Raw genomic sequence first — 56,178 nt, 5'->3', positions numbered from 1 at the left:
GGGCCCGTTCTTTCATGTCCGCGACCGCACCCGTACCTCAGTCCAGACGATCACCCGCTGCCGCTCGAACAAGATCCGGTTAGCCACAACGCACTAAGGCAATCGGTGGAACCCAAAAGGCCCACATCCGCCGACACCGGCCTGTCCCGGCCCTCTGGACGGGCGGCACAGCTGATGTGGAATTCGGGGCCTGCGGCGAGCGGGGGCGATACGTGGTCCAAGCGGAAGCCATCCTCGGCCTGGACGCGCTCCTCGTTTCTGGCTGGCCGTCCCGCAAACCTCCGCGAGCTCAGCCCCGAGTCGAGGGCCTTCCGGCTTCAGGAGAACCGCGAGCCCGACGCCGGGCGAGGTGTTGATGATTCTCCGACCCGGTTGCGGCCTATGCTCGCGCCGATGGACGGCTGCTGGTGGCAGAGCGCGACTGTGCCGGTGGGGTTGCCCGCGACGGTTCGCTCTCCGTCGCGCCGCGACATGGTGTCGATGATCCCGAACCCGATATGCCGGCGATCGTAGGGCCGCGGCACGATCGTCGTCGGCACGCAACCCGGCGTTCCGGATCCGGGTCAGGGCCCGTCAGCGCCGACAGGCAGGGCAACGGCGATGGCCTCTGCGGCGAGGCGAACCTTTTCACCGTACGGCGTGAGGAGCTCGGTAGAGAAACGGCTCTTCGGGCCCGAGATCGACAGCGAGGCGATCGGTCGGCCGTGCCCGGGGCGGATGGCGGCGCCGACGGAGACGACGCCCTCCTCGACCTCCTCATGACAGACCGCGAATCCGGCCTCGGCGATGCCGCGGAGCTCGGTCCGCAGCCGGTCGGGGTCGGTGATCGTGTGCGGGGTGACCGCGGGCAGGCCCCCGGCGATGTACGCGTCCACGTCCTCCTGCGGCAGGGCGGCAAGGACGGCTTTGCCGTTCGACGTGGCATGCAGCGGGCCCCGTGCCCCAAGGGGCGCCACGGCCCGGACCGGCTGGGGGCTGTCGACCCGCTCGATCAAGACGACTTCTCGGCCGGTGGGAACCATCAGGTGGACCGTTTCGCCGATTTCGGCACCGAGGTCCCTCATCGTGGGCAGCGCGGCGGGCCGCAGCCCACCGCGGGCGCCGACGGCGCTGCCGACGACGAAGGCGCGGACGCCGACCTGCCACCGGCCCGTGCCCGTCTGCTGCTCGATCCAGCCGGACTCCGCGAGTGTCGCCAGACTGCGCTGCACGGTGGTCTTCGGCAGACCGAGGATGCGGGTCAGTGCGCTCAGTCCGACCGGCTGGTTGACCGCCACGGCCTCCAGTACCTGCAGTGCAGTGGTGACGCTCCGCATCGTCCTCCCTTCGTCTACGGGCATCTCACTGAGCACCTCTCCCGTGATGGTCCCACATGGGCCGGGCAGTCTACCGGGGTCGCCTTGCCTCGACGGGTCCGTCGAGACGGTACGGAGCCCCCGGTCGCGCGCCGGAGAAGCATCGTCCGCGCCCTCGTCACGTTGGGTCTCGAAGAGGTCCGGTACAGGCCGTCCGTCCATCGCGATCATGCAGAGCTCCTTGTCATCGAACAGCGCCATCAATCCGGAGGCGACCTCATCGGCCGCTGGATTCTGCCTGGCGGCGAGTCCGCCATGCCGCGCAGTGCCCGGCTCGCGAGGCCCCGAGCATCCGACCTACCTGCTTGACGCTCCCGATCGAGCAGATCGCGTCCGTCGACGGAGTGGACGCATCTTCATAAGCCCCAGCGACCTGGCCGCCAGCCTCGGCCACTCCAGAGATCAGAACGCACCGAGGGTCATCAAGGCGATGGAGGACGCGATCGGCCGCGCGCGGCGGGCAAACCGGTCGGCGTGCTCACCTGCTCACCACCAACCCACGTTCGCGCGGCGGTGCATCAACCTGGGGACCACGTTCACCGCCATCGGCGTCGACATGGCCGGCCGGAACGCGGCGCCGACGCCCTCGCCCTCGCCCTCGCCCTCGCCCGGACCTTCACACACCAGGCCGAGGCGACTCCCCCGCCTGCCACCGCGAACCCGTTTCTGGGGCCCGCTGACACCGTGGAGCAGCAGCGGCGGCCGTCCTCGGGAACGGCAACCATCAGCCGCCGACGCTAGCGTCTGCGCCTCCCCCGTGGCGCGCTCAGGACGTAAGGACAAGCCGGCCACGGAGCCCGCTCGCCGCGAGGAGTTGCCGCGCTGCGGCGGCCTGTTCCGCCCGCTCTTCAGGAGACGAAGCGCGCCCGTCCGACGCCCGCTCGAGTGGGGCGACGGCGAGCTGGCAGAAGTAGCGGATGCGGCCTGATCGGGTGCGCCCTCGACAAACGCACGGAACAACTCGAGCAGGGTGCGGTGCTCGGGCTGGATACTGGTCGGTTGGCCTGTGCAGTGGTGGGCCAGCCATACGCACGCTGCCCGCCCAGGCCGTCGAGGTAGTCGCGAGCCACCTGCGGGGCGCGGGCGATCGGTGGGCCCTCGTCGACACGTTGACTCGCTTGGGCCAACTGCCATGACAACCGGCTTGGGGTTCAGCTCAGCCGAACCTCGACGCTGCCGATCCGGGTGCAGTCCACCCGTGCGAGCCGCGTCTCGGGCGTGATGTGCTGGGGAGCGATACAGGATCCGGTGATGACGAACTGTCCCGCCCGCAGGGTCTGCCCGTGGCGTCCGAGCCGGTTCGCCATCTCCGCCAGCACGGTGAACGGGTCGCCCATGGCCTCGACCGCGGTGGCGGAGCCCGCCGGTGCACCGTCGATGCTGAGGGTCAGGCCCTCGGTCGGCAGATGGAGGTCGGTCCGGGTCAGTTGGTCGCCGAGGACGATTGTGCTGTCGGTGTTGTGGGTGGCAACCAGATGCTGGTTACTCCACTCCTTCTCGAAGGTGCCCGGCCGGACGGGTGCGACCTCGATCGCAGGGAAGATTCCGGCCACGGCACCGCGTGCCTGCAGCGCGGTGACGCCTGGACCGGCGAGATCTGCATCGAGCAGTATGCCGACCTCCGACTCGATCATGTACACCGAATACCGATCCCACTGCAGCTTCGCCGCACCGCCGGACTGAATCACCTGGGATGCCAGCAGAGACCCCACCATGGGGTACGGCATGCTGGGGATGATCAGCTGCGCAGCCTTGGACGTGAACGACGCCTGATATCCGGCCACCCGGTCACCAGGCTGAGCGCGCCGGTCAATGAGCTGGAACTGGAGGTCGTAGGCATCGTCGATGGTGATGTCCGGTTCGGCTCGCGCCAGATCGGTGCTCGGGTCGGTGGTGACCCCGGGTTGCATCAACTTCTCGAGCAGGGCTGCTGTGTTCATCGATCTCCTTCATTGTCCAGGCGGTGTGCGGCGGCCGGGCTCACTTGCGCTGGAACTCGACGGGTGGGTCCCACTCGCTCATGGGAGCGGCAGGCTCGCGCGAGTTGACCGTGAAGTGGCGCTCGGGCCGATCGGTCATGTTCTGCTGCTCGTGGGCGACTCCAGGCGGTATGGCGACCATGTCGCCTGCAGCGAGCGTGTACTCCACGCCGGCGACGCGCGCGGTCAGTTCTCCCGCCAGCTGGAAGTAGACCTGCACGAACTCGTGAATGTGCAGGGGCGGTGACCCGCTGCCGGGCTGGGACTGGATCACGTTGACAGCGGCCCGCGAACCGGTCTCTCGGCGGGCGAGCCAGTGCACGGCGAGCCCGGTGTCGCCTTCCTTGGGGAAGGTGAAGCCGGCCTCGGTGACCGGCCGCAGCGTGTTCGCCGGCGCCGGGTCCGACGTCGGGGCGCACGGCTCGTCGAGCACTGTGCCGGGATCGGGGGTCGGCAGGTACACGTCGAGGTGGACTGACTGTGTTCTTCCGACGTTGTGGATCTGATTCGACACTCCGGCGGGGATCGCGATCAGGTGTTCGGGACCGGCGTTGAAGCTGTCGCCGGCCACTCGGACCTCGAGCGAGCCGGCGACCACGAACACGCAGCGTTCCACGGGGTGCCGGTAGGTGGGCAGTTTGTCTCCCGGGGCCAGCGTCTGGCGTGCGATGGACACGTCCTCGGCGTGGAGCAGGAATCGACGAGAGGTGCCGGTCGGTTCGTCGCCAACTGCTGGGCGAAAGTGATTCACGAGTGAAGTCCTCCTGTAGCTTGAAATTTCAGCGCGCCGGAGTCGGGCGTGTCAAGAGTGGTTCGCCGAGTGATGTAGGTCGGGTTCCTCGCCGTGTCGATCCCGGATGATGAGGGGCACCCTGCGAAGTGCAGCGGGCGACGCCGGCCGAGTGCGCGCCGGCAGGCGAAACCGCACGCGGTGGCGGCCCAGGCCCTTCGGGCTGATCTTCGGCATAGCGCACGGCAAGCGGCTGAGGACCACATTCGACAAGCTCAGGGGCCCGAGCCCGACATGAAATATCAAGCTGAGGAGTTGCTGCCGGCGCACTATTCAAGCTGCACAGCCGAGTGCGGGTCGGCTACCTGCCCTGCGTGGCGCGTCGCAGCAGCGGGGTGATGCGGTGTGGCACCAGTTCGCGCATGGCCAGGGCCGTCGTCGTGCGCTCGATGCCGGGTACAGCCAGGATCTGACCTGCAATCCGGTACAGGTCCTCCGCGTCCGCGGCGACGACGCGTACGAGCAGGTCGGTCTCGCCGCTGAGACCGAATACCTCCATGACCTCGTCGACGGCCGCCAAAGCCTGGGATACCTCGGCCAGTTGATGCTGGTCGACACGGGCGGTGAGGAACGCGGTGAGTGGGTAGCCCAGTGCTTTCGGAGTGATCCGGCGTTCGAAGGAGCCCAGCGCGCCACCCTGCTCCATCTTCGCCACCCGGGCCTGGACGGTGTTGCGGGACAGGCCCAGCCGCTCGGCCAGGGCCACGACGGTGGCCCGCGGGTCGGCGGCCAGGGCGAGTAGAAGCCGTGCGTCGGTGGCGTCCAGGGTTCGCTCGTTGTTCATGGTGCTCAGTCACCATTCCTCGTCCGGCTCGGAATCTGAGCAGAATGCTCAATCCCGAAAGCACATCTTGTGCAGTTGTCGAGTCATCTGTCTACTTGCGGACCACAAAGTCAATCGTCCGGCAGGTTGCCGGTCGGTGGAGGTGGACTGTGATGGTCTTGGACTCCCGGCTCAGTGCGGCCGACCGCGATGGCCCGGCCGTTGCCCAGGAAGAAGAGCTCGCCGTGCTGAAGGCGATCGAGCAGCGGGTGCTGTGGCTGTCCACCGCGATCATCGACCATGCCAACCGCGTGCGTCCCAACCCTTCGGGACTGAAGGTCGGCGGGCACCAGGCTTCCAGTGCCTCGATGACCTCGATCATGACCGCGCTGTGGTTCCACGCGCTGACCGCGAACGACCGGGTGTCGGTCAAACCGCACGCCTCCCCGGTGCTGCATGCGATCAACTACCTCCTGGGCGAGCTGGACGACTCCTACCTGACCACCCTGCGGGCCTTCGGCGGCCTGCAGAGCTATCCCAGCCGGTCCAAGGACCCCGACCCGGTCGACTACTCCACGGGTTCAGTCGGTATCGGCGCCACGGCCCCTCTGTGGGGCGCCCTCGCACGGCGCTATGTGGACGACCATTTCGGTGGGGCCGGCACGGGACGGCAGTACTCCTTGCTGGGTGACGCGGAGCTGGACGAGGGTGCGATCTGGGAAGCGATACAGGATCCCATGGTGCCGGGCCTGGGCGAGGTGGTGTGGGTCGTCGACCTCAACCGGCAGTCCCTGGACCGTGTCGTGCCCGGCATGGCCGCGGACAGGCTCCAGGGAATGTTCGCGGCGGCCGGCTGGCAGGTCATCACCCTCAAATACGGGAATCTGCTTCAGGAGTTGTTCACCCGACCGGGCGGCGAGGCCCTGCGTGCCCGTATCGATGCCATGGGCAATCCCGAATTCCAGCGACTGCTGCGCTGTTCCGCCGACGAGCTGCGGGAGCGCCTGCCCGGCACCGGCTCCACCGCCGCGCCGATCGCCGAGATCATCGCGTCCCTGGACGACGCCTCACTGCTCGCCGCGCTCCGCAACCTGGGCGGCCATGACGTCGGCGCGCTGACGGAAGCGTTCGACGCCGTCGACGAGACCCGCCCGACCGTTGTCTTCGCGTACACGGTCAAGGGCTACGGGCTGCCCACGGAGGGCCACCCGCAGAACCACTCCTCGTTGCTGACCGGCGACCAGATGCGAGCACTGGCCGACCGCCTCGGGACCGACCTCGACCACCCCTGGGGGGCCTTCGCCGACGGCTCGCCGGAAGCGACCCTGTGCGCCACGGCTGCCAAGCGGCTGCACCGCTTCGGACAACAGGTGCAACCGGCCCCGGCCGTCCCCGCCGATCTCGGCCGCGCGGCACCGGCCGGCACCGCCAACACCCAGCAGGCCCTCGGACGGGTACTGCTGGACCTCACCCGGAAGGCACCGGAGGCAGCCGGCAGGATCGTCACCGTCAGCCCGGACGTCAGCTCCTCCACCAACCTCGGCGGCTGGCTCAACAAGGTCGGTGTGTGGTCGTCGGCCGAGCGCCCCGATTGGTTCGCCGACGATACCGAAACGATCCTGCACTGGCGGGAGTCGCCGACGGGTCAACACGTGGAGCTGGGCATCGCGGAGACCAACCTGGTCGGCCTGCTCGGCGAACTGGGTGCCACCTGGAGCCGCTGGGGGCGGCCGCTGCTGCCGATCGGCGTCGTCTACGACCCGTTCGTCGACCGGGCTCTCGAGCCGTGGTCGTTCGGCATCTACGCCGGCGGCCAGTCGATCCTGGTCGGCACGCCGTCCGGCGTCACACTCGCACCTGAAGGCGGCGCCCACCAGTCGATCACCACACCCTCGCTGGGCATCGAGCAGCCCGGTTGCGTCACCTACGAACCCGCGTTCGCGATCGACACGGAATGGTGTCTGCTCTCAGCACTCGGCAACCTCGGCCGACCGGACGGGAGTTCGGCCTACCTGCGCCTGTCCACGCGACCCGTCGACCAGTCCGCGGCCGCCGTGCCCGCCGACCCGGCCGCACGTGAACGCCGCCGCCGCCACGTGACCGCCGGCGCCTACCGGCTGCGCCGGCACGAGAGGCCGGTGGTGACCCTGGCCGCGATGGGCGCCCTGGTACCCGAGGCCCTGGCCGCCGCCGACCGGCTCGCGGCCCTCGGCCACGCCGCCGACGTCGCGTGCGTGACCAGCCCGGACCTGCTCTTCCGCGCGCTCCAGGGCCGCCGCGGGCTGTCGCAGGACCCCACCTGGATTCTCGACCAGGTCTTTCCCGCGGACCGGGCCACGCCCCTGGTGACCGTGCTGGACGGTCACCCGCACACCCTGGCCTTCCTCGGCACCATCCAGAACACGCCGGTCACCACTCTCGGCGTGACCCGTTTCGGCCAGTCCGGTTCGATCGAGGACATCTACCGCTACCACGGCATCGACACCGACAGCATCGTCGCCGCGGCTCTGGACCTCGTCGGCTGAGAACACCTGAGAGAGTGGGAGGTTCCTCAGCCGTCGCGGAGCAGCCTCTGTTCGGCGGGGACACCCGTGTCTCCGCCAAGTCGAGGGATCGGCCGTCCATGATCGAGGGCGGCCGAACGAACATTGAGGGCCGGGGCTCCAGTTCCCGCCGATGACCAGGGACGCCGACCGGTCCCGTCGGTAACTGGTGGGGCGAGCCCGCCGTCAAGAGCGCCCTGTCCGCCTGCTTGACGCTCCCGGAATGACGGGCCTAACTTTGCCATAGGTCCTAATTACGGTCCACTGGTCCATAATGCGGACCGAATGAAAGCGAAGGGCACTGTGACAGCGACAACGGAGTCCGCCGAGCCCGGCCCGGCCTTCCTGCGGGGCGTGCGCGTCCTCGATGTGACAGGGGCCCTGGCCGGCCCGTACTGCACGACCGTCCTGTCCGACCTCGGCGCGGACGTCCTCAAGATCGAACCGGTCACGGGTGACGGCCTGCGCACCCGCCGGATGGGCCCGGATCGCAGGCCGATCCCCTTCGACCTGACGCATCGCGACAAGCGCAGCCTCGCGGTCGACCTGAAGTCCCCCGCGGGCGCCGACATCGTCCGATCGCTGGCCCGGCGCAGCGACGTCCTGGTGGAGAACTTCCGGGCCGGCGCGATGGCGCGGCTGGGGCTGGGCTACGAGGACCTGCGCCCGCACTGCCCCGACCTCGTCTACTGCTCCATCTCCGGCTTCGGGCAGTTCGGGCCGATGCGCGACGCGAAGGGCATCGACCTGATCGCACAGGCCTACAGCGGGCTGATATCGGTCACAGGCACCACCGACGGACAGCTCGCCAAGGCGGGGTTCCCCGTGTCCGACGTCGGGACCGGCATGTGGGGCGCGATCGGGGTCCTTGCCGCGCTGCTGCGCGCACGCACCGGTGGCGGCGGCGCGTACATCGACGTCGCGCTGGCGGACTCGGTGGCCGCCTGGTCGCTGTGGGAGGTCGCCGACTACGTGGCGACCGGCGTGGAACCGGCGCCGCTGGGCACGGCACACCGCCTGGCCGCCCCCTATGAGGCGTTCACCTGCCAGGACGGCGCCACCCTCGTGCTCGGCGCGGTCGACCGGGCATGGGAGGCCCTGTGCACCGCCCTGGAGCTGGATCTGCGCGACGATCCGCGCTTCGCCACGGAGTACGAACGCTTCCTGCACCGGGCGCCGCTCGCGGAGATCATCCAGGAACGCTTCGCCACCGCGCCCCGGGATCACTGGATGAACACGCTCCGCGCCGCCGGTGTGCCGTGCGGCCCGGTCAACGGCATCGGCGACATCCTCACCGACGAACAGTTCGCCGTGCGCGGCCTGTTCGTGCACGACGAGGACCGCTTCGCACAGCCGACGATCGTGAACACCCCCATCGTCGCCGACGGGGCGCCCCGCGCCCGTGGCCGCGCGCCCGAACTGGGCGCGGACACGGTCGCGGTCCTGGAAGAACTGGGATACGACGAAGAGCGGATCGCCGCCCTGGCCGAGGAAGGTGTCGTCGCCGTGCACGGTGTCGGCGAGGCCGCGACCGGCGCCGCTCGTGTGAGGACGAAGGCGGCCACCCCGGCCGCCCGCGGCGCCGAGGCGCACGGATGAATCAGGAGGGCACTGTCATGGCCACTGCGGCACGCACGGCACCGGTGGACTGGACGGACGGTCTCGGTCTCGCCCGGGTCCTGCACGGCGGCGGCCCGGTGGTCGCGCTGCGGCGGGACGGAGCGGCCAAGGCCCGCCTGGCCCTGGTGGACAACGACGTCTTCGACGACCTGCCCGCGCTGCTCGAAGCGGCCGGGGGTGCCCTGGCCGCCATCGAGGCCGGCGCCGTGATCGATGCGCCGAACCACCTGCTGCTGAGCCCGGTCGGACGTCCTGGCAAGGTCATCTGCATCGGCCAGAACTACCTCGCACACGTCCACGAGGGCGGACGCGACACCGGACCGGCTCACCCCGACCTGTTTCCGAAGTGGCACACCTCGCTGGCGGCGCCCTTCGCCGACCTGGCGCTGCCACCGGAGTCGGACCAGATCGACTACGAGAGCGAGCTCGCTGTGGTCATCGGCGCCCGTGCACGTCGGATCGCGGTCGAGGACGCGGAGAGCGTCGTCTTCGGATACACCGCGGCCAACGACGTCTCGGTCCGCGACTTCCAGTTCCACACCCAGGGGCGGATCGCCGGCAAGGCATGGGACGCTCTCACTCCCCTGGGGCCGGTTGTCGTGCCCGCCGCCCGGCTCGGCGGCGCACGGCCCGACCTCGCCCTCACCGGAACGCTCGACGGGAAGGTGCTCCAGGACGACCGCACCTCCCGGCTCATCTTCGGCATACCGGAGTTGCTGGCCTACATCACCACCGTGATGACCCTTGAGCCCGGAGACGTGATCCTCACCGGCACACCGTCCGGGGTGGGCTTCGTACGCGAGCCGAAGGTCTTCCTGCGTAACGGCTCGGAGTTCGAGGTGCACATCGAGGGGATCGGCGCGTTGCGCAACCGCTTCGTGGCGGAGAAGGCCGGATGACCGAGGTGAGCACCGCACCACGGATCCGCACCGAGGTACGAGACGCCGTCGGCACCGTGGAGATCAGCAACCCGGCGCGGCACAACGCGCTGTCCGTGACGATGATGACCGAACTCGCCACCGGACTGCGAGCGTTGGACGAGGACCCGGACGTCTGTGTGGTCGTCCTGCGCGGCGCGGGCGAACGGGCTTTCGTCTCCGGCGCGGATATCAGTGAGTTTCCCGCCCAGCAGGATGAGGCTGCACGGCAGGCGGCGGACGACGCGGCCACCACGCTGTTCACGCAGCTGTCCGCGCTCTCGGTGCCGGTCATCGCCCGCATCCACGGCTACTGTCTGGGAGCGGGCATGGCCCTCGCCCTCGGCGCGGACCTTCGCTACGCGGACACCCGCGGTGTCCTGGCCATCCCCGCCGCTCGCCTGGGCGTCGGCTACCCCTTGGAACAGACCGCCGCACTCGTCCAGACCGTGGGACCGGCCGCCGCGAGCGACCTGCTGTTCACCGGCCGCCGCATCCTGGCCTCCGAGGCGCACGCCATGGGCTTGGTGGACCGGGTCGTCGAACCCGACGAACTGGGCAAGGCGGTCGACGAACTCGCCGCCACCATCGCGGCGAACGCCCCCCTGTCGGTGCGCGCCGCCAAGGCGTCCGTACAAGCCGTCCGCCGCCTGAGCGAAGGCGACGAAGCGGCAGGCAGTGCCGCGCTGGGCCGCGCGATCGAGGCCATCGCCCGCTGCCGCACCTCCAACGACCTCCGCGAAGGCGCCCTCGCCTTCCTGGAGAAGCGGCCCCCGCGCTTCACCGGCCGCTGACACCCACTGCACGACCGACGACAGGAGCATCCCGGCATGGGGACAGCGCTGAAGGGCCGGACCATCGTGATGTCCGGCGGCAGCCGCGGCATCGGGCTCGCCATCCTCACCGCCGCGGCCCGCAAGGGCGCCAACGCGGTGTTCCTGGCCAAGACCGACACACCGGACCCGAGGCTGCCGGGCACCGTGCACACGGCGGTAGCCGCGATCGAGGCCGCCGGCGGATCCGCCGTAGCCGTCGTCGGAGACGTCCGCCAGGAGACCGACGTCGAGCGCGCGGTCGCCACCGCCGTCGACCGGTTCGGCGGCGTCGACATCTGCGTCAACAATGCCAGCGCCCTCGATGTGCGCGGCACCGAGGATCTGCCCCTCAAGCGCTTCGACCTCATGCAGTCGATCAACAGCAGAGGCACCTTCCTCCTGACCCGATCCTGCCTGCCCTACCTGAAGCGGTCCGACCACGCCCACATCCTGACCCTGTCGCCGCCGCTCAACCTCGCCCCGCGCTGGCTCGGCGCCCACCCCTGCTACACCCTGTCCAAGTACGGGATGACCCTGCTCACCCTCGGCTGGGCCACCGAGTTCGCGGAGCACGGCATCGCCGCGAACTGCCTCTGGCCGCAGACCACGATCGCGACCGCCGCCGTGGCGAACGTCCTGGGCGGCGAGAACGTCCTCTCCCGGTCAAGGAGCCCCGAGATCATGGCGGACGCGGCCCTCGCCGTGCTCTCCCGGCCGCCGCGCGAGCAGACCGGCAAAACCCTCATCGACGCCGACCTCCTGACCGCAGCCGGACCCACGGACCTGGCCCGGTACGGCGGGGGCGACCATCCGGAACTCGACCTCTTCGTGGAGTAGATTGCGGTGAAGTGACCGTCCGGGCTCCGCGTCGAGGACACGAGCTGGTACACAAGGCCCATGATCGCCCACCCCCTTCGGACGGGTTTGTCCGACAAGCAGGGCGTGGACACCCCCGAGACCATCACTTGAAACCTGCGGCACCACTCCTCGGCGCAAGGCGTCACCGAAGCCCTGAAAACGGCTCCCGGGGCGCTCGGTCCCCGGCATCCGGGCCAGGAGTGCGGATCTCCGACGCAACGGCCCGACCCTTCGTCACCCCGCTGGAACAGCAGCAGGTCCTGGTCGCGGTCGAGACAGCGGCGCTCGCCCCCTGCAGCCGGCATGCCAGCACAGGCGGGCGGGCAGCCCAGGCCTGCAGTACAAGGCTGCAGGAGAGGAGCAACTGCCGCCCGATCAGCGTGCACCCTCGCAGCCATCCGCGAGTCGTTCTCCTGAGAGGTCCTCCTGAAGTGGCGGGGCAAGAGTGGAGCACCCATTCACTCAACGGATGTAGAGTCATTGCGGGCATGCAGGGATGATGTTCAACATACGTTGAGCGAATGGGTGATGTGATGTCGGATGCGGCGGCCAGCACTAGGGCGCAGCGGCGCGCCCGCACACGTTCGGCCATCCTGGGTGCCGCCCGGCAGGAGTTCTCCCAATCCGGCTACCAGAGGGCGACGATCCGGGCGGTGGCCGATCGGGCGGGGTGTGATCCTTCACTGGTAATGCAGCACTTCGGCAGCAAGCAGGAGCTGTTCCGGGCTGCGGTGCAGCTGGATCTGGACATGGCGGCGGTGGCGGCAGGGCCGGCCGAGGAGCTGAGCGAGCGGATGATCCGCGCGGTGTTGGAGCGCATGGATGAACGGCCGGAGGCGACCGCCTCCACGTTCCGCTCCATGCTCACCCACGACGGGAGCGCCGAGGAGGCTTTGAAGCTCTTCAACGTGGCGGCCATCACCCAGGACAGTCGTGTTTCGGGCGCATTCGACGACGAATCGAGTGAGTTGCGTGGTCAACTGGTCGGTGCGCTGACGCTTGGTGTCGCCATCACGCGCTACGTGCTGAAGGCCTCCGCTGTCGAGCAGGCCAGCATCGATGATCTCGTCGCGCATCTGCGACCGGTCGTCGAGGTGCTGCTGCCGGGAATCAGCGCTGAAGGGCTATCAGAAGACTGACTGAGGCCTTGCCCGCCACGCCTCCAGTCGTGATCGGGGGCGGGCTGCGCCGTCCGAGATGCCAGAGGTTCGCGGAGGCGGTTCGTGACATGTGCGGTCAGCGCGTGTCGCCCCGCGGCCGGCCCTCCGGTCCGTCGCCCGCACCGGGCGTGAACGGACGCAACGCCGGACGGGCCGGCACCAGGGGCCTGCTGGAGGCCCGCATGGCCGTCGGGTCGGGGCCGGCGAGCCCAACGCGGCAAGGCCGGCAGGACCGGAGGCTACGGCAGCTCAGGCCGTGCCGCGGACGGCCGGGCCCCGTCGGATGCACCCGACGGGGAACTGGATCGAGACCAGCCGGGAAGCAATCAAGCCGCCCCCGTTCGCCAGACACCGCACATCAACGCGGCCACCGGCGAGCAGGGGGCGTCCCCGCTTGAGGCAAGGGCGCACCCGAACGCCTGGCTCGCCGCCGGGAGGTCTGCGTGATGAAACGGCATTGCTGAGCCGCACCTGACCGAGGATGAGCCCGTCGTTGTCCGGCCGCTGCCGACCGGCGGCGGCCACGAGTGGCGAACCGACGTCACCCTCCCTCCCCCAGTCGGTCCGCAGCAGGCCAGGCAATGGCACCCTCCTCGACAGCTATGCGGTGCCGTCGATGATCGCGCACCGCCAGACGGCCGCCACGCCGCCGAAATGCAACGACCAACGGGCACAGGCATTGCGGCCTGAGCAGTGCCCGTCGCCATGCGGCACGACGGCGGCGGGTTTCGCACCAGGGGGCGAGGTGTTCCACGTCACGCCTCCATTTACTCAACATGCGTTGAGTGAATGACCCCGGCGTAGCTATGATCACTCTACAAGCGTTGAGCGAGAACATCGCCAGTCGCCCGCACCCCAGGGAGAACATCCAATGAAGCTGAACAAGCGGGCAAAAGTGGGCATCATCTCGGCCGTCACTGCAGCGGTGGTCGGCGTGGCGGCACTGCCCGCCGCCCAGGCCGCGCCCCGACCACGTCAGGGGACCGCCGTCACCTCGGACAAGGGGATCCCGACGGAGGTCGACCCCGCGGCCGACCTCGCCGCGCAACCCGACGGAAGCGGCAAGACCTGGACCGACTCGATCTACGTCAACAGCGAGGTGAAGGCCGGCGGTCACAACTACGGCGTTCACGTCATCACGTTGCGCCGGCCCCACACAGACAACCCGTACTCACTCTCGGTCGTCCTGACCGATGAGACCAGCGGGTGGGTCAAGACGTACGGCGTCCCGATCGCCAAGCGCGACTACCACTGGAGCACGAGCGGGCTGGACATCAAGATGCCCGGCCTGACCTGGAAGGGCAACGCACAGCGCATGTCGCTGAAGGCCACCACCCCGTGGGGCGGCCTCGACGTCCAGTTCGTCCCCAAGGGCCCGGCCCTGAACTACGCAGGGACCGGCGCCTGGTCGATGCAAGGTGATACACAGTACGAATTCGCCTACCCGTCGATGCAGACCACCGGCACCCTCACGGTGAACGGGAAGACCCACAAGGCTTCCGGAGTGAGCTGGCTGGACCGGCAGTGGGGCGCCACCCCGCTGAACGACCCCACCATGCGGTGGACGTGGATGAGCATCAGCCTGCCGAACAACGACAAGCTCGCCCTCTGGGACACCGCGAACAGCAAGAGCGAGAACTCCTGGGCCACCATCCTGCATCCGGACGGCTCCTACGACCTGGCGGCGGTCAAGCCCCTGTCCGACGGCGCGGACAGGCCCTGGACCAGCCCCGACACCGGCAAGACCTATGCCACGCGCTGGAATGTCGAGATCCCCTCACAGAAGACCCGTCTCACTGTCCGCGTCAACGGCCCCATCGACCAGGAAACGGACAAGGTCCAGGGTGTCTACGAGGCACCGGCTGTCTACACCGGTATCTACGAGGGCAAGAAGGTCACCGGCAAGAACTACACCGAGCAGGTGGGTGACTAGAAGCGCTGACCACCTGACCACCTCCGGCGTCGCGGGTGCTGCCGCCGATGCGCCTGCAACTCACCCCCCGCCGCGCGATGGTGATGACGTGGCAAGCGCGGGCGGGCGGCGCGGAGTTCGTACGGTCGCTGGGGGCGGCAGGGAGAGCCGAAGAGCGTCGACGCGGTCCTCGGCTCGGCGGTCGCCGGTGAGCAGGTCCGCCAGCCTGGCCGAGCCGGCCGGGCTGGTGGTACCCGATATCCATGTGGCCACCTCCGGCTGGATGCTGGCCGCCCCGATACACGACCCGGCGCCGGGGGTGCGGCTGCGCTTTCAGCTCGCCACCCCGCACATCGTCCACCGCGCCCAGGAGCATCTGCGCACTGTTGACGGCATGCCACTGGCACAGGGCCTGCTGGCGAACTTCCCGGCCATCGACCTGTACGAGGACCGCTGGGTGTGCGTGGTCTCCTCCGATACCGTCGAGTCGGCGCCACCGATCCTGGAGGCGCTCGCCGCAGGCCCCTGGGTGCTGCCCTATCACTGCCCGTCGATGGGCTTCTCGCCCCTGCACATCGCCATCGAGAAACTCCTCACGATGCCGTACCTGAACGTCGGTACCGACGGTGTGGGCATGGTCCCCGAGCGCGCCGGCCAAAGCACTCAACATCAGGCTTCCACGACGGTATCGATCTTGTCTATTCCAGTCATCGGTGATCCCTTATTCCCCAAAGGCCTGGCGAGCCACGAGAATTGGACTCGTGACGGGCATGCCATCGAGGTACGACGATTCGTCCGTGTCGCCCCACTGACCGGTGCGGCGCGTCCCCCTGCGGCCTGCAGGGACTGAGTTTGTCCCCCCACACTGTGCGGCTTTTGGAGATGGCTGTTATGCGCAGCGAACTGGTGGCGCTTCGGGCAGGGCACGTCTTCGACGGCGTGGACGTCAGACAATCGGGCATGGTGCTGGTCGAGGACGGCCTGATCCGCGACGTTGACTTCACCGGAGCCGCGCCGCCGGTGCACACGGCGGTGACGGACTTCGGGCCGGACGGATGGTTGCTTCCCGGGCTGATCGACGCACACGTGCATCTGTGCTGGGACTGCAGCGAGAACGCCGTGGCGCATGTGGCGTCCGACGACCACGATGCCGTACTGGAGACCGCACGCGCGGCCGCGGCGGCCACGCTGGCCACCGGGGTCACGACCGTCCGGGATCTCGGCGACCGCGACTACCTCACCCTCACGCTGCGCGACAAGGTGCCGCCCACCGAGCGCCCCGACATAGTCGCCTCGGGCCCGCCGATCACCACCCCCGGCGGCCACTGTCACTTCCTCGGTGGCGAGGCCGAAGGAGCCGACGCGCTGCGGGCCGCGGTTCAGGAACGCGCCGAGCGCGGCTGCGACGTGGTGAAGGTGATGGCCAGCGGCGGCAACATGACCCCCAACTCCAGTCCACTGCACCAGCAGTACGATCGGTCCGACCTGCGGCTGATCGCCGACGAGGCGCACCGGTACGGGCTTACCGCGGCCGCCCACGCCCACGCCGTCCCTGCGATCGCGGATGCGCTCGACGCCGGCTTCGACACCATCGAGCACTTCTCCTTCATCACCCCCGAAGGCATCAGCCTGAACCAGGACCTGCTGGACGAGGTCGTGCGGCGAGGAACGTTCGTCAGCCTCACAGTGGGCATGATGCCCGGCAGGACACCGTTCCCCCCGGCCGTGGCTGCTCGGATCACCGCCCTCACGGCCAAAGTCGTCGCCTCGGGCGCCAGGGTCGTCCCCGGAACCGACGCAGGCATCGTTCCCGCGAAACGTCACGGCGTCTATCCCCACGCGCTGACCGAGCTCGCCGAACTGGGGATGCCTAACCGTGACGTGTTGCGGTCCGCGACCGACGAAGCCGCCGAAGCGGTGGGCCGGGCCGGAAGCAAAGGCGCGCTGCGCCCCGGCGCGGACGCCGACATCCTCGCGCTCGGCAGCTCCCCCGTCGAGGACATCTCGGCGGTCACCGACATCCGCGCGGTGTACCGGGCGGGCCACCCGGTTCGTTGACCGGGATGCGGGCCGAGGTCGTCCCATCCTGCGCGTCTCCGCGGATCCGTCTCTTGACGCACAGAGAGGGTTTGTGATGCGCCCGTCAGGATTCGCCTGTGGGCTGGACGACGGCGCAGCGCCGGCATGTTGCGTGCTCCCGCATCACCGCGGTGTTCGGGCCCGTGAACGCAGCCTCGACAGCGCAGGAGCTCAAGTTCACGCTGACGGACATGACGCCGACGGCGGTCTGCGTCGGCAGGGATGCACGGACAGTCTGGCCGGGTGAGGTGTCGGACCTGTCGGCGGTGGTCTGTCTGGACGAATGGCGGCGAGCCTCAACCCCGGTGACTCCCTCCCCATGGCGGACAGCGTCGAGATGGAACCGGAGGACGCGGCTGGCATTCGCTACACGTCGGGAACGACCGGGAAGCTCGAGGGGCGGCGCTTGTGACTATTGGCCGTCCCTGCTTCTGGCTTCCATATCAAGAGGCTTAACACATGGGGTAGCAAGCTACTTGATGTAAAGTCACTTTGCGTGGAGTCGGAAACGGAGCGTTCGCCTGCTCGGGTCACCTATCTCATCAAGCAGGTCGAGCGAGGGGTCCGGTCGGTGCTGGATGAGACCGTGCGGGAACTCGGGCTGACCACCCCGCAGTACGCCGCCCTGAGCGTCCTCGCCCGCCGGGGCGGCCTGTCGTCGGCGCAGTTGGCGCGGCGGGCTTTCGTCACACCTCAGGCGATGAACCAGATCGTAGCGCAACTCGAGGCCGAAGCGCTGATCACCCGGGCGCCCGACCCGGCGAACGGGCGGATCCTGCGCGCGTCGCTCACCGGGGAGGGGGAGCGCCGCCTCGCTGCCTGCGAGGCGGAGGTCGACCGCATCGAGGATCAGATGCTGCATGCGCTGGACCGGGAGTCGGTGGACCGGCTGCGCGCGGGGCTGCTGGCTTGCGCTACCGCGCTTCGAGGGCTACCCGAGTCGGCCGGTTCCGACTAGCAGCCCGACTACTGCCCTCCTGTGCAGGGGCAGCGGCTGCGCCCTTCCCGTCGGCGCTCAGGCGTCCAGGTCGTCGGCCGGCATGAGAACGAGGTCGACGCGTAGGCGGCAGTAAGGGACCGGCAGCCTGTAGCGCCGGGCAATGTCCGGCTCGTCGCCCCGCGTCACCTCGTGGATAAGGCCGATTCGGCGGTGAACAGCCCCGCGGCCGTTGCCGCGGGGCTGGTTGTCAGGCCGCTGTCCGTCTCAGAGCCCGTTCATGCCGGCCCGCCAGACGTCGACAACGGCGTCCAGCACAGCCTTGTTGTCAGTGTTGAGGGTCTGGCCGGTGACCAGGCGCGATCCTCCGGGTCAGCTGGGAAATCGGGTCCCCATGCCGGTGGCGGCTTTGCTGACCACCGTGTGCCCGGGCACAGCCTGGTTGCTGACCCCTCTCCCCACCTCGCCTCGTCCTATATCAAGGAACTTGATGGCAAGCTACTTGATATGTAGTGTGCCCTCCAGTGGGATGCGTGGTGCCCCCACCCCGGAACGCGCGGACACTTCGATCCACGCCAAGGAGGCGGCAACGGAGCACAGGAGGCCGGTGGCATGACACAGGATGTGAATCGGCGGGTGCAGGTCGTCGTGACCGGCGGCGGTATCGGCGGGCTCGCCGCAGCGGCTTTCATGCACCACGCCGGTATGTCCGTCGAGGTTCTCGAGCAGGCGAACAGTCCTGCGCGACGTCACCCCGGCCATGCGTATCTACTCGGAGGCGTCCTTCAAACCCGTCGCTTTGTTCGTCGAGGTCGACGGCACCGAGGAGGCCATCGCGGTCGCCAACGACACCATGTACGGACTGTCCGCCGCCGTGTTCAGCCGGGACGCGGCCATCGCCCCGCAGATCGCGCAGCGGATCAAGTCCGGGATCTGCCACGTCAGCGGAGCCACCGTCCACGACGAACCCCGGATGCCTTTCGGGGAGTGGGAGCCAGCGGATGGGGACGCTTCGGATCCCGCGCCGCGCTCGAGGGGTTCACCGAAGCGCTGGATCACCATCCAGGCAGGCGCCTGCCACTACCCGATCTGACCGGCACGACGGCCGTCCAAGACATACAACAGTGACCAGCCGGGAGGAAAACCTATGTCGGTGGATCCCACTCGAGTCCCCGGAGTCCGATACGGGGAACTCGTCGAACGGCGCGCGGCCCGCCAACCGGACCAGCCCGCCATCCGGTTCGAGAACACGATGTTGACGTACCGGGAGCTGTGCGAGAGAGTCAACGGCTTCCACGCCGCGTTGCTGGACTGGGGAGTGCGTCCCGGCGACCGCGTGCTGTGCATGTCGGGCAACCGGCCCGAGCTCCTGATCGCGCTCTTCGCCACGGCACGGTGCGGCGCGGTCTTCGTCCCCGTCAACCCAGCGGCCCCGGCCATCGAGATCGCCGGCCTGTTGCGGGACGCCGCGCCAGCCGTCGCCCTCGCCGAGGACACGACGCGCGGCGTGCTCGATCAGGCGGTGAACCTGTCCGCCCAGAGCGAGGGCATCCTGCCCGCACGGCTGCACTCCATTGAAATCCTGTATCCCACGCCCGAGATGGTCCCCGAACCCCACCCGGTCGGTCCCGACGATCCGGCGCAGATCGTCTACACCTCGGGCACGACCGGCACGCCCAAGGGGGTCGTCCTCACCCATGGCGGTCTGTTCTGGAACCAGATCAACACACTGCTCGGCCTCGACGTGTGCAGCGATGACGTGACGCTCGTCAACACCCCCATGTTCCACGTCGCGGGGCTCAACACCCTTGTCATCACGACACTCCACAAAGGCGGCACGGTGATCCTCCACCGCGGCTTCGACGCGGCGGCCTGCCTGCAGACCGTGCGGGACCATCGCGTGACGACCATGTTCGCCGTCCCCACGATGCTCGGTCTGCTGAGCCGGCACGAGTCCTTCGCCGCAGCAGACCTGTCCAGCCTGCGCTGGATGCTCGTGGGCGGGGCCGCGCTCTCACCCGACGCTGTCACCACCTGGTCGCGCCTGGGCGTTCCCCTGCTCGCCAGCTACGGACTCAGCGAAGCCGGCCCCTCCGTATCGTTCCGAACTCCGGCGCAGGCCGCCGCCAAACCCACGTCCTCCGGCCCGCCCGGCATGCTGACCGATCTCACCGTCGTCGGCCCCAACGGTGACGTGCTCGAGGCGGGGGAAACCGGTGAACTCGTCATCCGCGGACCGCACCTGGCTGCCGGCTATTGGAACCAGCCCCGTGCCACCGGTGAGACCTTTCGCAGTGATGGCCTGCACTCCGGCGACCGAGGGCTCATGGACCCCGACGGGGCCGTCGTCATCACCGGCCGCCAGAAGGATGTGATCATCACCGGAGGGGAGAACGTCGACCCGGTCGAGGTCGAACACGCCGTCGCCGCTCACCCCGGGATCGCCGAAGCCGCCGTGACCGGCGTCGACGACCCGCTCTGGGGCGAATGCGTGGCCGTCGTCATCGTCCCGGCCGGCCCCAACCCGCCCAGTCTCCCCGAGCTGCAGAAGTTCCTCTCTTCCCGCCTCGCCCGCTACAAGATCCCCCGGCGGTTGCAGACCGCTGACGCGTTGCCGCGCACCTCGGTGGGCAAGATCCGCCGGTCTGACGTCCGGCAGATGCTGCATGACCGAACGACCGCCTCGCCGACGGGAACCCCATGACCGACGCCGCCACAACTCTCTTCCGTTTCACGGAAGAGCTCGCGTCGTGGCCTTCGTGGGCGGCGCCATCCTGGTCGGCAGCGGCCTGTTCAGCCTCGTCTACGGCTTCTCCAACGCCGAGTCCCACGACCGGAGCTCCCCGCAGACCTGGGGCTTCCTGGTCGCCGGAGCCGTCCTGCTCGCTTTCTGCGCCTGGTCGCAGACCCGCTCCACGCTCCTGATCACCGGCGCCGGCATGTTCGGGGTTTTCCTCTTCCTCACCTCCTACCTGCAGCAGAGCCTGGGCTACACCCCCATCAAGACCGGGCTTGCCTTCCTGCCCATGGTCGCCGCCCTCATGCTCGCCTCCACTCTCGCCACCACCACGTTGATCCCCCGCATCGGGCCGAAGGCGATCGTCTCCGCGGGCATGGGTCTGGCCGCCGCTGGCATGGTGTGGTTGACCGGCCTCGACATGGGCAGCAGCTACGCCTCGAACATCATGCCGCCGCTGGTCGTCGCGGGCCTCGGCCTGGTGATGGCCACCGCCATGAGCCTGGCCACCGTCGGCGTCGCCTCCGCGGCCGTCAACACCATGCAGCAGGTCGGCGGCTCCCTCGGCACCGCCCTACTTCGTCGCCAGCCTCCTCGTCAGGGTCATCCTCTACCGGCCCGGAGTACCCGAGCAGGACCCCGACGCGACACCGGTCGTGCACATGCAAAGAATCCACGTATCACCCCTGGTGATACGTGGACTGTTTCTGATCCGGCCATGACGCTACAGGCTGATCGTCGACGCGAGGCGTGCCCCTGTGGGGTGAAGGGCGTAGGACGTCCGCGGCTGGCAGGCTGCAGATCCGGGCGGCCATGACGTCGGCTCGTTCGGCCTGGCGGCCCGGTGCGTGGCGTCGGTGGCACGCGAGCGGTGCGGTTGTTCGAATGCCCTCAAAAACCGCTGCGAAGTTCAAAGCGTCTCCTCCCTGCCGAGCCGAGCGCGGTGTTCGGCGAGTTCGGCGGAGAAGCCGCGGACCAGCGCGGCAAGTCCGGCCTCGAACGCCGACTGACGTTGCTCAGGCCCCGATTGGAGCAATGGTTCCAGGCCGGGGGGCGTGTCGTCGCGGTCCGCGGCGGCGGTGTGATGGCCTGTCGGTGGCCCCGGGGCCAGGACCGAGCCGATGACGAAGTACTCGACGGCCCACACCAGCGGCAGCAGCCGGTCCTCCGGCCATCCGGCGCCGCGCAGCCGGTCGAAGGCGGCGGCGTACGCGCCCAGCGCCGTCGGCGACCGAATGGTTCGGACGGCGAGGAGGGGAAGGGCGCGGGGGTGGGCGGCGAAGGCGTCGCGATAGGAACGGGCCCAGGCCTCGAGTGTGCCTGTCCATGAGTTGGTGGCGAAGTCCAGCCGCATCTCGGCCACGATCAGTTCGCGTATGCCTTCGACAAGGTCGTCGCGTCCGGTGATGTAGGCGTAGAGCGAGGGTCCTTTGACTCCGAGTGCGGTGGCGACCCGGTTGACCGAGAGGGCCTCGGCTCCCTGCTCGTCCACCAGGTCCAGCCCGGCGCGGATGATGGTCTCCCGGTCCAGCAGCCGACGCGGCGGCCTGCCCATTCGGCGTCCTCCTCTGTGACCTGTCCCGCGGTCCTGTGCCTGCTCGTCCATGCCGCGTCGACTGCGGCTCGCGAGCCCTGCCGCGACGTTCCCGCCCTTGCTGACCCTTGGCGGGGAGGGAGTGTCAGTGTAGTGTCCCGCCCCATAAAACTACGATCTCTAGTTTTATGGAGGCAGGCGAATGGACTACGCGGAGTACCGGGCCCATGACGCGGTCGGGCTGGCCGCCCTGGTGGCGACAGGGCAGGTGACGGCGGCTGAACTGCTGGAGAGCGCCATCGCGCGGGCCGAGGCCGTGAACCCGGCTCTGAACGCGATCGTCACCCCGATGTACGAGCCGGCGCGCGAGCAGTCCACGCGGAGACTGTCGGGGCCATTTGCCGGAGTGCCCTTCCTCATCAAGGACCTGTTGCAGGACTACGCGGGGCTGCCGACAGGCAGCGGGAACCGGGCGCTTGGCTCGCTGCCCGCCACCGAGCACGCCGAAGTGGTGCGGCGTTGGCTGGGCGCCGGATTCGTGATCTTCGGCAAGACCAACACGCCGGAGTTCGGCGCCAAGGGCATCACCGAGCCCGAGGCCGGCGGCGCCACACGCAATCCCTGGGACCGGTCCCGTACCCCGGGCGGTTCCTCCGGAGGCTCGGCAGCCGCGGTCGCCGCCGGCATCGTCCCGGCCGCGGGCGCCAACGACGGCGGCGGCTCCATCCGCATTCCGGCGGCCTGCTGCGGGCTGCTCGGCCTCAAGCCGGGCCGCGGCCTCGTCCCCGCCGGCCCGCACGCCGCCGAACACCTCCATGGCGCGGCGGTCAACGGCGTGGTCTCACGCACCGTACGGGACACGGCGGCGCTGCTCGACGTGCTCACCGCCGCCCCCGATCCCGGCGGACCCTACCCCGCCCCCGCCAGGCCCGAAGCCGGATACGCGGAACTGGCCCGGCGTGCACCACGGCGCCTGCGGATCGGCTTCGCCACCCAATCCCCGCTCGGCACCCCCGTATCGCCGCACGCCGTGGCCGCCGTCGAGGAGGCCGCCCAACTCCTCGAAGGGCTCGGCCACACGCTCGAACCCGCCCGCACCGGTATCGACGAGCGGCAACTCGCCTTCGACTTCCTGGCCATGTGGTCCGCCTCGCTCGCCGCCACCGTCGACGAGGTCCGGGCCGCGACCGGGGCCAGGCGTTCCGGCTTCGAACTCGACACCCACCTGGTAGCCGCGGCCGGCCGCGTCCAGCGCGCGAACGACTACATCACCACGCACAACCGGTGGAACACCTACAACCGCCAACTCGCCGCCTACCACCAGGACTACGACCTGCTACTCACCCCCACCCTGGCCCGCCCGCCGATCCGCATCGGGGAACTCGACACCCCGCCCCTGCTGCGGGTGCTGGGCCGCGTGGCCCTCTCCCTCGGGCTGGCCGGGCGACTGAGCAGAACCACACAGTGGAAGGAGGCCGTCATCGCCAACCTCGAACCCGTGCCCTTCACCCAGCTCGCGAACATCACCGGGCGCCCCGCGATCAGTGTGCCCACGTATCGCACCCCTGAGGGCCTGCCGCTCGGTGTCCAGTTCGTCGGCCCGCTCAGCAGCGAGGCACTGCTGCTGTCACTGGCCGCACAACTCGAAGACGCCCACCCCTGGGCACATCTGGAGCCGCCACTCGACGATGACCAGTAGCCCGTCCCGTGCGTGCCGGGCCGCTGCCATGCCGCTGGGCGGGGGATCGGCTCGCAGCACGGTGACAGTCATCGTCCAGCCGCCCGATTTTCCCTGCCCAGCCCTCGACGACGGAGTGTGGTCCCCCCTACTCAGTCGACTGCGGTTGAGGGCCGAAGAGCAGGTCAGTGGGCCTCGGACCGGGCTTTGATGGCTGTGATCAGGAGGTCCACCAGCAGCGCGAAGCTGTCGGGCGAGTCCAGTGGCGGGATGTGGTCGACGGTGGCCGCGAGGTTCGGGTATGCCTCGGCGGGCAGTCTGCGGTAGTCGACGTGCCAAGCGAGCAGGTCGGCGTCGCGGGTGGGGGCGTCCAGGGCGTGCAGGGCGGCGTCCATGCTGGAGTAGGCCAGGACCGCGTCGGCGAAGACCCGGTAGCAGCGGGCGGCCTCCACCTCGTCGAGGCCGGCTCGGCGCATACAGCCGAGGATATGCTCGACGACCTCGAACTCGTGCTGCCGCCGTGCTGTGCGCGCGGCCACCAGCTGGCCGACCTGCGGATGGGCCAGGAAGGCGGCGTGGATCCGGCCGGCCACGGCGCGCAGGTCCGCGGTCCAGTCGTCGGTGACCGGAAGCCCGCCCGCGGTGGTCTGGGCGTGCAGGGCGTCGACGAGCGCGAGCAGCAACTCGTCCTTGTCCCTGAAGTGCCGGTAGATCGCGGTCGGATGAGCCTCCAGCTCACGGCCGAGCGCCTCGAAGGTGAGCGCGTCCATGCCGTCCCGGTCGGCGATCCGGAGGGCGACCTCGGTGATGGCCTGCTGGTTGAGACTGCCCCGTGGCCGTCGGGGCCTGCGCTGCGGCGTGGCCGCCATCAAGGGGATTCCTCTCTGCGTGCGTGCGGTCGGTTCCGCGCCGACCCGGGGCTGACCGCCCCCTTGGATGTTACGTGCCGTCTTCTCCTCGGTTTACCTCTCGTTTCACGTAGCCCATGCCATTGACTATCTCGTTGACTTGCTCTCACACTGAGGCACCTTCCCCGGGGCCCTTCACCCAGATCCTCATCCCCGGAAGCCCCGTCCCTGCTCTCGCCAGGAGGGCCCAGCATGCCCACCCCCGCTCCGTCCCCCGCCACACCTGCGACCGATCAGGCCGGCGCCCCCGCCGCCGCGGCCTCCGGCATCGAGGTCCACTCGGTCGACTGGATCCCCGCCGCCGAACGCCACGGCACCCCCGCGCACCTCGGCGCTCTGTGGTTCGTCGGCAACATCAACCTCACAGCGATGGCCACCGGTGTGGTGGCCCTCAGCATCGGCGCCGGACTGATGTGGACCCTGATCGCCACCGTGCTCGGTTCGCTCTTCGGCACCTTCTTCATGGCCTTCCACTCCGCCCAGGGACCTCAGCTGGGGCTGCCCCAACTCGTCCAGTCCAGAGCCCAGTTCGGCTACCTGGGCGCGGCGCTGACCGTGTGGGTCTTCGCCCTGGTCAACTACGTCGCCTACAACACCTCCGACGCGATCCTGTCCGGCGATGCCCTGCACACCCTGTTCGGCCTGGGCGAGAGTTACGGCTACTTCATCGCCGCCTCCGTGGCCGCGGTGATCGCGCTGTACGGCTACCGCTGGATCCACCGGGTGAGCCGGTGGCTGACCTGGCCACTGGTCGGCGTGATGGTTCTGGTCACGGTCGCCGCGCTCGCCGACCGGAGCCTGACGGCCGACACGTTCGCCTTCGGCGGCTTCAAGGCCGGCCCCGTCATGACCGTCTTCGTGATCGTCGCGGGCTTCCAGCTCGGCTGGGCCCCCTACGTTTCCGACTACTCCCGTTACCTGCCCGCCCGGGTCGGGGTACGGTCCACCTTCTGGTGGACGTACCTGCCCAGCGCGCTGTCCGCGATCTGGGTCTTCGCCATCGGAGCCGTGGCCTCGGCCGCCCACCCAAAGGCCACCCCCGTGGCCGCGTTCAAGCAGATGGCCGACAGCCTGGTCGGCGGGCTCGGCTGGTTCGTGGTCGCGGCGCTTCTGCTCGGCCTGCTGTCGGTGATGGCGATCAACCAGTACGGCGGCATGATGTCGATCGTCTCCATCTGGGACAGCTTCAAGCCGGTGCGGCCGACCCGGACCATACGCGCCGTCTGCATCGCCGTGATGTTCGTCCTGGTGTGGGGTGTGGCCCAGTTCGTCGGTGTGGACCGGTTCAACTCCTTCTACGGAAATGTACTGATCTTCCTCGCGTACCTGTTCACACCGTGGACCGCGATCAATCTGGTGGACTACTTCTTCGTCCGTCGCGGCGCCTACTCGATCCGGGAGATCTTCAACCCCCGGGGCATGTACGGCCGCTGGGGATGGCGCGGCAACCTGGCCTATCTCATCGCCCTCGCAGCGATGATCCCGTTCGTCGTCACCACCCCGTTCACCGGCTTCGCCGCCTCGGCGCTGGATGGCGTCGACTGCACCATGTTCGTCGGCCTGCCCGTGGCCGGCCTGAGCTACCTGCTGTTGTGCCGTTCGCTCGACCTTCCCGCAGAGCGGCGCGTCGTCGAAGAGGAAGGTGTGCTCGACCTTGCGCACTGACGCGGCCGACCTCGTCATCACCGGTGCCCGGGCCCGCCTCTCGGCGGGCCGCTGGGCCTCGGCCCTGGCCGTGCGGGGTGGGCGGATCGCCGCCGTCGGCGACGACACGGACGTCCTCGCGCTGGCCGGACCCGGCACAAAACGGGTGCACGCACCCGGCGGCCTGCTCCTGCCCGGCTTCCAGGACGCCCACGTCCACGCCCCCTTCGCCGGGCGCAACCTGCTGCGCCTGTGGCTCAATGACCTGGTGGGACGCGAGGCATACCTGGCCGCCATCGCCGCCTACGCCCGGGCCAACCCCGACGAGCCGTGGATCGTCGGCGGCGGCTGGGCCATGGAGCACTTCCCCGGCGGCACCCCACGCAGAGAGGACCTGGACGCGGTAGTCCCCGACCGTCCCGTCTTCCTCTTCAACCGGGACGTGCACGGTGCCTGGGTCAACTCCCGTGCCCTGGAGCTCGCCGGAATCGACCGCCGCACCCCCGACCCCGTCGACGGCCGCATCGAGCGCGACCCCGTCACCGGCGACCCCATCGGCACCCTGCACGAGGGCGCCGCCTACACCTACAACGACACCCACGTCCCGCTCCCCGGCCAGGCGGAATGGGAAGCCGCGATCCTCACGGCCCAGAGCCATCTGCACGCCCTCGGCATCACCGGCTGGCAGGACGCCTGGGTCACCCCCGCCACCCAGCAGGCGTACGAGTCCCTCGCCGCCGGCGGACGCCTGACCGCCCGGGTGGTCGGCGCGCTGTGGTGGGACCGGCACCGGGGTCTGGAGCAGATCGACGACCTGCTGGCCCGGCGGGAGCGTGGGCTCGCCGTCACGTCACCGGGTGCGCACCTGGGCTCGGGCTTCCACCCGACCACCGTGAAGATCATGACGGACGGAGTGCTGGAGAACCGCACCGGCGCGCTCCTGGAGCCGTACTGCGACGGCTGCGGCGGGCACGGCGACCATCACGGGCTCTCCTACATCGACCCGGAACTGCTCGCCGCGGCTCTCGTCGAGCTGGACGGTCACGGTTTCCAGGTGCACCAGCACGCCATCGGCGACCGCGCGGTCCGCAACGCGCTCGATGCGGTGGCCGCCGCCCGCGCCGCCAACGGCGCCGGCGACCGACGCCACCACATCGCCCACCTGCAACTGATCCACCCCGACGACATCACGCGCCTCGCCCAACTGGACGTCGTCGCCAACCTCCAGGCGTTCTGGGCCATGAGCGAACCCCAGATGGACGACCTGACGGTGCCGGGCATCGGCCCCGAGCGGGCACGGCGGCAATACCCCTTCGCGGACCTGCTGGCCTGCGGCACCCGCCTGGCCATGGGCAGCGACTGGGCGGTCACCACCGCCGATCCGCTGCGTCAACTGGAGGTCGCGATCACCCGCACCGACCCCGGCAACCGTGGCAACGCGCCTTTCCTGCCCGAGCAGCGGCTGCCGCTCGATGCCGCCGTGGACGCCTTCACGGCGGGTTCGGCCTACGTCAACCACGACGGGCAGGCGGGTGACCTGGCGGTCGGCCGCCGCGCCGACCTGGTGCTGCTGGACCGCGACCTGTTCGCCCACGGCTTCGCCACACCGGACCGGGCGCCGCTGGCCGATGCCCAGGCCGTGCTCACGGTCGCCGCCGGGCAGGTCGTGCACGAGGCCGGTTGAACAGGCCCACCGGCACGGCCCGCCCCTGGAGCACCGCGGACACGTGAACACATTGCTGAACCTGTACGAGTACGCCCTGTCCTCTCCCACCACCTACACCGACCCCACCGGCAACAACCCCCTGATCGCTGCCTGCGTCATCGGCGGCCTCATCGACGGCGGCACGGACTGACTCACCCAGCGCCTGTCCGGACGCAAGGTCAACTGGGGCCAGGTCGGCCAGTCCGCCGTCATCGGCTGCCTGTCCGGCATGCTCGGCGAAGGCCTCGGCGCCCTGGCAGAGGGCCGGCTCGGCTCCAAACTGGGCAGCTGCGCCTTCCCCAACAGCTTCACCGGCGATACCCCCGTGCTGATGGCCGACGGCACCCGCAAGGCCATCAAGGACGTCGACGTCGGCGACACCGTGCTCGCCACCGACCCGGACACCGGCGACAGCGGCCCGCACACAGTCACCGCCCTGGTCAAAGGCAGCGGCGACAAACACCTCATCGACATCACCCTCGACACCGACGGCCCAACAGGCACCAAGACCAGCACCCTCACCGCCACGGATGGCCATCCCTTCTGGGTTCCCGAGCTTCACCGGTGGATCAACGCCGGCGAGCTCACCGCAGGACAGTGGCTGCAGACGAGCGCCGGCACCTGGGTACAGATCACCGCCCTGCGCCGGCACACCGAACACACCACGGTCTACAACCTCACCGTCGACCGCCTGCACACCTACTATGTGATCGCAGGCACGACGTCTGTTCTCGTCCACAACTGCGGCGTCGACCCGGCCGCGATCAAGCCGGACTTCACCACAGGAGCGATTCCGCAACGCCGACGGAACCTGGACCATCCCTGAGGACTCCCCGCTGTATCGGCCGCCCGGGACGGACCGGGTCGGGCAGGGACGCTTCGAGGGCCGCATCGAAATCGATGAGAAGGGTCCCAAGACCCGTACGGGCGAGGCGACCGAGGCCTTCGCACGTTTCGTTGACAAGCTGCCCGACATGCACTTGCCCGGGCACTTCCCCGGAGGCGGCTGATACGCGAGTTGGGAGCTTGGATGGACGCGCGTTCCGCAATCGAGGACCTGAGGCGCCGTGCCGCAGCAGGAGAGACGCTGGAGGCCCTCTCCCACGCGGCACTCGCTGTCCTCGGCCGGCCGGCCGCGGCAGTTGGGGGTGTGGCGTTCGACGACGAGGCCCGGCAGATGGCGCTCCGCCTTACCAGCCGCACCATGATCCACGGCGGCCGGACCGCCGGGGAGGAACGACTGCGCGGTGCCCGGTACCTGGCCGGATCTCTGCACGTACTGGCCGACGGCGGCGTCCATATGATCACGCCCGATGAGCGGCAGGCCGAGGAAGAGGGAAAGCTCGCCGCGGCCGTCTACAGCCCCCTGGGCATCACGGTCAGCGTGCTGCACGAGGGCATGGACGAAGCAGAGCGCAGCGCGGCTTACAGCGCCGACGTCACTGTGGGGACCTACCGGCGCTTCGCCCTGGACCTTCTGCATGACCGGCAGGCCCAAACGCCGTATGACCGCATCAGCCGGGGCGTGTCCGCAACGGTGGTGACGGATCCGGGACACGTGCTGATCGCCCCGATCGCCGAGCCGTCGATGCTGCTGGAAGACGACGCCTCCCCGGCAGACGCGCTACGCACGGCAGCCCGCCTGGCCGCCACATTGGACAAGGGCCAGGACTACGCCATCGACACAGAACGTGCTCTGGTACGGCTGACATCGCAAGGACGCAAGCGTGTGCACGACGCCTTCGGCGTCACCGATACCGCGAGTATGCAGACCCTGCTGCTGGAAAAGCGCATCGCGCAGGCGCTCGCCGCGGCGAACTGCTACACGCGGGGCAGGGATTACGACCTTGCCCACGGCACCGTCACTCCCCTGCCCTCCGGGGCCCTGCCCGGTGGGGTGCGCCTGCGCGGGGGACTGCTCCAGGCGATCGAGACCAAGGAAGGCGTGACGGTCACCGACACCCAGTGGATCACAGCGACGATCTCGGTCTTCGAATACGTCCGGCGCTACTCCCATGTGGGCGGCACATCGCTCGCCCCACTGATGTTCACCACCGAACTCGAGGAGCTTTTCAACCTTACGGTGTGGGACCGCCGCGAGGCCGATGAACTGCGCACCCAACAGCAGCACGCGCCGCAGATGGCCGCCTACCTGGCGCTGAACCGTCAGATCGCCCAGTGGAGCCGGCTCGGCGCACAGCAGCGCACCGAACTGTATGGCCTGCGCGAGCGCAGCTGGCAACCAGACGAGCTGCAGACCCTGCTGCATCGCCTGGTCGACGCCGCCGTGACACAGGCCATCGGCGACCACAACGGTGATCTCCCCCAACTGCGCCGTTCCCTCGGCGCGCTGGCTACCGACCTCTTGCTCGAGCAGCCGACCGGCGGCGGGGATACGCAAACGATCGCAGACCAGGCCCGGATCAGAGCGCGCGCCGTCTGCGATGACCATCTGACGACAGATCCCGACAGGCAGCGCCGGGCCCTTCACTCCGCACTCGATCAGGCAGCCGTCTATCAGGCCCAGGCCGAGATGCACTACCGCGACCTGTACTGGCCCGATCACCTCGCGCCGTTTGAGGAAGCACTGAGCGCGGTCTACGACAACATCCGCACCGACGTCGAGCGTGCGGTAGCCCGCCAAGCCCTGCACCCCGCCTGACGGACAGGCCCCCTCACCGCTTCCCACGGTCCCAACCCCCGAAGGGCTTCCGGCCGACGATGAGCAGCAGACGCACGATCCTGACGACCTCACTTGCCACCGCCCTCGGCATAGGCGGTCTGGGCGCCGTCGGTGCCGCCGTACTCAAAGACGAACCCACCCCCAAGACGTCGACGCCCGCGCCTCTGCGCGGGGCGGCCCCCTTGCCGTATGCGCAGGTCATCTCGCTGGATCTGGACGTCAGCGAAAAGCACCGTATCGACGCGCTCAGGACCGTACACCGGCGGGTCGCAGCCATCGACGGAGCAAAGACGGCCGCCTGGATGGCGCTCGGTGCGGCCGGTCTGCCCGGCGGTGTTGACGCACCGAGCCAGCTCAAAGGCATGCCCTCCTTCACCGGCGACGTACTCCAGCCCTCCCACTCACACGGTGACCTTCTGCTGCAGGTCACCGGGACCTCGACCCGTGCGGTCAAGGAAGCCGCCGACCAGACGCTGCACGCCTTGCCGCAATGGAACGTGCGGTGGTGCCTGGCCGGCCACCGCCCCGAAAACCGCACCGAACACGGCCGGGGACTGGCCCGCAATCCGTTCCACTTCACCGAGGGATACGGCAACCCCGCCACCGCACCCGAAATCACCCGCCGTGCGATCATCACCGCCGACCAGAACGAGCCGGCCTGGACAGTCGGCGGCAGCTACCAAGTCATCCGCATCATCCAACTCGCCACCGGCTTCTGGGACAAAGAAACCATCCACGAACAGGAACGCATCATCGGCCGCCGACAAGACGGCCGCTGGCTCGACGGCACCCCAAACGACGAACGAGCAGCCTTTACCTCAGACCCCGACGGCAAGATCACACCCCTCGACGCACACGTACGCAGAGCAGCCCCCGACCGGCGCCATCCCCCACCCCTGGTCCGCCGCGGCTACAACTACCACCACAGAACCGACGACCAAGGACTGATCTTCTCCTGCTTCCAACACGACCTCGCCCAGGGCTTCGAAGCCGTGCAGAGAGGGCTGCAGGGCGAAGCCATGGCCAAATACACCCTCACCATCGGTGGCGGATACTTCTTCGTCCCCCCACCCGGCGACACCTGGCTCCACGCACTGGCCTGACAACCACCCTGCGACGTCATGTCAGGGCAGCACAAACAGCCTTGGCCTCTTATCCACGGGGACGATCGCCCAGTCGAAGGCTCCACGGAGCATCCCACCAAACGGCAACCGCCTCCGCCCGCCACCACCCCAGCTCACCCGCCCATCTGGGGTACCCAGCAACCAGCCACACGGGATCCGTCCGGGGACGCCTCCACGCGTACGACGCGGCGATGCAAGCCACACGCCCCTCACCCTGGTCCTCTCCCACCGCAATGGCCTCTCAGCTGAAAGCTCACCCTCGCCCGACACAGGGGTGGTCGGTTCACGCCAGGAGAGTCCAGCGCCAGTGAACCGGCACAGCCGGCGGCGTCGAAGCCGTCCAAGGCGCTGTTCACCCCGCCGCTGTTCACCTCGTCTGCGCGGGCCGTCGAGGGCACACGGCGGTGGACCACCGGCCATGTCTCGTTCATGAACGTGCGCCACGGACCGCTCTCGGGCGGCGTGGCCCACTGAGGACAGGTCCACGGCGGCATGCGGTCGCCGACGACATCCCGGCCATGCGGTGTTCCTCGTCTGCAAAGAGGCGTCGCCCCGCCCCGGCATGGCTGAACGTTCTCGCGCCGGCTGCCCGACGCTGCCGAAGAGCACCCCTGTCGGCCTCCTCGCCTCAGTTGACCAGCCGGTCCGGAGCCGGCGGAGGGCCGCTCGCGGGCGGTCTTGGATGTGAAAGTCGTGCGTAGATGTGTATAGGCCATGTAATCGCGCGCTGCCCTGGCGGTGTTTCTGTTTGCTATGAGAGCGTTTCCATCGTCGTCGGGATGTGGGCGGTCAAGTGGAATCCGGCATGCGTCGGAGCACTCGCACTGGAGATGGCCTTTACTTTTCCGACATAGGCAATTAACAGCCGCGCTCCCGCAGGTGTGTAGATCCCGTGTATAACTTCGTACTGTCCGAATTTGGGCGACGGGCACCAAGGGGGGCGTCTCTTCGCTTGGCGTAGTACTGACAGGGGGTTTGGGGGGCATCGGCGGCGCCGTCTCGCGCCGTCGCATCATCGGCAGCACGCCTGGGAGGCGTGTCGATGCCGCAATGTCTCGGTAAATTTACCGTCAATGGCGCTCGCCGCGCGGCTGGCGCTGTTCTTCACCGTATTTCGCGCGGGGTGGTGTTTTCCCTTCCCTGTCGCCGAATCTCTGCATTCCGCTTCCGTGTTCGGCGTGCCCGCAGGCGCCCGAATCCGAATAGGAGAATGATTCAATGGCCAGGATCTTCATCGTCGGTTCCGGAGTTGTCGGAACAGCCACTGGCAAGGGGTTTCTCCACGCCGGCCATCAGGTGACCTTTATCGACGTGGCGCCGCAGCGCCTGGACTACCTGCGCTCCCAGGGGCTGGACGCGCGTGCCGAACTGGACCTCAGCGCCGAGCCGGACGCGTTCGTCTTCCTCACGCTGCCCACGCCCAACGTCGGCCACCGCTACGACCTGTCCGCGTTCGAGGCGGGCACCGCCTCCGTGGGTGACGCGCTGGCCGACGCCGCAGGTACGCACATCGTCGTGGTCCGCTCCACCGTCCCGCCGGGCACGGCCGAGGGCCTTGTGCAGCCGCTGCTGGAGAAGCACTCAGGGAAAACCGCCGGCGAGGGCTTCTCACTCGCCAGTAACCCGGAGTTCCTCCGCGCGGCCACCGCGGTCGAGGACTTCCGCCACCCGTGGATGACCGTCATCGCCTCGCGCAGCGTACGCACCCGGGAGCGACTGGCCGAGTTGCTGGCGCCCTTCGGCGGTGAGACACGCGTCTTCTCGAACCCCGCCGAGGCCGAGTTCGTCAAGTGCGCCCACAACATCTACAACGCCACGAAGATCAGCTTCTGGAACGAGATGTGGCTGGTGGGTCAGCACCTCGGTCTGGACCTCGACCCGATCGCCCAGACCGTGGCCCGCTCGGCGGAGGCCTCGTACAACCCGTACTACGGCATCCGGGGCGGCGCCCCGTACGGCGGTGTCTGCCTACCGAAGGACACCCAGGGGTTCCTCGGCCTCGCCGCGTCGATCGGCGTCGACATGCCGCTGCTCAAAGCGGTCGTCACCGTGAACGACAAGCTCGCCGAGGTGGCCGAACTGGAGACCGAGGCCCTGACCGCCTAGGCCCGGCGGCCGGCGCAGCCCGACACGGTTCCGCGCCGGCCCACCCCGTGGGCCGGCCGGTCCGGGCCGGATCCCGGCCGCCGGGCATCTCTCTCCGCTGCCGCGCCGCACGGCGCGACGGCGGAGGCTGTCAGACACCTGTGGACCCAACGAGAACAGGCCCATGAGCGGACTATTCGACACCACCCTGCTGGACTTCCGGTACTACCTCGTCTACCTGCCGCTGGGCATACTCGGCCTGGTCCGCTGGGCCTGCTGGCTCGTGCGGCGGGCACCCGCGGCTCTCTACCAGCCCGTGAAGAACGACCACTTCCTCCCGCTCGGCATCGTCGTGCCGGTGTACCAGGAGGATCCGGAGATCTTCGCCCACGCGATCGAGTCGTGGCTGGCGAACGAGGTGGCCGAGGTCGTCCTGGTCATCGACGTCACCGACCAGGCCTGTCAGGACATCGCGGCGCGCTATCCCGTGACCGTCGTCGTCACCGACGTGCCCGGCAAACGCGACGCCCTGCGCAAGGGGTGGGAGGCATGCTCCGCCGACCTGGTGGCGCTGGTCGACTCGGACACCATCTGGGCGGACAACGTCGCCCGGGAAGTCTGCAAGCCCTTCGCCGACCCCAGGATCGGCGGGGTGGGGACCCGGCAGAACGTCTACAACCCCAAGGGGTTCCTGCAGCGGGTCAACGACATGTACCTGGACTACCGGTACTTCGACGAGAACGCGGCGCAAACCGTCATGGGCCGCGCCGTCTCGTGCCTGTCCGGACGCACCGCCGTCTACCGGCGCGAACTGCTGCTGGAGATATCCGACGACTTCATGGCGGAGACGTTCCTGGGCGTTCCCTGCATGTCGGGCGACGACAAGCGGCTGACCACTCTGATTCTGGAGCGCGGCCACCTCACCTACATGCAGCGCTCCGCCCGCGTCTGGTCGACCTTCCCCGGCACGCTGCGGATCTTCCTCAAGCAGCGGCTCCGCTGGGCCCGCAACACCTGGCGCTCCGACTTGAGGGCGCTGTCACGCCGCTGGGTCTGGCGGCACCCCTTCCTCGCCTACACCATGATCGACAAGGGGGTCAGCAGCTTCACCCTGCTGTTCTCGCCCTTCTTCATGACCTGGGCGATCATCCGGCACGACTGGTTCTTCGTCGCCTGCCTGGCCGGCTGGTGGTGGGTGAGCCGGTCGATGAAGATCCTTCCGCACCTGGTGCGCAAGCCGTCGTCGTTCTTCCTGGTGCCCGGCTTCGTCCTGGTCTCGTTCATGATGGCGGTCGTCAAGCTCTGCGCGCTCGCCACCATCCGCAAGCAGCGCTGGCTGACCCGGCAGGTCTCGGTGGAGAACGGCGTCGTGGTCAGGACCGCCCAGCCCGCCGGAGCGGAGGCCGCGGCATGAGACACGCCACCCGCGTCGCACGCGCCGCCCTCGCCGCCCTCGCCCTGCTGGCCGCCGTCGCACCCGCCGCCCACGCCGCAGGCGGCACCGGGGGCGACCCGGACGTCGCCGCCTGGCAGCGCAGCGGACGCCCGGACCGGCTCATGGTGATCAGGCCCGGCACCGTCGCCCTGGTCAGTCACGGCTCCGTGGTGAAACGCCTGTACCCGCAGTACGGACCGCTCCCGCTGAGCTGGCTGGCCGCAAACGCGGGCGGGGAGTGGATCGGTTACGCACCAGTGAAGGCGGGCGGGTCCAAGACCGTGCGGATCAACACGGCCGTGCTGCTCGCTCCCGGCGCCACCCTGCAGATGGGCCGCCGCACGCCCACCGTGCTGATGACCGCCGGGAAGACCGCCGCGTCCGGCACCTGGATCCGCGGCAGCCGGGCCACCCTCGACATCGACGGTGTCACCCTGGCCTCCGCGGCCGCGGACGGGCCCGCCCCGGCCCCCGCTGACCTGGCCGGACGCCCGTACCTTGCCATGGGGGCGGGGGGCCGCATGACGATCGACGACGCGGAAGTGACCGGCCTCGGCCGCGCCGACGCCCCGGCCCGGGAGTCCGGGGTCACCTGGGGGCGGGCCGCCACCGGCTCCGCCACCGGCTCCACGTTCCAGGGCGACCGCACCGGCCTGCGACTGACCAGGTCGACCGGCGTGAAACTCGACAACGTCACCGTCAAGGGTGCCGTCCAGGACGGCGTCGTCCTGGACGGCGACCGGGGCACCACCGTGCGCGGGCTGACCGTCGAGGGCAGCGGCGGCAACGGTGTGACGGTCGGCGGCACCGACCGCCGCAGTCTGTCCGACGTCACCACCAGCGACAGCCACGGCACCGGCATCAAAGCCACCGCCCAGCACGGCCTGACGCTCACGGCAACCGCATCGCACCACGACGCCGGCGGCGGTGTCCGGCTGATCTCCTGCGTCTCCTGCGCCCTCGACAAAACCGTGGTGGACGGCGCGCCCTCCGCGATCAGCATCTCCGGCCAGGGCGCCCGGGTGACCGTACGCGATGCCCGACTCACCGGGGGCGCGGACGGCGCCGGGGTGACGCTCGCCCCGGACATCACCGGTGCCACCGTCACCGGTGGCACGATCAGCGGATTCGACCGGGGCATAGCGATCGGCGGGCCCGACGTCCGGGTGGACGGCACCACCGTCAGCGGCGCCGGCACCGGCGTCACGATCTACGGGCACGCGAGCAATGCCGCGTTGAACTCCGTCGTCGTCCACGGCGGCCGGGACGGAGTCACCGCCTCCGACGCCACCAGAGGCGTCGTCCTGACCGGCGTTCGGATCAGCGGCGTTTCCGGCAAGGGCCTGGCCTCGGCGTCCACGGGGCTGACGGTCAGCGGAGGGTCGGTCAGCGGCGCCCTCACGGCCGTCGACCTCGGCGCCTCCGCCCGGCTGGAGAAGCTGACCGTCAGCGATGCCCGGCGCGGAATGCACCTGGCCTCCGGCGTGCACGCCGACGCCCAGGGCCTGGACATTCTCGCCGAGCGCAAGGGAATCCAGGCGGACGCGGGTGCGTGGATCAGCATCACGGACTCGCGGGTGAGGGCCCCCACCGCCCTGTCCGGGAAGGGCACGATCAAGCGGCTCGGGCACACGGAGGTGACCCTCCCGCCGTTCCCCTGGCTCGGGTTCGCGGCGCTGGTCGCCCTCACCCTCGCCGTTCTGCTCCAGACCATCCACCAGGTCCGCCACCGCAGGACACCGCGGCCCCTGGTTGCGGCCCACGTGCGGAACACCGCGTGACCCGGGTGCGGGCCGCCCCCGGGGACGGGGAGACACCGCTCACCGGGCCACCCGCCCGCCCCCGAACCGCCGAAGCTCCTGCCGCGCCCGCCGACGCACACCTGCCCGGCCCCGCCCGGCTCCTCGGCAGGCAGCTGAGGCACCGGCCCGCTCCCGGCCGGCAATCGCACCACCCAATCGGATACAGCGCGCACCACCGGACGGCCGGAGGACTCCCCGGAACGAGCCCTGCCCCCGCCCGTCCTCATCGCCAACAACGCCTCCGCAGTTCAGTGCCGAACGGCGGAGGACATGTACAGGAGTCCCCTATGAACGACCAACCGCTCAGACCGGGCGCGACCGCCCCGGCCGACCGGCCTCGCACGGGCCTCTCGCCCGCCCCTCTCTCCCAGTCGGCCACGAGCGTCGCCCCCGCGGGCCGCTCCGATCGCCGCCTCAGCGTCGCCCTCACCGTCCTCGGACTGCTGACCGGCCCCGTCGTGCTGTTCGCGGCACCGGCGCAGGCCGCCTCGTGCTCCGGCCAGGTCCGCTACGCCAGCAGCACCAACACGATCTACCTGACCTCCGGCACCGCGAGCCTGTCCGACATCGACGCGCTCTGCCCGTCTGCGCCCCTGGTGGAGACGGACCCGTCCACCAACACCTGGGAACTGAGCGCGGACCTGGTCGTCCAGAACGGCGCCACCCTCGACCTGCACGGCAGCTCCGTCGGCGGCGACGTCGACACCCTGCGGCTGCGCAGCCTGTCCGACAACGTCGCCACCCACGTCAGCGCCATCACCGCGCAGTACGGTCACATCGACATGGACACCGTCCACATCACCTCGTGGGACGACGCCACCGGCGCCCCGGACACGGACCCGTACCTGCCCGCGAACGCCCCCTCCGGTTCCCGGGCGCGCGCCTTCATCAGGGCCATCTCGTACCTGGACACCGACGGCACACCACGCGAGTCGCGGATGGACATCAAGGACAGCGACATCGGCTACCTCGGCTCCCACGACGCCGAGAGCTACGGCGTGTCGTACAAGGGCCGCGGCTGCGACTCCACCCACCTCGCCGTGTGCGCGGCGCTGAACGTCTACGGCTCGGAGACGGGCAGCCGGTTCCACAACAACTTCATGGGCACGTACACGTTCGACGCGTACGGCATGACCTTCACCGGCAACGAGTACGACCACAACGTCATGTACGGGCTCGACCCGCACGACGACTCCGACTACCTGACCATCACGCACAACCATTCGCACGACAACGGCGACCACGGGATCATCTGCTCGCAGCGGTGCGACCACCTGGAGATCGCCTACAACGAGGTCGACCACAACGGCATTCCGCCGTACCTTCCGGTCGGTGACGACGACCCGTCGGACAACCAGGTCCACGGCATCATGATCCACCGCGGGGTCACCGACAGCGTCATCGAGCACAACTACATCCACGACCAGCCCAACGGCGCCGGTATCGCCGTCTTCGACAGCAGCGGCGACACCATCCGCGACAACACCATCACCGGCTCCGAGTACGGACTGCGCTACAGCGTCGGCTCGACGAACATCACCACCACCGGCAACACGGTGAGCAACAGCAGCCAGTACGCCGTCTTCACCTACCAGGGCTCCGACATCCCGGCCTACACCAACAGCACCGGCCGGCCGAGCAACCTGACCTTCACCGGCAACACCTTCGACACGACCGCCAGCAACGCGGTCAAGCTGAACCAGACCGACGGCACGGTGTTCAGCAACAACACCTTCAGCGGCGCGTTCGCCTCCGGTGTGCTCACGCAGTGGACCACGGGGACGGTCTTCTCCGGCAACACCCTGCCCACGTCCCTCACCTACTCGGTGAAGGGCGACTCGACCACCCCGGGCACCATCACCTTCAAGGACGTCAAGCAGTCCACCAAGGTGACGGTGGACTCGGTCAGCTCGGCCAGGTTCATCGGCTCCGCGGGCACCGTCTACAAGGCGAGCGGCTTCCCGGCCGTCACCACCACGCTCGGCGCCCCCGGCGCGGGCGGCACGGCGACACTGACCGCGGCGACCGTCGGCACCTCCCAGGTGACCGTCACCCCGCAGTCCGTCGCGGTGGTCCCCGCGAGCGGCACCGCCACCGGCCGGGTGCCGACCGGCGCCGGGGCGTACGAGGTCCTGGTCGCGCCGTCCACCGCCGGCACCGACCTCGCCTTCACCGCGACCGGCCTCACCGCCGGCGCCCAGTACGCCCTCACCGCGGGCGGCACCACCCTCGCCACCGGCACCGCCTCCGCCGTCGGCACCCTCACCCTGCACACCGCGCCGGGCACCACCCAGGAGGTCGACTACCAGATCGTCAGCAGCGGCTGACCCGCGAAACGGCGGCAATGGGCACGGGAGACAGGAGCGGCGGCAGTGCGCAGACGGCAGTTCATCACGGCAACGGGAGCCATCATGATCGGTACGGGACTCGCCGCCTGCTCCTCCGACCCGGGCGGCAACTCCACCGCCCGGGAACCCACCCCGCTGAGCGCCAACCCGGCGGCCCTGGCCCGCTTCTTCGGGTCCGGGCTGACGGTACGGTCCGGCGGCTCGTTCGGCCTCGACCGCGCCGAACTGCTGCCGGACAGCGATCCCGTGCTGGGCCGGCTGCTGCGGGTGCGCTACCCGGCCCGCTCCGCGAGCCCGAGCGTGGCACGGCAGTACGGCCGCCCCCAGGGAGGGGCGCAGGTCTACCTGGAGCTCCGTACCGGCCCCGTCGACTCCCTCCACCTCCGCTACTACGTCCGCTTCCCCAACGACTTCGACTTCGTCAAGGGCGGCAAGCTGCCCGGCCTGTACGGCGGGACGGTGACCAGCGGCCGCCGGATCCCCGACGGCGAGGACGGACTGTCCACCCGCTACATGTGGCGGGCGCACGGCGCCGCCGAGGTCTACGCCTATCTGCCCACCTCGGTCGCCCACGGCACCTCGCTCGGCCGGGGCTCCTGGGACTGGCCGCTGGGCAGCTGGGTCTGCGTCGAACAGGCCGTACGCCTCAACCGGCCGGGCCGCCTCGACGGCAACGTGACCGTCCACGTCGACGGGCGGGAGGTGCTGAGCCAGAACGGGCTGGAGTTCCGTACCTCCGACCGGCTCGGCATCGACGGAGTGCTCTTCTCGACCTTCTTCGGCGGCAGCGACCCGAGTTGGGCGACACCGCGCGCGCAGCACGCCGACTTCGCGGCGTTCGCGGTGTCCGAGCAGCCGATCGACCCACTGCAAGGCGTCTGAACCCCACATCGCACAGGCTCGCATCCCACCAGAAGGGACCCCCATGACCATCACGCATGACACGGATCTCGCCATCACCGGCTGGGGCGGATCGCACGTCCGGCAGGCAGTGATCCTCGCCGGAGGACAGGCCAGCAGGCTGCGCCCGTACACCGACCACATACCCAAGGCCCTGGTGGAGGTGGCGGGCCGGCCCATCTTCGAGCACCAGGCGCACTGGCTGGCGGCCGAGGGCATCGAGGAGGTCGTCATCTCCTGCGGCTACAAAGCGGACGTACTGCGCGAGTTCGTCGCCACGAGGCGGCTGCCGCTGCATGTGCAGGTCGTCGTCGAGGACGAGCCGCTCGGCCGTGGCGGCGGCCTGAAGTACGCCGCCGGCCGCCTCCCGTTCCCCGCGGAGCGGTGGGCCGGCCTCAACGGCGACATCCTCACCCGCTTCTCGCTGCGCGACCTGGCGCGGGCCCACGTCGAGCGGAACGCGCTCGCCACGCTGGCGGTGACGCCGCTCAAGTCGCCGTACGGGATCGTGGAGATGACCCACTCCGACCGGGTGACGAGCTTCACCGAGGCACCGGTGCTGCCGCACTGGATCAACGCGGGGGTGTACCTGTTCGAGCCGGAGGTCACCGCGCTCCTGCCGGACCTGGGCGACCACGAGGACACCACGTTCCCCGAGCTGGCGCGTAAGGACCGGCTGTCGGCGTACCGAATCAACGGGTACTGGCGCGGCGTGGACAACGCCAAGGACCTGAAGACGGCGACGAAGGAGATCACGGGGTTCGGCTGGGTCCGGACGGTCACCGCCTAGTCGCCCCGACGGACCGTCCCGGACCGCCCCGACAACGAAAGGCTCTCCCGTGCCCGACTACTCCCACCTGGTCAAGGCCTACGACATCCGTGGCGAGGTCCCCGCACAGCTGAACTCCGACCTCGCCCGCAGGACCGGCGCCCTCTTCGTCCGGCTCACCGGCGCACCGCGGATCGTGGTCGCCCGCGACATGCGCGACAGCAGCCCGGAGCTGGCCGCCGCGTTCGCCGCGGGCGCGAACACGGCGGGGGCGGACGTCGTCGACGCCGGGCTCGGCTCGACCGACTACCTGTACTACGCCTCCGGCAGCCTCGACCTGCCCGGTGCGATGATCACCGCCAGCCACAACCCGGCCAAGGACAACGGCATCAAGCTGTGCCGTGCCGGAGCGGCGCCCATCGGCGAGAGCTCCGGGCTGGGGCGGATCCGGTCCTGGCTGGAGGCGGACGACATTCCGGCGCCTGCGGCCCGCCCCGGCACCACCACCTCCCGGAACCTGCTCGGCGACTACGCCGCCCACCTCAACGCCCTCGTCCCCCTCAAGGGCAACCGCCGCCTGACCGCGGTCGTGGACGCCGGCAACGGCATGGCCGGCCACACCATCCCGGCCGTCCTCGACGGCCTGCCCGTCGATATCGACGCCCTGTACTTCGAACTCGACGGCAGCTTCCCCCACCACGAGGCCAATCCCCTGGACCCGAAGAACCTCGTCGACCTGCAGGCCCGGGTCCGCGCCGTCGGCGCCGACATCGGCCTCGCCTTCGACGGCGACGCCGACCGGTGCTTCTTCGTCGACGAGCGCGGCGAGGCGGTGTCCCCCTCGGCCGTCGTCGGCCTGGTCGCCGCCCGCGAGCTGACCCGTCACCCCGGCTCGGCCGTCGTGCACAACGTGATCACCTCCGCGGCCGCCGTCGAGATCATCCGTGAGCTCGGCGGCACGCCGGTCCGCTCCCGGGTCGGCCACTCGTTCATGAAGGCCGCAATGGCCGAACACGACGCGGTCTTCGGCGGCGAGCACTCCGGCCACTACTACTTCCGGGACTTCTGGCGTGCCGACACCGGGATGCTCACCGCCCTGCACGTGCTGGCCGCCCTCGGCGAACAGGACCGCCCGCTGTCCGAGCTCGCCGCCGGCTACTCCCGCTACGCGGCCTCCGGTGAGATCAACTCCGTGGTCGCCGACGTGCCCGGCACCCTCGACCGGGTCGAAGCCGCCTACCGCGGGGAAGGGGTCACCACCGACCGGCTGGACGGGCTGACAGTGGACCTGAGCGACGGCCGCTGGTTCAACCTGCGGCCGTCGAACACCGAGCCCCTGCTGCGGCTGAACGTCGAGGCGCCCGTCCCGACGGCTGTCGACGCCCTGCGCCACGGGGTGCTCGCCCTCGTACGGTGCTCCTGAAGGGGCGTTTCTCGCTGTCGCCGACCATCAGCCCGAGGACTTCCCGGCCTCCGTCCTCGGTGATGCCAATCGACACCTTCAGGCCTCGTGCGGACCCGGCCCCTCAGCGGGCGTGCCGCCGACGACGTCACACGGCCGGGGGCGGCCCCTCGCCCAGGAAAGTCACAATCAGGCGCCCCTGGTCGTCCGCCAGCCGCTCTCCGCCCAGCCGCACCCGGCGTTCCTGCCCGTCGGGCCAGCACAGCCGGGCGTCCTGGCCCGATCGCATCGCGGCAGCAAGCCGTTCCGGCACACCCCGCAACAGCCCTCCCCACTGCGGAACCTCGGCCGGCGTCAGCTCACCCAGCTCCGCCTCGCCCGGGAGCTGGGTGTTCCCCACCAGCAGCACGACGGACAAGGAGAAGGGCGACACGTCTTCAACCTGCTCTGGCACCGGCCCATGCACGATGAGCCGCCCCGAAAACATCGATAGCCCCTGGTCTTGGGGTCAGGGAAGACCAAGGGCCACCTTGTTAGATTCTGTTAAACAGAAACCGAGGGGGACTCATGGTTGGCAGGCCGCGCACGGGACAGACCAAGGTCATGGGCTTCCGTCCGCCCAAGCCGCTGCGCGACGAGTTCGAGGCTCTGGCGGCCGCGGCAGACCGCACGCCCTCGGACGCGCTCATCGAGGCCATGCACGACTGGATCAAGAAGAAGCGGCGAGAGCACGACGTGACGCCGCAGCCCGAGAGAGGAGGGTCAGACCGTGCCGACCTGCGCTGACGGATCGTTGGTGCCACCGTTCACCATGCGCGGCCACAAAGCGAGTTGACGGCGCCATGAAGGACGTTGGTCCGCGTCGGCATGTGCTCGTTCCACTCCGCGCCGATGTGGGCACTCGCCTCGGCCTCGATCAGCTCCTGCACCATCCGCTCCGCGATGGCGCGGATGAGCTCGTTTCCGTCGGTCGAGCGTAGACACCTCAAGCAGCCGTATCAGCTCAGACTGGGACAAGGCCATCGTGCACTCCTCGTGGACTAGGCCACAAAGCGAGTTGGTCCTGCCGCCAGCATCGGCTTGCCTAGTGGGCGGCCGGGTGTGTGGGTCCATGGTAGGGCGGTGGCAGGACGGGGCGTAGGGCGTGCGGGCGATGGCGGGAGTGGTCATTCGCTGTCCAGCAGGGCGAGGCCGGAGTAGTACTTGCGGCCGTTGGTTTGATCACGTCGGCGGGTGAGCCGAGGTTGAGTTCCTGTCGTACGCGGGTGGCAAACGCGCGGGCGGTGGCGGCGCGGACGCCTTCGCCGGCGTTGCACCAGGCGGTGTAGGCGGCGTAGAGCAGGCCTTGTTCGTCGCGGAGTTCGGTGTCGGTGCTCGCCTCAGCGGGGCGGGTGCAGCATTCGGTCAGGAAGCGGCCGATGTGTTCTTCGGTGGTGGCGTAGGCGCTGGAGGCGATGCGGACGCGGCCGGGGCCTTCGAGGGGGTCACGGGTGGCGAGGTAGCGGCGGGCGCCTTCGATGAGCCAGTGCAGGATGCCGGGGCCTTCGTCGCGGACGAGTTCGAAGGCGTGGTTGTCGATGCGGCGGTTGGCGGGGACGGTGCGGGTGAAGGGGATGAGCCGGATCCGGCGCCAGAAGGCGAAGCCGCCGGTGGAGACTTCGGGGCGGTGGTTGCCCAGCAGCCACAGGTGGTGGGTGAACTGGGGCAGGACTGCGGGGGTGGTCGGCGGGGGCTGACGCAGAGGCAGGCACGACATCGTTGCGTTTGAGTCTTGAGTCGGAGGTCAAGCCCGGGTGAATGACGCCTCGCAAACCGCTCACGGACGTAAACGCAACGATGTTGTACCTGAGCATGCCAGTTGATCACGCTGCCGCACCGAGGAACTCCAAGATCCCCGCCAGAGTCGCTCATTCGGCAGAAGTCAACTGGTCACTCTCCATGGTCTGCCGAGGGTGCCATGCCTTCGAGCGGCTAGGCACGGCTCAGCGCAGCAGTGCCCAGTCCTGATCGGCGCCATCGGTGTCGGCCCACTGGATGACCTTGGAGCCGTTCGCGGTCCGGCCGCCGTAGACGCCTAGGATCATCCCGGTCCCGCTGTTCTTGATCACACGGTTGCCGTCGGCGTTGGTGTGGTACGACCAGAACATGTTTCCCGTGAGGTTGCAGAGCGAGGCGACCACCTGAGCCCCCTGCCCTCCGGAGACGTTGAGGCACTGACCGTTGCCGTTCTTGATCAGGAAGAGGTTGCCGGCCTGTGAGTTGGCCGACCACTCCTGATCCGGGCGGCTCGTGCAGTCCCAGATCCCCGCGTTGCCGTTCGCGATACCGAGGCAGCGAGCGGAGTTCGGATTGAGCAGCCTGACGGAGCCGGACCACGGCCCGTCCGGTGGTGCCACGGCCCCGGAGACAGTGGCTTGGGCGCTCTGCACGGTTCCTGTGAGTGACAGGCATGCGACGAGCGCGGCGGTGACGGTACGGATACGCGTGCCCATCAGCAGTGCGCCATCCCCGTGTAGGCCACGGTGATCGGCTTCGAGTCGGTGGTGGTGTCGTTGATCTGCCTGCTGCCGCTGAACAGCCGGTAGTACGCGTGCACGGTCACGGTGTCGCCGAATTCGGCCGGGTCCCAGCTGGGCACGCACCACGAGCCGCTGGCGGGATGGTGGCCCTGCGCACAGGAGTTGCTGTCCTGGAAGACGGGTCCGAACCGGTGGCCGAAGCGGTCCCAGATCTCCACCTGGATACGGCAGTTCGCCGGTACCGCGCCGTTGACGTAGTAGTCCGGGTAAGCGTTGGTGCCCGTGTTCCGGTCGTTGATGCAGATCCCGATGGGATAGCCACCCTGTGTGTAGTCGTTGCAGCCGCCCTGGCTCGCCTGTGCGTCCGGCGCGGCCGTCAGCAGCGCGGCCGTCAGCAGCGTTGCCGCGCCGGACAGGATTGCCGCCCGGCCTGAACGGGACGAAGTCATGCTGGACCAACTCCTTTGATGTGAAGCGCCCGTTGGGGCAGGAATGGGATGCGGCCCTCTGCACCCGACGGTGACCGGTCGGCGCTGGGGCACGCCGCCACATTGATGCCGCCGTGCATCTCGGTCAACGCGTGGGAGGCGATCTCGGCGGACCCTGAACAAATGGACAACAATCAATCGATGTCTTTCCTGTTCAGGACGGTTTTGGGCCGATCCGGGACCGGTGGAGGTCTGGAGCGGTTCACGGCGATGGATGGCCCCGAACTGGCAGCGTTTGTCCGGTGCCCTGAGACGGTGGACGGTATCGGACGCGCCACGTGTGGGAGCCTCGCGTCCCCGTTGTTCGGGACATGCCTGCGCCGGTGGGCCTGTAGGCGGTGACCGCGAGCGTGGTGCTCCAGTCGCCGTCGTCCTTGTCCAGGACCTGGATGACGGCGATGTCGTGAGTGATGTTGTCGCGGATGCAGAACCAGGTGTCGGCCGGGACCTGCGGGAAGCGGACGTTGTCCGCCACCGGCTGCTGGGCGATGCCGAGCGCGCAGCGGGCGGGAGTGATGGGGGACTGCCCGGCGATGTAGGCGTCGCTGGAGTCCTGCAGTTCGTAGGCGCCCTTGCTGTTGCCACCCGCGTCGGTGGACAGCAGCCACGAGCCGTTCGACGCGAGGCTTCCACGGGTCAGGTCGACCGGGCGGTCGTTGCCCGGCAGGGTCTGGGGCCGGGCGGCGTAGAGCCGCCGGTAGTTGCGGCCCGCGGAGTCCGGCACCACGCCGGGCGTGGACAGCGGCGGGATATGCCGGTAGTAGTCGAGGCGGGCGTCGACGCCCCAACTGCCGGTGTCAACACTGGAGACGCGCAGCACCGCGATGTCCCCGGTCAGCCGCCAGCGCAGGCAGAACCAGCTGCCGGTAGGTACCTGCGGCCATTGGACCTCTTCCTCGACCGGCTTGCGTGCAATCCCGGCGGCGCATTGCGCGGAGGTGATCGGCCCCGCCCCGCGATGTATGCGTCGGTGGCGTCCTGGAGCTGGAAGCCGCCCTTGCTGTCGCCGCCCGAGTCGGTGGAGAGCGTCCAGTACCGGTCTCTCCCGTCACGGCGTGACCGGTCATCAGGTCGATCTCGTGGTCGGCGTCCGGCAGCGAGACCGGGTGGTTGTGCAGGACCGTCTGGTATCCCGGGCTTGCGCCGGACGTGGAGTCGTTGCGATGGGTGGTCACGGCGAGTACGACGGCGAGGACCACGGCCACGATCAGCGGTACGGCGCTCACCTTGAGCCGGATGGCGGTACGTCTGCCCGCCGCCTTGGTCAGGACCTCGGCCAGGTCGTCCTCGCGGCGTGCGATCCGTGCGGCGACGGCGGCCGGGAGCCAGTTGGCGTGTGCCGGGCCGGCTACTTGTCCACTCCCCCAGCCACCACCACGCGGTCCGGCCCGCACGCCCCCACCCCCGAGGAACCAGCGCGACGACCTTCCACGGGTCGTCCGTCCACCACACCGCCCCCTGCTCCGACGCACCTGACCTGTCACCCGAACCTGCATCAGACCCGTACACCGCCCTCCAGCACCTGCCCAGCGCCACCCTCGTCGCCTACAGCGACGCCGGCCATGCCTTTCTCTTTCAGCATGCGAAGGACTTTGCCGCCCAGCGGGCCTACACCTACCTCGGCACAGTCACCATCGCAGCAATCATCGTCTGGCTCCGCACATGATCCGAGAAACACTGCCTAGTAGCAGGCCAGGTCGGTGACTTGTGGGCGGTGTTTCTTGCGGGGCGCTGCCCTGGCCGTTTGGTGATGGGTGGCGATGGGGTGCGATGGTCTTGAGCGGGTGTCTTGCGGGCTGGGGTGCGGACTGTGTCGCGAAGGAAATCGGTCGTTCGAAATGTCCGACCCCTTTACTCCAGCCGTAGATCGTGATCTCGGTGGTGAAGGGCGCCGAGGTGGCAGGTGGCCAGCGTGGATTATCTCGCCCAAGACCGCTCACGCCGTCGCGAGCGTCGGCTTCTTCTTCGTCTACCCGGGTTCACCGAGACAGAGGGCGTCCCTTATCTCGCTGAGCTTCGCGGTGGTTGCCGGGGTCCGCTCCTGCGCTTGTTCAGCGAGTTGGAGGGCTTCGTCAATCTCGCTGAGCTTCGCGGAGGACAGGACGGTCTCCCGCTCTATCAGGTCGTCCCGGGACACGGTGGTCAGCCACGTGCACGGGGTGAAGCCGGGACGCGGGAACGCGAGCCGCAGCACGCCTTCGAACGGCAGTCCTTCACCGGCGCCCACCGTCACTTCGATGCCCAGACCGCTGATGTCGACGCTTGCCGGAGCGACAACCTGCATCACCCGGATCCCCGAGGTGCCCTCTCCCGACAGAAGTACGACCAGCCTCCGCTCGTCGAACTGAACCCACCAGACTTCGCCACGTTGCACAAGTCCTCCAGATACAGGACGGCAGGCAGACGCTGCGCGACCCTGACGCGCTGTGGAGACGGGTGCGGCCACTGTTGATCATCGGTGTGTGAAGACAAACGATCATACGGTGGCTGCAGGGTCACAGCGTAGACCCTGCCCGCCGGCAGGAGGCGTTCGCGGGCCGGATGAGCCGGATAGCGGGACGGTTCACGCTCATCGAATCCCGGCGCAGGGTCCGGAAGTTGGTACTCGGCCTGCTGTCCGACCTGCCGTGCAAGAACTGCTGGACCATCGCCGAGTGGGCCGGGCACAGGACCCCGGACGGCATGCAGCACCTGCTCGGGCGGGCCAAGTGGGACGCCGACCAGGTCCGCGACGACGTGCGCGACTACGCGGGCTCGTTCCCGTCCGCGACGGAGCGGACGAACGCCGCTGCGTCCTTGTCCCGCCAGATGTTCCGCTTGGTGTAGCGCAGGCCGGTGAAGAGCAGGCTCAGCCGCAGGTTCATACAGAACACGCAGCCGGGCCGCCAGTACATGACAACGCCGTCGCGTGCCTTGGTCATGCCCTTACCCCCCCTACGGTGTTGCCGTTCCGGCGGCTGGAACGGCCAGCCTACTGGGCGCCGGTGCCCGTGCCTCGGGGCGCGACCAGGATCTCGCGGCCGCGGTCCGGGGTGATCAGTTGGGCCAGGACCGGGTTGGCGAACAGGGATATCGGGGCAATGTGGTCCTCGCACACCGGGTGCCACAGACGCAGCGCTGCACGGAGTTCGGGCCAGGCTTCGGCACACAGGTCCGCGCGGTCCCTGCGGACCTCGGCGGGGTCGGACAGCGGGTGGGGTTCGGGCCGCGGGTCGCCGCCCGCATACAGGGTGACGACGATCGGCCCCGTAGGGAACGGCGGCTCGTCGGGAGCCTGGAACGCCAGCATCCCGGCGAGGCGGTCGGCGACAGCGTGCACCGCCGCGTCGAACTCGGGTGCGCCGAAGGTGAGCCGGAAGCCCGGCTCGGCCGCCCGAGCCTCGTAGTCGGCGACGAGTGCCCGCACGGGTTCGGGCGCGTACTCCTTGAGCCGTGGCAGGGGCCGCAGGTCGTGGGGGTGCGCGAGCTGGTCGTGCCGGACCAGGAGCGGCAGGAGTTCCGCGGCGAACAGCGGGCTGAGCAGGAGATCGTCGTTCCCCGGGCGGTACCACATCAGGTCCGCGATCTGCCCGCGCCAATCGCCGAGCATCGCCTTCATCTGCATGCTCAGCACGTCTGCCCGCTCCCGCCCGTACTCGTGCGCCTGGGCGAATACCGCCAGCGGTCCGTCGACCGCCCCGGCCAGCGCTTCGCATCTGGCCCGCTCGACCTCCGCGTCCCAGTGGTCCCGGGTGGCGCCCGGCGGCTTGCGCAGGGCGTGGAAGGACACCCACTGTCGGCGCATGAGGTCGTGGAAGGAGCCGTATCGCTCCGGTCCCTCACCGGACCAGGAGGCGAGCCAGTACGCCGCCCACTCGCCGTCCTCGTCCACGTCGTCCGGGTCGAGCAGCATGACCGCCGCGTCACCCTCCAGGGACAGGCGCAGGGAGCGGGCGAGGACCTTCGCCTCCTGAACGCCGAACGTCTCCTCGCAGTCCTTGCCGTCCTCGTCTTCCTCGCCGTCGTCCTCTGCGAGGTCTTCCCAGACCTCGATCCAGGTGCGGTCGTCGGTGTTTCGCAGCCATTCCAGCTCCGTGGTTCCGGCCAGCCGGTAGATGAAGTTGCCCACGTCCCGCCACCCGTTGGTGACCAGCATGAACTCCCGCAGCGAAGGCGGCAGTCGGCGCCCCAGCCGGGCCTCGGCCGCGGCGATCTCGGCCTCGCTCGCCGGCGCGAACCCGAGCCAGGCGTCACGCACGACCTCCTGCGCGAGCGGCGCGTCCTTGTCCGGGTCGTGCCCGGCGATCCACTCCGCGCTCCACTGCTCCAGGAACGGCCGCCACGCCGTACGCCCACCCATTGTCCCCTCCGCCTCTCGTTCTCCCCCTCGCCTGACTTCACTTCACCACAGGGGTACGACAACGGGTTTGCGGCCCGCTCGGCTACGCGCGCCTGTCGCCGGAAGAGATCAAGACCCGTGGCCGCGCCGCGACACCGGCCTTCGGGAGAGCCAGAGGTCCCGGTTGCCGGCGATCAGCACGCGCCCGTCCTTGAGGGTGACCGCCGTTCTCGGGGGGTCCTCGCTGCAGCCGAGGCTGCCGCGTTTCCAGCCCTTGGCCGTCCCGTTGCCGACCCAGACGGAACCGCACAGCACTGTGCGCGTGTTCAGGTTGGACTTGGGCCGGGGGGCCGAGCCGACCAGGACCGGGTGGCCCGCGGAGTCGACGGTCGCGGCAGTGATCTCGCCGGTGCCCATGGACGAGGTGTCCATCCGGGTCCAGTGCGTACCGTCCTGGCTGGTGAGAACCAGCGGGAGGGAATCGTAGAAGGCGCCGGCCTTGGCATGGCCGCCCACGGCGAACCAGTGGCCCGACGCGTGCAGGACGCTGCGCACCTGTGTGCCGGGCGGCATCCCGGTGATGTCGCCGGACGTCCAGTGCGCGCCGCCGTCCGCGCTGCGCCAGAACGGGATGGTGCCCGTGGAGTGGAAGTCGTAGGCGTTGGTGGCTGCCGCGCCGAAGGCGACGACCTCCTTGCCGTTGACGCCGAAGTCGCCCACGGGTGTGGACGGTTGCCGGCCGTCGATCGTCGGAAGCGGCACGCGACGGACGGTCTTGCCGGCGTCGTCAGACGCGAACACGTACGGAGACTCCACCTGGTCGACGGTCTGGCCGCCGCCGATCAGCAGGAGCGAGCCGACCTTCACCGCGGTGTTCACCGAGGCGTCGTCCGCGGTCTCCTGCTCGGGGCGGGTGTTGAGCGTCAGCGGCAGCGTGGCGAGCCGGACCTGCTCGCCGTCCGGCGCCCGGCGGGTCAACGTGGCGCCGACCCCGATCAGCGAACCGTCGCCCCACGGCACCACCACGTCGCCTGGCAGGCCGCCACCGGCCCAGCCGCTGCGCATGGAGTACGGCACGTCGCTTTCGTCGGCGGCGCCCGGCTTCGGAGTGATCGAGAGCTTCGTGCAGCCGTTGGAACCGGCCCAGTTGACGTTCACGTAGCGGTACCCGTTGGCGAACGTCCCCTCGCCCAAGGCGCAGTTGCCCAGCGGCACAAGCTGGCGCAGACCCTCACGGGGCGCCACGTACCCCTTGTCGTGCGGGCCGGTCACCGAGGGGTAGTCCACCGCGCCCGGATACTCCTTGAACCCGAGCTCTTCCGCACTCGCGCCGCCCGTGCCGGTGGCCCCTGCTCTGATCGTGCCGCAGCCGCCCAGTACCAGGGCCGCGCCGGCTGCCAGGCTCGCCACGACTGCGAGCCTCCCCCCGCGTGTTCTCATCCCTCCACGCTACTGAAATCGAACGCGTGATGCCGGGGGTTGCCATGGCGTCGGTGGTGCGGGTTCGTTCCTGGCCGTCCGGGCGAGGGAACCGTGAGGGCGAGCCAAAGCCTTACGTCGGACAGCCTCGCTCGCGCGGGTGCGACATCCCAGCGAGGCTGAGACCGAGCGGTTACGGCTGCGGGGCGGACAGCGCCCAGGAAGTGGAGAGCAGTGTCCCTCCGATCAGGGCGAAGCTCACGGCGGCGACGGCGCTGCCGCCGGTGATGAGGAGGCCCGCGAGGAGCCCGAAGACGGCGCCCATGGCGGCGACTTGGGCACCCGGCCGCCACCAGGGCCGTCCGGCCAACGTGGTGGTGTCGATGGGTGTGAAGGAGTCGCGTAGGTCGATCCGGACAGCTTTCTGATTGTCGAGGAGGGCGTGCGGCGGCGGGGCATGGCGCAGCCCACGGAGCGGCACCAGGCAGATGCCGTCCGGCAGTTGTGCCACCAGCGGGCCGCGCATCCGCCTACGGTGGTGCGCCGTCACCGGGATCGGGCCGGGCCAGTCCTCGACGGCGGGATGCCACATCACCCGCTGCCAGGCCACCGGCTCGTCGGGCCGACCCGGCTCGGCCAGGGCCAGCCAGGTGGTGTCCGACAGCCACGCCGCAGCGCCGACCCGTTCGCCGCGGGACACCGTCGCGACCATCGGCCGGCCGGCTTTCCGTACCGTCCAGCGGAACCGCAGGCCCCGCACGGCCCACACGCCGCAGAATCCGGCTGTCACCACCCCGGCCAGCCCGATCGGGACAAGTAGATCGTCCTCGGCTGCTGTCTCGGTGGGGTCGGTAGGGAAAGCGCGCGGATCCGCCTCGTGGGGGTCGTAGGCGATGGGGAAGCGGTGGCCCTTGGTGTAGCGGTCGGTGTCGTAGATGCCGAAGCGTTGCTCGTGCTCGCGGCCCGTCTGATCGGTCCAGTGCACGCGGATGTCGTCCTCGTCGCCGATGCCGTCCTCGACGACCACGCCCTCGGCCTGGGCGGTGGCGCGGTCGCGGGCGCTGTCGTAGCGGTAGGCGTGCCAGCCGAGCCAGCCGGCGAGCAAAGCGAACCCCGCCAGGGCACTCGTCACGCCCAGTAGGCCGACGCGCAGGGCGGGCCCGAGGCGTCTCACACAATCACCTCTTCGCTCCCGGCCGCCTCCAGCTCCGCCCGCACGGGTGCCGGGTTGCGGCTGTCCACGGCGGTGGTGAGGAGGTCGTACAGGTCGACGTCCGTGCCGTCCGGCGCGGTGAGTACCGTGCTCAGCCAGCGATGGGCGTAGGTCCAGCCCGCTGCACGCAGCACGGAAGTCAGGGCCGCGCCGGTGGCGCCGGCCAACACCTCGCGGGTGGCGGTGGGGCGCTCGGCGGGCGGCAGCCAGCGCAGTCGGGGTTCGATGCGGCGGGCCAGATGTGGCCCGCCGCCGTCGGCGAGCGCGTCCAGCGCGGCGGACACCGCATGGAGGGGCGTTCGGCTGCCAGTGGCGGCAATCAGAGCCTCGGATCCACTGCCGCCGGCGGGGGTGTGGAACTGCTCGGCGTCGAGGTCGAGGATGCGAACCGGCTGCGGAGGGTCGTAGCGGTCCCTGCGGCAGCGTGGCGCGCGCATGCCGTCGTCGGCCTGCTTGGCCCGAGCCTTGCCGGTGCGCCCGACGTGCGAGTCGAGCCCGGCGAGCTGCTGGATGCACCACTGTGCGATCGGGGCGGCGTCGTGCAGCGTGATGGGATCGCAGCCGTAGGGGGCGCCGATGTCGCTATGGGGCAACGCGGCTATTCGTTGTGCGACCGGTGGGTGGTGGGCCGTGCGGTACGGGTCGAGGGCGTCGTGCTCGGTGGCGGCACGGGCCGAACGGCGCCGTACCAGCGGGTCCCGCAGCGCGGCGTCGAATGCATCGTAGAAGTCCTCGGGATAGGTGTTGTCCACGGCCAGGTCGCTCAGCCACGACTCGCCCAGCCCGTCGAACGCCGCATCCAGCAGTGCAACCGACTCCAGAGCCTGCGCGGCGGCTTCGCTGCCCGCGAGGCGGGCGGCATCGGCATCGGCCGCCGACTCCGCCTGCCACACCCACGGCTGCGAGGCCCCCAGCAGCGGCGCGGCCAGGGGCGCCAGCGGCCGGAAGCGGCCCTCCACCTGCTCGGCGAGCATCGTCCGGGCACCGAGCAGCCAGGAGGACCGCCGGTCGCGGACGTGCTGCTCATGCGCCAGCTCGTGCCCGATCACGGCCGCCAATTGCGCAGCGGTCAGCGTCCGCAGCAGGGGCAGGCCGAGCAGCAGGACGTAGCTGCGCAGGCCTGCGGCCCTGGTGCGCCCGAGCGCGGCATCAGGCAACGGGACGATTCGCACCAGCAGAGGTGCGGTGAAGCCGAGCCGCTCGGCAACGTCCTGGATCAGGGCGGCCAGCTCCGGTTCGTCGCCGGGTCGGACCGCTCGGCCGGGCAGCGGCTGTCGGCCGAGCGCCGTCCGGAGACAACCGATCAGCACCCATATCAACGGCATCAGGGCTGACTGCCAGACACCCAACGCGACGCCCGCGATGAGCAACACCACACCGGCAGCGATCCGAGGCAGCCAGGCGACCGTGCACATGGCCGAGATGAGCAGCCACTCGCGGACCGGCGACGGCCCACGCGAAGGCGACGGTATGGGACTGTCCATCACGCTCCTGACGTGCTGCGAGGTGTGCGCGGATTGTGCCACAGCCCGACGTACGGCTCACCGGCGCGTCTGGAGAGCCGCCGTGGTCTTGAGACGGCCTGCGGTGTCGTAGGTGTTGGTGGTGGTGCGGGTGACGGAGTTGGCGGTCTCGGTGGTCTTGGCGGTGTTGCCCCAGCGGTCATATTCGATGGTCTTGGTGGGCAGTTCGGTGGGGTTGGAGCCGCCGAGCGTGATGGTTCCGGCCGGGCCGGTGGAGCAGACCAGGTCCGCCCATTCCGCCACTTGAGGAAGAAGCCGCAGGTGGGGTGGGGTGGAGGCGGCCCAGGCGGCGGTGAGGATCTTCTGTCCGTCCCGGCCGAACTCCTCGGCCCGGGCGGTGACGGCCGCCTTCCCGCCCGGCAGTTTGCCGATCTCCACCCGGCGCCCGTACCGCTTGGCCCACTCCGGCTCGATGAGCGGAGCCAGCCAGGCAGGAGCAGCCTCGGCCAACTCCTCCAAAGCAGCAACGGAGCGTCCACTGCGGACGGCATCACGGTCCAGCAGTGGACCTGCGCCGATCCACCCGGCGGTGCTGCTGCCGAGGGTGACCACCCGGGAGCCGGGCACGGGCAGCAGGAGGTCCAGCAGCAGTCCCGTCAGGGCGAAGTGGCCGAGGTGGTTGGTGCCGACCTGCAGCTCGAACCCGTCCCGTGTGGTCTGCTGGGGCGCGTACACCACTCCGGCATTGTTGATCAGCAGGTCGATCTTCGGGAGGCGGTCGTGCAGGGCCTCCGCGGCGGCGCGGACGGACGCCAGCGACGACAGGTCTAGCTCCTGCACGGTGGTCTCGCCGTTGATGCCGGCGGCAGCCCGGTGGCCCTTCACCACGTCCCGCACGGCCATGACCACCGAAGGGCCCGGGCCTTGGCTCTGCATCCGTGGCAGATGCGTACTCCGTCGACGGGCGGGCCGAGCTTTCTCTGCGCCTCGACCCCACCGGTCAGGGACGCAAACGCTGGACCATGCGTTGGAAGCCCGCTCTGTAGGCTTTCGACATCGCCTTCGACGGCCGATTCTCCGTCGGCCGTCGCTAACTCACACCACCCGAGTTACACCGTCGGCTGGACAGACCTCTTGGACTGCCATGATCAGCCCCGGCAGGGCCTGATGGAGTGTGGTGAATTCCGGTGCCGGAGGAAAGGGTCGGGCTGTGAGGGCCGAGGGCTGCTGACCAGAAGTCCGCTGACTTGGCAGCATCGGCTACAGGTGTGTCGATCAGAACGGTGTATACGCGGCCTCTGTGCATGGCAGCTCTTCCTGATCAGCTGGAAGATCGCACCTTGGTCACCAACCGTCACGGTCAGGAACACCGGCCTCCCTGGCTCAGACAGGCGAGTTCCTTCTCGGAGGACGCCACCTGTCTGAACTTTCGGGGGAGCCGGTGACAGGAGCCCGGGGGCCGTCAGGGCATCACCGGATCCGGATTGCCGTAGTAGGCGCCGGGGCCGTGCTTGCGGGTGTAGTGGCGTTCCAGCAGGTGGCGGGGCGGTGGGGCCGAAGGGGACAGGGACATGGTGTGCAGGGCGATGTCGGCGACGGCCTCGCAGATGATCGCGTGTTCCAGGGACTTGCGGGCGGAGGCGCCCCAGGTGAACGGGCCGTGGCCGGCGACGAGGGCGGCGGGGACCTCGACGGCCCTGTCGTCGCTGCCGTCGAGGAGGTCCACGATGACGTGGCCGGTGTTGTACTCGTAGTCCTTGGTGCACTCCTGCTCGGTGAGGTCCCGGGTGACGGGCACGGGGCCGTTGAAGGTGTCGGCGTGGGTGGTGCCCAGGACGGGGATGTCGCGGCGGGCCTGGGCGAAGGCGACGGCGTGGGTGGAGTGGGTGTGGGTGACGCCGCCGATGGAGGGGAACGCGAGGTACAGGCAGCGGTGGGTCTCGGTGTCGGTCGAGGGGCGCAGGTCGCCGTCGACGACGGCGCCGTCATGCAGACGTACCGTCACCAGGTGGTCAAGGGTGAGGTCCGCATAGGCGACTCCGGAGGGCTTGATGACGAACACCCCCGCCTCACGGTCGACTCCGCTGACGTTACCCCAGGTCAGGGTCGCCAGGCCGACCTGGGGAATGGCGAGGTTCGCCTCCAGTACCTCGCGGCGAAGGCTCTCCGGGACAGCTGTGGTCATCGGGATTCCTCCGTGGATACCCCCGCCTTCAGGCGGGGGAGGAAACGGACTCCTGCGGAGCAGGGCAGGGAAAGCCGATGCGCCGCCAGGG

48 protein-coding genes and 5 pseudogenes are annotated in these 56,178 nt (G+C 69.5%); 32 read left to right on the top strand and 21 right to left on the bottom strand.

Features of this window, described 5'->3' with window-relative positions; all coding sequences use genetic code 11:
• Nucleotides 1-563 precede the first annotated feature (563 nt).
• Nucleotides 564-1,556 (bottom strand): IclR family transcriptional regulator, encoded by a 993-nt coding sequence (locus tag ACWCQ1_RS42260; RefSeq protein WP_451028895.1) that lies wholly within the window; start codon nt 1,554-1,556, stop codon nt 564-566.
• Between ACWCQ1_RS42260 and ACWCQ1_RS42255 the strand changes: the two genes are divergently transcribed.
• A complete protein-coding gene (locus tag ACWCQ1_RS42255) occupies nt 1,525-2,283 on the top strand; it encodes an aldolase/citrate lyase family protein (RefSeq protein ID WP_451028894.1) in 759 nt (252 codons plus the stop codon). The genes ACWCQ1_RS42260 and ACWCQ1_RS42255 overlap by 32 nt on opposite strands.
• 223 nt (nt 2,284-2,506) lie before the next feature.
• Here the strand turns inward: ACWCQ1_RS42255 and ACWCQ1_RS42250 are convergent, their stop codons facing one another.
• The 3 genes from ACWCQ1_RS42250 to ACWCQ1_RS42240 all read right to left on the bottom strand — a co-directional run bounded on the left by ACWCQ1_RS42250 (nt 2,507) and on the right by ACWCQ1_RS42240 (nt 4,908).
• Nucleotides 2,507-3,295: a 2-keto-4-pentenoate hydratase gene (locus tag ACWCQ1_RS42250; RefSeq protein ID WP_451028893.1), complete on the bottom strand. Its 789-nt coding sequence runs from the start codon at nt 3,293-3,295 to the stop codon at nt 2,507-2,509.
• Between the two features lie 40 nt (nt 3,296-3,335).
• Complete coding sequence (locus ACWCQ1_RS42245; protein WP_451028892.1) at nt 3,336-4,010, bottom strand: cupin domain-containing protein; 675 nt, start codon at nt 4,008-4,010, stop codon at nt 3,336-3,338.
• A gap of 415 nt (nt 4,011-4,425) precedes the next feature.
• Complete coding sequence (locus ACWCQ1_RS42240) at nt 4,426-4,908, bottom strand: Lrp/AsnC family transcriptional regulator (RefSeq protein WP_451028891.1); 483 nt, start codon at nt 4,906-4,908, stop codon at nt 4,426-4,428.
• A 152-nt stretch (nt 4,909-5,060) separates the two neighbouring features.
• On the opposite strand from ACWCQ1_RS42240, the gene ACWCQ1_RS42235 reads away from it, so the two are divergent.
• The 14 genes and pseudogenes from ACWCQ1_RS42235 to ACWCQ1_RS42170 form a co-directional block, all read left to right on the top strand.
• A complete protein-coding gene (locus tag ACWCQ1_RS42235; protein WP_451028890.1) occupies nt 5,061-7,412 on the top strand; it encodes a transketolase-like TK C-terminal-containing protein in 2,352 nt (783 codons plus the stop codon).
• A 321-nt stretch (nt 7,413-7,733) separates the two neighbouring features.
• Entirely contained in the window at nt 7,734-9,029 is a 1,296-nt protein-coding gene (locus ACWCQ1_RS42230) for a CaiB/BaiF CoA transferase family protein (protein ID WP_451028889.1), read from the top strand.
• Between the two features lie 17 nt (nt 9,030-9,046).
• Nucleotides 9,047-9,949: a fumarylacetoacetate hydrolase family protein gene (locus tag ACWCQ1_RS42225; RefSeq protein ID WP_451028888.1), complete on the top strand. Its 903-nt coding sequence runs from the start codon at nt 9,047-9,049 to the stop codon at nt 9,947-9,949.
• Complete coding sequence (locus ACWCQ1_RS42220) at nt 9,946-10,761, top strand: enoyl-CoA hydratase-related protein (RefSeq protein WP_451028887.1); 816 nt, start codon at nt 9,946-9,948, stop codon at nt 10,759-10,761. The genes ACWCQ1_RS42225 and ACWCQ1_RS42220 overlap by 4 nt, the downstream gene beginning before the upstream one ends.
• Nucleotides 10,762-10,797: 36 nt before the next feature.
• The gene (locus ACWCQ1_RS42215) at nt 10,798-11,619 is read left to right on the top strand and encodes an SDR family oxidoreductase (protein ID WP_451028886.1); all 822 of its coding nucleotides are present in this window, start codon (nt 10,798-10,800) and stop codon (nt 11,617-11,619) included.
• A gap of 542 nt (nt 11,620-12,161) precedes the next feature.
• Nucleotides 12,162-12,779: a TetR/AcrR family transcriptional regulator gene (locus ACWCQ1_RS42210; RefSeq protein WP_451028885.1), complete on the top strand. Its 618-nt coding sequence runs from the start codon at nt 12,162-12,164 to the stop codon at nt 12,777-12,779.
• A gap of 892 nt (nt 12,780-13,671) precedes the next feature.
• On the top strand, nt 13,672-14,733 hold the full coding sequence (locus ACWCQ1_RS42205; protein WP_451028884.1) for a lipocalin family protein: 1,062 nt from the start codon (nt 13,672-13,674) through the stop codon (nt 14,731-14,733).
• Nucleotides 14,734-14,920: 187 nt separating this feature from the next.
• Nucleotides 14,921-15,562: a hypothetical protein gene (locus tag ACWCQ1_RS42200; RefSeq protein WP_451028883.1), complete on the top strand. Its 642-nt coding sequence runs from the start codon at nt 14,921-14,923 to the stop codon at nt 15,560-15,562.
• A gap of 41 nt (nt 15,563-15,603) precedes the next feature.
• Nucleotides 15,604-16,770 carry an amidohydrolase family protein gene (locus tag ACWCQ1_RS42195; protein WP_451028882.1) on the top strand — a complete coding sequence of 389 codons (1,167 nt, stop codon included), beginning with the start codon at nt 15,604-15,606 and terminating at the stop codon, nt 16,768-16,770.
• 517 nt (nt 16,771-17,287) lie between these two features.
• Nucleotides 17,288-17,749 carry a MarR family winged helix-turn-helix transcriptional regulator gene (locus tag ACWCQ1_RS42190; protein ID WP_451028881.1) on the top strand — a complete coding sequence of 154 codons (462 nt, stop codon included), beginning with the start codon at nt 17,288-17,290 and terminating at the stop codon, nt 17,747-17,749.
• A 591-nt stretch (nt 17,750-18,340) separates the two neighbouring features.
• Nucleotides 18,341-18,427, top strand: a pseudogene (locus tag ACWCQ1_RS42185) (hypothetical protein); the annotation flags it as partial.
• Nucleotides 18,428-18,488: 61 nt separating this feature from the next.
• Complete coding sequence (locus tag ACWCQ1_RS42180; RefSeq protein WP_451028880.1) at nt 18,489-18,821, top strand: aldehyde dehydrogenase family protein; 333 nt, start codon at nt 18,489-18,491, stop codon at nt 18,819-18,821.
• A 60-nt stretch (nt 18,822-18,881) separates the two neighbouring features.
• A complete protein-coding gene (locus tag ACWCQ1_RS42175) occupies nt 18,882-20,432 on the top strand; it encodes a class I adenylate-forming enzyme family protein (protein WP_451028879.1) in 1,551 nt (516 codons plus the stop codon).
• 55 nt (nt 20,433-20,487) lie between these two features.
• A pseudogene (locus tag ACWCQ1_RS42170) lies at nt 20,488-21,187 on the top strand (MFS transporter); the annotation flags it as partial.
• A gap of 188 nt (nt 21,188-21,375) precedes the next feature.
• Here the strand turns inward: ACWCQ1_RS42170 and ACWCQ1_RS42165 are convergent.
• Nucleotides 21,376-22,020 carry a TetR/AcrR family transcriptional regulator C-terminal domain-containing protein gene (locus ACWCQ1_RS42165; protein ID WP_451028878.1) on the bottom strand — a complete coding sequence of 215 codons (645 nt, stop codon included), beginning with the start codon at nt 22,018-22,020 and terminating at the stop codon, nt 21,376-21,378.
• Nucleotides 22,021-22,201: 181 nt separating this feature from the next.
• On the opposite strand from ACWCQ1_RS42165, the gene ACWCQ1_RS42160 reads away from it, so the two are divergent.
• The gene (locus ACWCQ1_RS42160; protein ID WP_451028877.1) at nt 22,202-23,698 is read left to right on the top strand and encodes an amidase; all 1,497 of its coding nucleotides are present in this window, start codon (nt 22,202-22,204) and stop codon (nt 23,696-23,698) included.
• 164 nt (nt 23,699-23,862) lie between these two features.
• Here ACWCQ1_RS42160 and ACWCQ1_RS42155 read toward each other — a convergent pair whose 3' ends face one another.
• Entirely contained in the window at nt 23,863-24,546 is a 684-nt protein-coding gene (locus ACWCQ1_RS42155; protein WP_451028876.1) for a TetR/AcrR family transcriptional regulator, read from the bottom strand.
• A gap of 231 nt (nt 24,547-24,777) precedes the next feature.
• On the opposite strand from ACWCQ1_RS42155, the gene ACWCQ1_RS42150 reads away from it, so the two are divergent.
• The 6 genes from ACWCQ1_RS42150 to ACWCQ1_RS42125 all read left to right on the top strand — a co-directional run bounded on the left by ACWCQ1_RS42150 (nt 24,778) and on the right by ACWCQ1_RS42125 (nt 31,720).
• A complete protein-coding gene (locus ACWCQ1_RS42150; protein WP_451028875.1) occupies nt 24,778-26,250 on the top strand; it encodes a purine-cytosine permease family protein in 1,473 nt (490 codons plus the stop codon).
• The gene (locus ACWCQ1_RS42145; RefSeq protein WP_451028874.1) at nt 26,240-27,913 is read left to right on the top strand and encodes an amidohydrolase; all 1,674 of its coding nucleotides are present in this window, start codon (nt 26,240-26,242) and stop codon (nt 27,911-27,913) included. Before ACWCQ1_RS42150 ends, ACWCQ1_RS42145 begins: the two co-directional genes overlap by 11 nt.
• A gap of 43 nt (nt 27,914-27,956) precedes the next feature.
• Complete coding sequence (locus tag ACWCQ1_RS42140; protein ID WP_451028873.1) at nt 27,957-28,085, top strand: hypothetical protein; 129 nt, start codon at nt 27,957-27,959, stop codon at nt 28,083-28,085.
• A 78-nt stretch (nt 28,086-28,163) separates the two neighbouring features.
• The gene (locus tag ACWCQ1_RS42135; protein ID WP_451028872.1) at nt 28,164-28,760 is read left to right on the top strand and encodes a Hint domain-containing protein; all 597 of its coding nucleotides are present in this window, start codon (nt 28,164-28,166) and stop codon (nt 28,758-28,760) included.
• Between the two features lie 204 nt (nt 28,761-28,964).
• Nucleotides 28,965-30,596 carry a preprotein translocase subunit SecA gene (locus ACWCQ1_RS42130; RefSeq protein ID WP_451028871.1) on the top strand — a complete coding sequence of 544 codons (1,632 nt, stop codon included), beginning with the start codon at nt 28,965-28,967 and terminating at the stop codon, nt 30,594-30,596.
• A 59-nt stretch (nt 30,597-30,655) separates the two neighbouring features.
• Complete coding sequence (locus tag ACWCQ1_RS42125; protein WP_451028870.1) at nt 30,656-31,720, top strand: Dyp-type peroxidase; 1,065 nt, start codon at nt 30,656-30,658, stop codon at nt 31,718-31,720.
• A gap of 1,091 nt (nt 31,721-32,811) precedes the next feature.
• On the opposite strand, the gene ACWCQ1_RS42120 is transcribed toward ACWCQ1_RS42125, so the two are convergent.
• Nucleotides 32,812-32,976 (bottom strand): hypothetical protein, encoded by a 165-nt coding sequence (locus ACWCQ1_RS42120; RefSeq protein WP_165955215.1) that lies wholly within the window; start codon nt 32,974-32,976, stop codon nt 32,812-32,814.
• On the opposite strand from ACWCQ1_RS42120, the pseudogene ACWCQ1_RS42115 reads away from it, so the two are divergent.
• The 8 genes and pseudogenes from ACWCQ1_RS42115 to ACWCQ1_RS42080 form a co-directional block, all read left to right on the top strand.
• Nucleotides 32,960-33,049: pseudogene (locus ACWCQ1_RS42115) on the top strand (hypothetical protein); the annotation flags it as partial. The gene ACWCQ1_RS42120 and the pseudogene ACWCQ1_RS42115 sit on opposite strands and share 17 nt — an antisense overlap.
• Nucleotides 33,050-33,052: 3 nt before the next feature.
• Complete coding sequence (locus tag ACWCQ1_RS42110) at nt 33,053-33,847, top strand: hypothetical protein (protein WP_451028896.1); 795 nt, start codon at nt 33,053-33,055, stop codon at nt 33,845-33,847.
• A 163-nt stretch (nt 33,848-34,010) separates the two neighbouring features.
• A complete protein-coding gene (locus ACWCQ1_RS42105; protein WP_133049880.1) occupies nt 34,011-35,240 on the top strand; it encodes a glycosyltransferase in 1,230 nt (409 codons plus the stop codon).
• Nucleotides 35,237-37,042 carry a right-handed parallel beta-helix repeat-containing protein gene (locus ACWCQ1_RS42100; protein ID WP_451028869.1) on the top strand — a complete coding sequence of 602 codons (1,806 nt, stop codon included), beginning with the start codon at nt 35,237-35,239 and terminating at the stop codon, nt 37,040-37,042. Before ACWCQ1_RS42105 ends, ACWCQ1_RS42100 begins: the two co-directional genes overlap by 4 nt.
• 308 nt (nt 37,043-37,350) lie before the next feature.
• Nucleotides 37,351-39,390 carry a right-handed parallel beta-helix repeat-containing protein gene (locus tag ACWCQ1_RS42095; protein WP_451028868.1) on the top strand — a complete coding sequence of 680 codons (2,040 nt, stop codon included), beginning with the start codon at nt 37,351-37,353 and terminating at the stop codon, nt 39,388-39,390.
• 84 nt (nt 39,391-39,474) lie between these two features.
• On the top strand, nt 39,475-40,293 hold the full coding sequence (locus ACWCQ1_RS42090) for a polysaccharide lyase (RefSeq protein WP_358608932.1): 819 nt from the start codon (nt 39,475-39,477) through the stop codon (nt 40,291-40,293).
• 43 nt (nt 40,294-40,336) lie between these two features.
• Entirely contained in the window at nt 40,337-41,101 is a 765-nt protein-coding gene (locus tag ACWCQ1_RS42085) for a nucleotidyltransferase family protein (protein WP_451028867.1), read from the top strand.
• 49 nt (nt 41,102-41,150) lie between these two features.
• Nucleotides 41,151-42,503, top strand: coding sequence for a phosphomannomutase/phosphoglucomutase (locus ACWCQ1_RS42080; RefSeq protein WP_451028866.1), 1,353 nt, complete (start codon nt 41,151-41,153; stop codon nt 42,501-42,503).
• 127 nt (nt 42,504-42,630) lie between these two features.
• Here the strand turns inward: ACWCQ1_RS42080 and ACWCQ1_RS42075 are convergent, their stop codons facing one another.
• Entirely contained in the window at nt 42,631-42,915 is a 285-nt protein-coding gene (locus tag ACWCQ1_RS42075) for a hypothetical protein (RefSeq protein WP_451028865.1), read from the bottom strand.
• Between the two features lie 134 nt (nt 42,916-43,049).
• On the opposite strand from ACWCQ1_RS42075, the gene ACWCQ1_RS42070 reads away from it, so the two are divergent.
• A complete protein-coding gene (locus tag ACWCQ1_RS42070) occupies nt 43,050-43,268 on the top strand; it encodes a hypothetical protein (protein WP_133049887.1) in 219 nt (72 codons plus the stop codon).
• A 20-nt stretch (nt 43,269-43,288) separates the two neighbouring features.
• Here ACWCQ1_RS42070 and ACWCQ1_RS42065 read toward each other — a convergent pair whose 3' ends face one another.
• The 6 genes and pseudogenes from ACWCQ1_RS42065 to ACWCQ1_RS42040 form a co-directional block, all read right to left on the bottom strand.
• Nucleotides 43,289-43,414 carry a hypothetical protein gene (locus ACWCQ1_RS42065; protein ID WP_451028864.1) on the bottom strand — a complete coding sequence of 42 codons (126 nt, stop codon included), beginning with the start codon at nt 43,412-43,414 and terminating at the stop codon, nt 43,289-43,291.
• 234 nt (nt 43,415-43,648) lie between these two features.
• Nucleotides 43,649-44,178, bottom strand: a pseudogene (locus ACWCQ1_RS42060) (DNA primase); the annotation flags it as partial.
• 286 nt (nt 44,179-44,464) lie between these two features.
• A complete protein-coding gene (locus ACWCQ1_RS42055; protein ID WP_451028863.1) occupies nt 44,465-44,974 on the bottom strand; it encodes an RICIN domain-containing protein in 510 nt (169 codons plus the stop codon).
• Entirely contained in the window at nt 44,974-45,450 is a 477-nt protein-coding gene (locus tag ACWCQ1_RS42050; RefSeq protein ID WP_451028862.1) for a hypothetical protein, read from the bottom strand. Before ACWCQ1_RS42050 ends, ACWCQ1_RS42055 begins: the two co-directional genes overlap by 1 nt.
• Before the next feature lie 241 nt (nt 45,451-45,691).
• Nucleotides 45,692-46,309 carry a hypothetical protein gene (locus ACWCQ1_RS42045; RefSeq protein ID WP_451028861.1) on the bottom strand — a complete coding sequence of 206 codons (618 nt, stop codon included), beginning with the start codon at nt 46,307-46,309 and terminating at the stop codon, nt 45,692-45,694.
• Between the two features lie 1,149 nt (nt 46,310-47,458).
• Entirely contained in the window at nt 47,459-47,863 is a 405-nt protein-coding gene (locus tag ACWCQ1_RS42040) for a type II toxin-antitoxin system PemK/MazF family toxin (protein ID WP_451028860.1), read from the bottom strand.
• A gap of 167 nt (nt 47,864-48,030) precedes the next feature.
• On the opposite strand from ACWCQ1_RS42040, the pseudogene ACWCQ1_RS42035 reads away from it, so the two are divergent.
• A pseudogene (locus ACWCQ1_RS42035) lies at nt 48,031-48,240 on the top strand (IS701 family transposase); the annotation flags it as partial.
• On the opposite strand, the gene ACWCQ1_RS42030 reads toward ACWCQ1_RS42035, so the two are convergent.
• The 7 genes from ACWCQ1_RS42030 to araD form a co-directional block, all read right to left on the bottom strand.
• Nucleotides 48,234-48,410: a glutaredoxin domain-containing protein gene (locus ACWCQ1_RS42030; protein WP_451028897.1), complete on the bottom strand. Its 177-nt coding sequence runs from the start codon at nt 48,408-48,410 to the stop codon at nt 48,234-48,236. The pseudogene ACWCQ1_RS42035 and the gene ACWCQ1_RS42030 sit on opposite strands and share 7 nt — an antisense overlap.
• A 50-nt stretch (nt 48,411-48,460) precedes the next feature.
• A complete protein-coding gene (locus ACWCQ1_RS42025; RefSeq protein ID WP_451028859.1) occupies nt 48,461-49,828 on the bottom strand; it encodes an SMI1/KNR4 family protein in 1,368 nt (455 codons plus the stop codon).
• A gap of 108 nt (nt 49,829-49,936) precedes the next feature.
• A complete protein-coding gene (locus ACWCQ1_RS42020; RefSeq protein WP_451028858.1) occupies nt 49,937-51,217 on the bottom strand; it encodes a hypothetical protein in 1,281 nt (426 codons plus the stop codon).
• 202 nt (nt 51,218-51,419) lie between these two features.
• Nucleotides 51,420-52,400 (bottom strand): hypothetical protein, encoded by a 981-nt coding sequence (locus tag ACWCQ1_RS42015; protein ID WP_451028857.1) that lies wholly within the window; start codon nt 52,398-52,400, stop codon nt 51,420-51,422.
• Nucleotides 52,397-53,923, bottom strand: coding sequence for a M48 family metalloprotease (locus ACWCQ1_RS42010; RefSeq protein WP_451028856.1), 1,527 nt, complete (start codon nt 53,921-53,923; stop codon nt 52,397-52,399). The genes ACWCQ1_RS42015 and ACWCQ1_RS42010 overlap by 4 nt, the downstream gene beginning before the upstream one ends.
• A gap of 57 nt (nt 53,924-53,980) precedes the next feature.
• Nucleotides 53,981-54,838: an SDR family NAD(P)-dependent oxidoreductase gene (locus ACWCQ1_RS42005; protein ID WP_451028855.1), complete on the bottom strand. Its 858-nt coding sequence runs from the start codon at nt 54,836-54,838 to the stop codon at nt 53,981-53,983.
• 526 nt (nt 54,839-55,364) lie between these two features.
• Entirely contained in the window at nt 55,365-56,087 is a 723-nt protein-coding gene (gene araD / locus ACWCQ1_RS42000) for an L-ribulose-5-phosphate 4-epimerase AraD (RefSeq protein ID WP_451028854.1), read from the bottom strand.
• Between the last annotated feature and the right edge of the window lie 91 nt (nt 56,088-56,178).

Source organism: Streptomyces sp. NPDC002144 (assembly GCF_053593695.1).
This window is presented reverse-complemented; position numbering and strand designations above follow the sequence as displayed.

Excerpts from the sequence above, each read along its gene's own strand:
- ACWCQ1_RS42095 (WP_451028868.1), top strand. The coding sequence starts at position 37,351 with ATGAACGACCAACCGCTCAGACCGGGCGCGACCGCCCCGGCCGACCGG.
- ACWCQ1_RS42195 (WP_451028882.1), top strand. The coding sequence starts at position 15,604 with ATGCGCAGCGAACTGGTGGCGCTTCGGGCAGGGCACGTCTTCGACGGC.
- ACWCQ1_RS42090 (WP_358608932.1), top strand. The coding sequence starts at position 39,475 with ATGATCGGTACGGGACTCGCCGCCTGCTCCTCCGACCCGGGCGGCAAC.
- araD (WP_451028854.1), bottom strand. The coding sequence starts at position 56,087 with ATGACCACAGCTGTCCCGGAGAGCCTTCGCCGCGAGGTACTGGAGGCG.
- ACWCQ1_RS42255 (WP_451028894.1), top strand. The coding sequence starts at position 1,525 with ATGCAGAGCTCCTTGTCATCGAACAGCGCCATCAATCCGGAGGCGACC.
- ACWCQ1_RS42030 (WP_451028897.1), bottom strand. The coding sequence starts at position 48,410 with ATGACCAAGGCACGCGACGGCGTTGTCATGTACTGGCGGCCCGGCTGC.
- ACWCQ1_RS42210 (WP_451028885.1), top strand. The coding sequence starts at position 12,162 with ATGGGTGATGTGATGTCGGATGCGGCGGCCAGCACTAGGGCGCAGCGG.
- ACWCQ1_RS42070 (WP_133049887.1), top strand. The coding sequence starts at position 43,050 with ATGGTTGGCAGGCCGCGCACGGGACAGACCAAGGTCATGGGCTTCCGT.
- ACWCQ1_RS42125 (WP_451028870.1), top strand. The coding sequence starts at position 30,656 with ATGAGCAGCAGACGCACGATCCTGACGACCTCACTTGCCACCGCCCTC.
- ACWCQ1_RS42055 (WP_451028863.1), bottom strand. The coding sequence starts at position 44,974 with ATGGGCACGCGTATCCGTACCGTCACCGCCGCGCTCGTCGCATGCCTG.
- ACWCQ1_RS42165 (WP_451028878.1), bottom strand. The coding sequence starts at position 22,020 with ATGGGCAGGCCGCCGCGTCGGCTGCTGGACCGGGAGACCATCATCCGC.
- ACWCQ1_RS42155 (WP_451028876.1), bottom strand. The coding sequence starts at position 24,546 with ATGGCGGCCACGCCGCAGCGCAGGCCCCGACGGCCACGGGGCAGTCTC.
- ACWCQ1_RS42005 (WP_451028855.1), bottom strand. The coding sequence starts at position 54,838 with ATGCAGAGCCAAGGCCCGGGCCCTTCGGTGGTCATGGCCGTGCGGGAC.
- ACWCQ1_RS42050 (WP_451028862.1), bottom strand. The coding sequence starts at position 45,450 with ATGACTTCGTCCCGTTCAGGCCGGGCGGCAATCCTGTCCGGCGCGGCA.
- ACWCQ1_RS42225 (WP_451028888.1), top strand. The coding sequence starts at position 9,047 with ATGGCCACTGCGGCACGCACGGCACCGGTGGACTGGACGGACGGTCTC.
- ACWCQ1_RS42085 (WP_451028867.1), top strand. The coding sequence starts at position 40,337 with ATGACCATCACGCATGACACGGATCTCGCCATCACCGGCTGGGGCGGA.
- ACWCQ1_RS42260 (WP_451028895.1), bottom strand. The coding sequence starts at position 1,556 with ATGGCGCTGTTCGATGACAAGGAGCTCTGCATGATCGCGATGGACGGA.
- ACWCQ1_RS42220 (WP_451028887.1), top strand. The coding sequence starts at position 9,946 with ATGACCGAGGTGAGCACCGCACCACGGATCCGCACCGAGGTACGAGAC.
- ACWCQ1_RS42160 (WP_451028877.1), top strand. The coding sequence starts at position 22,202 with ATGGACTACGCGGAGTACCGGGCCCATGACGCGGTCGGGCTGGCCGCC.
- ACWCQ1_RS42065 (WP_451028864.1), bottom strand. The coding sequence starts at position 43,414 with ATGGTGCAGGAGCTGATCGAGGCCGAGGCGAGTGCCCACATCGGCGCG.
- ACWCQ1_RS42240 (WP_451028891.1), bottom strand. The coding sequence starts at position 4,908 with ATGAACAACGAGCGAACCCTGGACGCCACCGACGCACGGCTTCTACTC.
- ACWCQ1_RS42010 (WP_451028856.1), bottom strand. The coding sequence starts at position 53,923 with ATGGACAGTCCCATACCGTCGCCTTCGCGTGGGCCGTCGCCGGTCCGC.
- ACWCQ1_RS42120 (WP_165955215.1), bottom strand. The coding sequence starts at position 32,976 with ATGAAGATCCTGGCCATTGAATCATTCTCCTATTCGGATTCGGGCGCC.
- ACWCQ1_RS42180 (WP_451028880.1), top strand. The coding sequence starts at position 18,489 with ATGCGTATCTACTCGGAGGCGTCCTTCAAACCCGTCGCTTTGTTCGTC.
- ACWCQ1_RS42235 (WP_451028890.1), top strand. The coding sequence starts at position 5,061 with ATGGTCTTGGACTCCCGGCTCAGTGCGGCCGACCGCGATGGCCCGGCC.
- ACWCQ1_RS42215 (WP_451028886.1), top strand. The coding sequence starts at position 10,798 with ATGGGGACAGCGCTGAAGGGCCGGACCATCGTGATGTCCGGCGGCAGC.
- ACWCQ1_RS42025 (WP_451028859.1), bottom strand. The coding sequence starts at position 49,828 with ATGGGTGGGCGTACGGCGTGGCGGCCGTTCCTGGAGCAGTGGAGCGCG.
- ACWCQ1_RS42100 (WP_451028869.1), top strand. The coding sequence starts at position 35,237 with ATGAGACACGCCACCCGCGTCGCACGCGCCGCCCTCGCCGCCCTCGCC.
- ACWCQ1_RS42250 (WP_451028893.1), bottom strand. The coding sequence starts at position 3,295 with ATGAACACAGCAGCCCTGCTCGAGAAGTTGATGCAACCCGGGGTCACC.
- ACWCQ1_RS42205 (WP_451028884.1), top strand. The coding sequence starts at position 13,672 with ATGAAGCTGAACAAGCGGGCAAAAGTGGGCATCATCTCGGCCGTCACT.
- ACWCQ1_RS42130 (WP_451028871.1), top strand. The coding sequence starts at position 28,965 with ATGGACGCGCGTTCCGCAATCGAGGACCTGAGGCGCCGTGCCGCAGCA.
- ACWCQ1_RS42135 (WP_451028872.1), top strand. The coding sequence starts at position 28,164 with ATGCTCGGCGAAGGCCTCGGCGCCCTGGCAGAGGGCCGGCTCGGCTCC.
- ACWCQ1_RS42105 (WP_133049880.1), top strand. The coding sequence starts at position 34,011 with ATGAGCGGACTATTCGACACCACCCTGCTGGACTTCCGGTACTACCTC.
- ACWCQ1_RS42150 (WP_451028875.1), top strand. The coding sequence starts at position 24,778 with ATGCCCACCCCCGCTCCGTCCCCCGCCACACCTGCGACCGATCAGGCC.